At 47.4% G+C, this 57671-nt stretch carries 34 protein-coding genes (2 of these 34 running past the window's edge); 20 read left to right on the top strand and 14 right to left on the bottom strand.

Annotation, left to right across the window (positions count from 1 at the left end; all coding sequences use genetic code 11):
• Positions 1-2538: the 3' portion of an efflux RND transporter permease subunit gene (locus Enr17x_RS15670; protein ID WP_145310303.1), read on the top strand. It extends 621 nt beyond the left edge of the window; 2538 of the gene's 3159 nt are visible here — the last part of the coding sequence; the start codon falls outside the window, past its left edge; the stop codon is at positions 2536-2538.
• Between the two features lie 23 nt (positions 2539-2561).
• Here Enr17x_RS15670 and rlmB read toward each other — a convergent pair whose 3' ends face one another.
• Positions 2562-3347 (bottom strand): 23S rRNA (guanosine(2251)-2'-O)-methyltransferase RlmB, encoded by a 786-nt coding sequence (gene rlmB, locus Enr17x_RS15665; protein WP_145310301.1) that lies wholly within the window; start codon positions 3345-3347, stop codon positions 2562-2564.
• Positions 3348-3562: 215 nt separating this feature from the next.
• Between rlmB and map the strand changes: the two genes are divergently transcribed.
• From map to Enr17x_RS15645, 4 genes are all read left to right on the top strand, one after another.
• A complete protein-coding gene (gene map / locus Enr17x_RS15660; RefSeq protein WP_145310299.1) occupies positions 3563-4354 on the top strand; it encodes a type I methionyl aminopeptidase in 792 nt (263 codons plus the stop codon).
• Positions 4355-4552: 198 nt separating this feature from the next.
• Positions 4553-6730, top strand: a complete 2178-nt coding sequence (locus Enr17x_RS15655; protein ID WP_145310297.1) for a GDSL-type esterase/lipase family protein — start codon at positions 4553-4555, stop codon at positions 6728-6730.
• 60 nt (positions 6731-6790) lie between these two features.
• Positions 6791-7681, top strand: coding sequence for an acetamidase/formamidase family protein (locus tag Enr17x_RS15650; RefSeq protein WP_145310294.1), 891 nt, complete (start codon positions 6791-6793; stop codon positions 7679-7681).
• Between the two features lie 80 nt (positions 7682-7761).
• Complete coding sequence (locus Enr17x_RS15645) at positions 7762-9375, top strand: N,N-dimethylformamidase beta subunit family domain-containing protein (protein WP_145310291.1); 1614 nt, start codon at positions 7762-7764, stop codon at positions 9373-9375.
• A gap of 30 nt (positions 9376-9405) precedes the next feature.
• Here Enr17x_RS15645 and Enr17x_RS15640 read toward each other — a convergent pair whose 3' ends face one another.
• Together Enr17x_RS15640 and Enr17x_RS15635 are read right to left on the bottom strand one after the other, a co-directional pair.
• Complete coding sequence (locus Enr17x_RS15640) at positions 9406-10881, bottom strand: DUF1501 domain-containing protein (RefSeq protein ID WP_145310289.1); 1476 nt, start codon at positions 10879-10881, stop codon at positions 9406-9408.
• 42 nt (positions 10882-10923) lie between these two features.
• Entirely contained in the window at positions 10924-14439 is a 3516-nt protein-coding gene (locus Enr17x_RS15635) for a PSD1 and planctomycete cytochrome C domain-containing protein (protein ID WP_198000594.1), read from the bottom strand.
• A gap of 158 nt (positions 14440-14597) precedes the next feature.
• Between Enr17x_RS15635 and Enr17x_RS15630 the strand changes: the two genes are divergently transcribed.
• The gene (locus tag Enr17x_RS15630) at positions 14598-16001 is read left to right on the top strand and encodes an NHL repeat-containing protein (RefSeq protein WP_145310284.1); all 1404 of its coding nucleotides are present in this window, start codon (positions 14598-14600) and stop codon (positions 15999-16001) included.
• A gap of 89 nt (positions 16002-16090) precedes the next feature.
• The gene (locus tag Enr17x_RS15625; RefSeq protein ID WP_145310281.1) at positions 16091-17065 is read left to right on the top strand and encodes a hypothetical protein; all 975 of its coding nucleotides are present in this window, start codon (positions 16091-16093) and stop codon (positions 17063-17065) included.
• A gap of 56 nt (positions 17066-17121) precedes the next feature.
• Here Enr17x_RS15625 and Enr17x_RS15620 read toward each other — a convergent pair whose 3' ends face one another.
• The 7 genes from Enr17x_RS15620 to rffA form a co-directional block, all read right to left on the bottom strand.
• Positions 17122-17484, bottom strand: coding sequence for an EamA family transporter (locus Enr17x_RS15620; RefSeq protein WP_145310279.1), 363 nt, complete (start codon positions 17482-17484; stop codon positions 17122-17124).
• Between the two features lie 31 nt (positions 17485-17515).
• On the bottom strand, positions 17516-18697 hold the full coding sequence (locus Enr17x_RS15615; RefSeq protein WP_145310277.1) for an ATP-grasp domain-containing protein: 1182 nt from the start codon (positions 18695-18697) through the stop codon (positions 17516-17518).
• Entirely contained in the window at positions 18694-19563 is an 870-nt protein-coding gene (locus Enr17x_RS15610; RefSeq protein WP_198000593.1) for an FkbM family methyltransferase, read from the bottom strand. Before Enr17x_RS15610 ends, Enr17x_RS15615 begins: the two co-directional genes overlap by 4 nt.
• A gap of 97 nt (positions 19564-19660) precedes the next feature.
• Positions 19661-20782, bottom strand: a complete 1122-nt coding sequence (locus tag Enr17x_RS15605; protein ID WP_145310272.1) for an FkbM family methyltransferase — start codon at positions 20780-20782, stop codon at positions 19661-19663.
• A complete protein-coding gene (locus tag Enr17x_RS15600) occupies positions 20749-21897 on the bottom strand; it encodes a Gfo/Idh/MocA family protein (protein ID WP_145310270.1) in 1149 nt (382 codons plus the stop codon). Before Enr17x_RS15600 ends, Enr17x_RS15605 begins: the two co-directional genes overlap by 34 nt.
• Positions 21890-22855 carry a glycosyltransferase family 2 protein gene (locus tag Enr17x_RS15595; protein ID WP_145310268.1) on the bottom strand — a complete coding sequence of 322 codons (966 nt, stop codon included), beginning with the start codon at positions 22853-22855 and terminating at the stop codon, positions 21890-21892. The genes Enr17x_RS15600 and Enr17x_RS15595 overlap by 8 nt, the downstream gene beginning before the upstream one ends.
• A 158-nt stretch (positions 22856-23013) precedes the next feature.
• Positions 23014-24207, bottom strand: a complete 1194-nt coding sequence (gene rffA / locus Enr17x_RS15590; protein ID WP_145310265.1) for a dTDP-4-amino-4,6-dideoxygalactose transaminase — start codon at positions 24205-24207, stop codon at positions 23014-23016.
• 309 nt (positions 24208-24516) lie between these two features.
• Here rffA and Enr17x_RS15585 point away from each other — a divergent pair, with 309 nt between their 5' ends.
• The 6 genes from Enr17x_RS15585 (at position 24517) to Enr17x_RS15560 (ending at position 35103) form a co-directional block, all read left to right on the top strand.
• Complete coding sequence (locus tag Enr17x_RS15585; protein ID WP_145310263.1) at positions 24517-26268, top strand: hypothetical protein; 1752 nt, start codon at positions 24517-24519, stop codon at positions 26266-26268.
• A gap of 605 nt (positions 26269-26873) precedes the next feature.
• A complete protein-coding gene (locus Enr17x_RS15580; RefSeq protein ID WP_145310261.1) occupies positions 26874-27827 on the top strand; it encodes a DUF1559 domain-containing protein in 954 nt (317 codons plus the stop codon).
• 118 nt (positions 27828-27945) lie between these two features.
• Positions 27946-28371, top strand: a complete 426-nt coding sequence (locus Enr17x_RS15575) for a peptidase associated/transthyretin-like domain-containing protein (protein ID WP_145310259.1) — start codon at positions 27946-27948, stop codon at positions 28369-28371.
• Positions 28372-28732: 361 nt separating this feature from the next.
• Complete coding sequence (locus tag Enr17x_RS15570) at positions 28733-32992, top strand: DUF1592 domain-containing protein (protein ID WP_145310256.1); 4260 nt, start codon at positions 28733-28735, stop codon at positions 32990-32992.
• A 92-nt stretch (positions 32993-33084) separates the two neighbouring features.
• Positions 33085-34389, top strand: coding sequence for a DUF1552 domain-containing protein (locus Enr17x_RS15565; RefSeq protein ID WP_145310254.1), 1305 nt, complete (start codon positions 33085-33087; stop codon positions 34387-34389).
• Between the two features lie 15 nt (positions 34390-34404).
• The gene (locus Enr17x_RS15560) at positions 34405-35103 is read left to right on the top strand and encodes a GntR family transcriptional regulator (RefSeq protein ID WP_145310252.1); all 699 of its coding nucleotides are present in this window, start codon (positions 34405-34407) and stop codon (positions 35101-35103) included.
• Between the two features lie 59 nt (positions 35104-35162).
• On the opposite strand, the gene Enr17x_RS15555 is transcribed toward Enr17x_RS15560, so the two are convergent.
• Together Enr17x_RS15555 and Enr17x_RS15550 are read right to left on the bottom strand one after the other, a co-directional pair.
• Positions 35163-36629, bottom strand: coding sequence for a DUF1501 domain-containing protein (locus tag Enr17x_RS15555; protein ID WP_145310249.1), 1467 nt, complete (start codon positions 36627-36629; stop codon positions 35163-35165).
• Positions 36630-36631: 2 nt separating this feature from the next.
• Complete coding sequence (locus tag Enr17x_RS15550; protein ID WP_145310247.1) at positions 36632-39067, bottom strand: PSD1 and planctomycete cytochrome C domain-containing protein; 2436 nt, start codon at positions 39065-39067, stop codon at positions 36632-36634.
• A gap of 383 nt (positions 39068-39450) precedes the next feature.
• Here Enr17x_RS15550 and Enr17x_RS15545 point away from each other — a divergent pair, with 383 nt between their 5' ends.
• On the top strand, positions 39451-41640 hold the full coding sequence (locus Enr17x_RS15545; RefSeq protein ID WP_145310245.1) for a sulfatase-like hydrolase/transferase: 2190 nt from the start codon (positions 39451-39453) through the stop codon (positions 41638-41640).
• Positions 41641-41787: 147 nt separating this feature from the next.
• Positions 41788-43344 carry a 4-alpha-glucanotransferase gene (gene malQ / locus Enr17x_RS15540; protein ID WP_145310243.1) on the top strand — a complete coding sequence of 519 codons (1557 nt, stop codon included), beginning with the start codon at positions 41788-41790 and terminating at the stop codon, positions 43342-43344.
• Positions 43345-43416: 72 nt separating this feature from the next.
• On the opposite strand, the gene Enr17x_RS15535 is transcribed toward malQ, so the two are convergent.
• Together Enr17x_RS15535 and Enr17x_RS15530 are read right to left on the bottom strand one after the other, a co-directional pair.
• A complete protein-coding gene (locus Enr17x_RS15535) occupies positions 43417-48693 on the bottom strand; it encodes a M56 family metallopeptidase (protein WP_145310240.1) in 5277 nt (1758 codons plus the stop codon).
• A gap of 53 nt (positions 48694-48746) precedes the next feature.
• The gene (locus Enr17x_RS15530; RefSeq protein WP_145310238.1) at positions 48747-49145 is read right to left on the bottom strand and encodes a BlaI/MecI/CopY family transcriptional regulator; all 399 of its coding nucleotides are present in this window, start codon (positions 49143-49145) and stop codon (positions 48747-48749) included.
• A gap of 340 nt (positions 49146-49485) precedes the next feature.
• Here Enr17x_RS15530 and Enr17x_RS15525 point away from each other — a divergent pair, with 340 nt between their 5' ends.
• The 5 genes from Enr17x_RS15525 to Enr17x_RS15505 form a co-directional block, all read left to right on the top strand.
• On the top strand, positions 49486-51561 hold the full coding sequence (locus Enr17x_RS15525; RefSeq protein ID WP_145310236.1) for an alpha/beta hydrolase domain-containing protein: 2076 nt from the start codon (positions 49486-49488) through the stop codon (positions 51559-51561).
• A 309-nt stretch (positions 51562-51870) separates the two neighbouring features.
• A complete protein-coding gene (locus Enr17x_RS15520; protein ID WP_145310234.1) occupies positions 51871-52401 on the top strand; it encodes a sigma-70 family RNA polymerase sigma factor in 531 nt (176 codons plus the stop codon).
• A complete protein-coding gene (locus tag Enr17x_RS15515) occupies positions 52391-54031 on the top strand; it encodes a FecR family protein (RefSeq protein ID WP_145310232.1) in 1641 nt (546 codons plus the stop codon). The genes Enr17x_RS15520 and Enr17x_RS15515 overlap by 11 nt, the downstream gene beginning before the upstream one ends.
• Positions 54032-54051: 20 nt before the next feature.
• The gene (locus Enr17x_RS15510; protein WP_145310230.1) at positions 54052-57267 is read left to right on the top strand and encodes a DUF1549 domain-containing protein; all 3216 of its coding nucleotides are present in this window, start codon (positions 54052-54054) and stop codon (positions 57265-57267) included.
• 9 nt (positions 57268-57276) lie between these two features.
• Positions 57277-57671, top strand: the beginning of a protein-coding gene (locus Enr17x_RS15505; RefSeq protein WP_145310229.1) for a DUF1501 domain-containing protein. 1039 nt of this gene lie beyond the right edge of the window; the window shows 395 of its 1434 coding nt (coding positions 1-395); its start codon is at positions 57277-57279; the stop codon falls past the right edge of the window.

The following is a 57671-nucleotide window of genomic DNA, read 5'->3' as shown; positions in this document are numbered from 1 at the left end:
GCACTCCGTCAGCAGAATGTGCAGGTTGCTGCCGGGCAAATTGGTCAGGAACCGAGTCCTGATGATCAGGATTTTCAATTGACTGTAACCACATTAGGACGTTTATCAGACCCCAAAGAGTTTGCCAATATTATTATTAAGACAGGTGAAGAAGGGCAGATCACTCAAATTAAAGATGTTGCCCGCGTTGAGTTGGGGGCGCAAAGTTATAACGGTTATTCACAGCTCGATGGAAAGCCGGCTGCTCTGATTGCCGTTTATCAGCTTCCAGGTGCCAATGCACTGAACGTGGCTGATGAATGCCGAAAGGTGTTAAAGCGACTGGAGAAAGACTTTCCGCAGGGACTGGAATATTCGGTGCCTTATGACTCAACGGAGTTCGTAACCGCATCCATCGATGAAGTCGAGACAACTTTGTATATTGCACTCGGTCTGGTCTTCATTACCATTTTTGTCTTTTTGCAGGATTTCAGAGCGACTCTGATTCCAGCCGTGACAATTCCCGTCTCACTATTGGGGACGATGGCAGTCATGTTGGCGATGGGGTATACGATCAATACGCTTTCATTATTTGGGATCGTGTTGGTGATCGGGATCGTCGTTGATGATGCGATTGTTGTCGTCGAAAACGTAACCCGAATTCTGGATACAGAGAAGTGTTCTCCTAAGAAAGCGACAGAACTCGCAATGCTGGAAATCACCGGGCCCGTTGTCGCGACCACGCTTGTGTTGCTGGCTGTGTTCGTGCCTACGATGGTTTTACCGGGAATCACAGGTCGGTTGTATCGTCAGTTTGCTTTGACAATTTCGATCGCCACACTGTTTTCTTCAGTGTGTGCATTGACGCTCAGCCCGGCGATGTGCGGAATTATGCTCCGACCGACAAAAGAAAGACGGGGGCTTTTCTTTCGCGGCTTCAACTGGTGCTTCGATCGATCATTAAATGTTTACATCAGCATGGTCAAGGTCTTTGTCAGGCGTGCGTTTTTCATGGTGATACCGCTACTCGTTATTTTCGGAGCAACGGGTGTGGGATTCATGTCAGTCCCCGGTGGCTTTTTGCCGAACGAAGATCAGGGCTATATTTTCATTAATACTCAGTTGCCTGACGGTGCTTCATTGAATCGAACCCGGGAAGTTCAAAACCGAATCAATAAAATTGCCTCAGCGACTCCTGCCGTTACGAATGTCATAACGATGGGGGGCTTTTCGATGTTGAATAACTCGAACGCTTCCAATTATTCAACCACAATCATTGCACTGGAAAACTGGGATAAACGGCAATCCCCGGAATTAAGTGTCTTTGCTTTAGTCAAACGCCTGCATGTGGAACTGGCACAGATCCAGGAATCGATTACTTTCCCGTTCATTCCTCCTGCGATTCAAGGGTTGGGAAATGCCGGTGGTTTTCAGATCCAGATTCAAGATAAGACATCCGCTGGTTCTGACGTTCTCCAGATGGCGGTGACTGACTTAATGGACCAGGGAAATGTCGATCCACTTTTGACTGGATTAAATACCAGTTTCAGTGCCACAGTGCCTCAAATTTACCTGGATATCGATCGTGAAAAAGCGATCAAAATGGGAGTTCCTCTCGATTCCATTTTTGACACTCTGCAAGCTGAACTGGGTTCCACTTATGTGAATGATTTCAACCTGTTCAATCGTGTGTTCAAAGTTATGGTGCAGGCCGAGCAGGACTATCGCAGTAAGGTTGATGATATCACTCGCCTGAAGGTACGTGATCGTCGGGGGAGTATGGTTCCTCTGCATACACTGGTTAAAGTGAATAATTCAGCCGGGCCCCAGGAAGTCGACCACTACAATATGTATCCCACCGCTGCGATTACCGGGAACCCCGCTGCGGGATATAGCTCGGGGCAGGCGATTAATCGGATGGAGCAGTTGTCAGGTGAAGTCTTGCCTGAGGGTTTTGGATATGAGTGGACGGGAATCGCATATCAACAGATTGCCGCTGGAAATATGGCGCCGTATATTTTTGCGATGGCGCTGATTTTCGTGTATCTGTTTTTGTGTGCTCAGTATGAAAGCTGGTCGATTCCGCTTTCGGTGATTCTGTCCGTCCCACTGGGAATATTTGGTGCGATTTTCGCCACAATGATTCGTGGCTTTGATAATAATATTTATACCCAGGTGGGGTTTGTGTTGTTGATTGCACTGGCCAGTAAAAATGCGATTCTGATTGTGGAATTTGCCAAACTGCAACGTGAGGCTGGAAAGTCGATCACCGATGCGGCAGTCGAAGCTTGTTTTCTACGATTCCGTCCAATTTTGATGACAGCCTTTAGTGCGATATTAGGTGCCGTTCCACTGGCGGTTGCAGCCGGTGCGGGGGCTGCCAGCCGACAGGCTCTGGGGACTGCTGTTGTAGCAGGTTTGACTGCAGCTACGCTCTTCGGTGTGGTCATGGTGCCAGTGATGTATGTAATCGTTCAAAAAATCAGTGAATGGGTCTCAGGGAGTCAATCTGTTCCGGAAACGGATGGAACGGCAAGTTCGACGACGCCTTCTGCTTAATGGTGTAAAGAGAGAATCATTGATTATGCGAAATTGCGCTGACGACTGGCTTCGTACAGCAGGATGCTGGCAGAAATTGCGACATTTAGTGATTCTGTCTTTCCCTGTTGTGGAATTCGGACCAGGTGAGTGCATTCATTGAGTAGTGTCGGACTGATTCCAGAGCCTTCATTACCGACAATAACCGCCGTTGGTTGTTTAAAATTATGACTTGATAGAATCTCTGGTGCCTGCATTGTCGTGCCGACAATCGAAATGTTTTCTTGTTTCAAGTCACGGCAGCATTGAACAAGATCGGAGTGTTGTGCGATCGAAATGCGGTTTACAGCGCCAGCAGATGTTCGGCAGACAAGGCTCGTGACTTCGCATTGTTCATCTGTCCCGACAAAAATTCCATCAGAACCCAGTACTTCCGCTGAGCGAATGATGGCTCCAAAATTATAGGGATCCTGAATCCGATCAAGGATTAGAAACAGTGGGGCAGTGACTTGTTTTTGAGTGACTTCGGTTGCCGAGGAATAGGGAAATGGCGCCATTTTCGCAATCATGCCCTGGTGATCGCTGGCACGGCACTTCTGGGTTAAATCTTTATCTGAAGCAAATACAACCGGAATTGAAAGTTGCTCCGCTCGTTTTTCTGCCGCTTTCTTTTCATCAGCATTCAATCGTTCCGAAAGATGCACTTCCCAGATTTTCCAGAACCCGGCTGACAAGGTTTCCATCACTGCATTGCGCCCCCAGATCCAGCATTTCTGATGGTTTCCCATTAAGGGCTTATTTTTCTTTACTTTAGTATGCTTTCCAACCATAGGAATTCTTTTAAAAGTTGATTATTCTATAAATGATGGCTTACTCGACTAGAACAAGAGTGACTGATGTTGAGCAAGAAAGCCATTTCGTTTAGAAGTGGTCTTGTATACTTGGAGTGGCGCATTTAATGCGAATGCGAGTAACAGGCTGCCCTTGATATACGATAATGAATTAGTAACAGTTTATTACTGAAAATAACATAGAGGCGGTTATTTTGTCCGGAAAGCAAGTCATATACAAACCATTTGAATGGGAACGTTTGAGAATTGCGTCCCAGTTTAATGCACAATTGATGGATCATCTACGTTCGTTTGTGAAAGCGGGTATTTCAACAGAAGAGATTAATCAAATTGTACACGATTATACCGTTTCTCATGGACATACGCCGGCAACCCTGGGGTATATGGGGTTTCCTAAAAGTTGCTGTATCAGCATCAATGAAGTCGTGTGTCATGGCATCCCCGATGAGACCGTTCTCAATGAAGGGGACATCGTCAATGTCGACATTACCAGCATTGTTGACGGTTGGTATGGTGATCAGTCAGAAACATTCTTAATTGGCCATGTTTCTGAGGAGGCGCGCAAACTGGTACAAGTGACGTTTGATTCGCTGTTTCTTGCCATTAATGCGATTCGACCTGGTTCCAGTGTAATCGAAATTGGTGAAGTGATCTACAATTATGCTACAGAACTAGGTTATGGCGTGGTTCGACAGTATCAGGGCCACGGTATTGGACGGGAATTTCATACGGACCCTGGTATTCCTCATTATCCCGTGTCGGGATCAGAACGGGATCTTTTGATGCCAGGGATGTGTTTTACGATCGAGCCTATGCTGAATGCCGGAACTTGGAAAACAGTCGAAGACCGTAGTGATGGGTGGACTGTACGTACCAAAGACAACAAATTGTCAGCTCAGTTTGAACATACCATTCTGATGACAGAAGAAGGCCCTGAAATATTGACTCTGACTGAAAAAGGGCCTCAGCCCGGTCATCAGTTTTAAAGATTCAGAAGTCGGCCAAATGCCTTATCGCAAGCGGATTCCGTTTCTATAAGTCAATTTTATCTCTGTTCTTAAAGCTTGTTAGCTGCACTGGCTTGCAACGACGCGAAATAAACGGGTATCGTAGAAGATACCTCCGATTGATTATATCGCCTCGCATGTTTCTTTCCTCCAGGGAATCCAGTACATGGAGCTAGCATGATTCGCCAAGTCCTCCTGATCACACTCTCTTTTCTGCTTATTGCCAGTTCAGTCTTTGCTGAAGAAAAAAAAATAAACTGGGTTCAAGTCACCGAGAAAGCGGGTTGGCAGCCACGTGATTCTCAAGGGGAACTCGTGTTTAAAGACCACTTATGGATCTTTGGTGGCTGGTTCAATTCCTACGAGGCACCGCCACGTGATGTCTGGAAGTCTGCAAACGGGAAGAGTTGGGAGCTTGTGACGAAGCAGGCCCCCTGGATCCACAGTGACCTTCCAATGACAACCACTTTCAAAGATAAAATGTGGTTGATGGGGGGCTGGTATAACGGCCGACTCAAAGGGCATTCCGCAGGAAATCAGGTTTGGTCATCCGTTGATGGGAAACATTGGAATCTGGAGACTAAGCAGGCAGGGTGGACTCCTCGAGCAGCGGCGGCCCTGGTTCAATTCAAGGGGAAAATGTGGATTCTGGGAGGAACCGAAAACTATTACTTTGGGGACGAGAAAAGTCTGAAAAATGATGTCTGGTATTCTTCTGATGGCAAAACATGGGCTCTGGCGACAGATAATGCAGGTTGGTCGCCGCGGGCTTATCACCAGGCGGCGGTGCTGAACGGAAAAATCTATGTCTTCGGTGGCGGGAATTATGTTCCTGAATATCATGCAACTAATGATGTCTGGAGTTCTGAAGATGGTATTCACTGGAAACAGGAAACAGCCAAAGCACCCTGGCACGAACGTTTGTGGTTTTCGACCGTTGTTTATCGCGACCGGATTTGGGTCATCGGTGGGTGGTCGAATAACCCGGCCAAAAATAAAAACGATGCCTGGTATTCACAGGACGGTAAGAATTGGACTGAACTGAAGTCAGATGTCGTCTGGAAAGAACGGCACGAGCATTCCGCCTTTGTATTTCAAGATAAAATCTGGTTAGCCGGAGGGCACGCGCAGCCACTCAACAGTGAAGTCTGGATGCTGGATATTCCCAAAGACTGGTTTAAAAAGGTGAGTGAAAAGGCATCTATTGAAGCAGGGCTTCCAAAAACAATTGAGAAATTAAAAACGGGAAAGCCTGTCAAAATTGTCTGCTTCGGAGATAGCGTCACCGGAGTTTACTATCACACAGGCAGTCGCCGCGCTTATACCGATATGTTGGGAATTGCAATAAAGAAGGCTATACCACAGGCAGACTTGACGATGGTCAATGCCGGTATCAGTGGGAATACTACTGCCAATGCCTTGGCGCGGATCGCGCGGGATGTTCTGAAGCAACGACCTGATCTGGTAACAGTGATGTTTGGGCTGAACGACATGGGGAAACTGTCGCTGAAGCAATACCAAGACAATTTACGCCGCATTGTCAAGTTCTGTCACGGTGTCGGCTCTGAAGTCCTTTTGTGTACTCCGAATGCCGTGTTACCTGGTAAAGGGCACCCCAAAGATAAACTGGCTCAGTATTGTGCGATGGTTCAAGAAGTCGGCAAGGAAATGCAAGTACCAGTCTGCGACTGTAATAAAAAGATGGATGTTCTCGGGGAGCAGAATCCTCAGGAATTACGCTTGATGATGAGTAATGAAATTCATCCGAATATGGCCGGTCATAAGAAGATGGCCGAACTGATCGCTGCATCCATTACCGGAAAAATAGTATCTCTGAATGATGTGATGCCTCCTGAACTGGCGATTCCGCATACCAAAACCAAACTTGAAAAAAGTCAACCCATCCACATTATTGCCATGCCTCCATTAGACACAATGATTCAATCTGCCATCAGTCAAATCGCGCCAAAATCTCAATTGAAAGTGACGAGTTGGGAGACGAAAGGCAAGACACGTCGTCAGATTGAAACGGATGCCAAAGTGATGATCCGTTCTCAGAAACCGGATCTGGTCCTGTTGGCGATTCCAAGAGAAGCAAAATTTAATTCGCGCGAAGAATTTATTGATAGTTTTATCTGGACAATGAACTATTCACTCAATTTTGGAAAAGGAGGCTGGGACTGTGTGGTGTTTCATCCCGATGTCTTTGCCCCCTCACTTACAGAACCTGAGTATGATCAGCTGACGCGACAGTTAGTTAAAGGGCAGGATCTGACACTTGTCGATCGGAAACCAAATCAAACGGTAAAGGCGAATGAGATCGTGCTGCAGTGGCTGCATTCTCAATTAGATTGAGCCACTGTAGTCATTTTGAACCATTAAATAAGCTGCCACTCCTGCCATGAGGACTCGGAGATGAAACGTCTTTCTTTTGATTCATTTCAATATGAATTTAATCGTCAGCAAGAACCACGATTGCATATCGAGCCTGGTGAAACCATCCAGGTTGAAACGGAAGATGCCCTTTCAGGGCAGATTCGAAAAGCCGGCGATCGTAGAGATAAAGCCAAGGTACCTTTCAGTAATCCAGTGACAGGGCCAATTTATATTTCAGAAGCAGAGCCTGGTGATATGCTGGCGATTAAAATTGAAGCCATTGAGTCTCGCGATGGACAATGTGCAACTTACACGGGCAATCCCAAGCAACTCTGTCAATGGCTGGGAACTGATGTACCGGACGGAGCACATGTCTGCCCGATTGAGGATGGGTTCGTCTATTGGAGTGAGAAAATCAAAATTCCTTATACGCCGATGCTGGGGTGTATTGGAACAACGCCCGCATATGGGATGCCTAGCACGATGCCGGCAGGCCCTCATGGCGGCAATATGGATATCAGAGAAGTGACTGTCGGGAATACGCTCTATCTTCCAGTGTTTGTCACGGGGGGGTTGCTCTACCTGGGGGATGCACACGCGGCAATGGGGCAGGGAGAATTGTCGGCGACGGGACTGGAGATGGCCTCTCAAACGGCATTGACGATTGACCTGGTGAAAGGCAAAACAATTGCCGGGCCGCGCATTGAGTCTCCTGAGGAGATCATTACCGTCGCCAGCGGGACTCCGATGGAGCGTGCCACTGCAGAGGCCTTTGCCCAGATGATTCTCTGGTTGGAAGCCGACTATGGCTGGAATCGTTGGCGGGCCTATGATTTGCTGACACATGTCGCTGAAATCTCAATGGGCTATTATGAAGGTGGCGGTCTGGCGGTCAAAATAGCGAAACAATATGTTGAGTATCCTTCTTGAACTTCTCATATTTCGTGTTCACATTAGACATGTGATGCGTCTCACAGCATGAATTCACATCAGTCACTGGAATCGGTTTAATGCTTATTGGATATGTCAGCGACGAAAATTATCGAGCCCTCTACGATGTTGCTGTCGAATTTCAATCGGAGGGGCGTTTTTTCAGCACGCGGTCGACAGCATCGGGGGCTGTGGTTCTCGATCTTCCCGTTGGTGCGTATGAAGTGATTCTGCAACATCGGGATTATTGCGCCAAACGCGTTCAGCTACAGGTGGAACCGGGACAGGTGTATCAGTTTCGCTTGCTGTCCACAAAATTGTATGGTTTTGCCTGGCCGCGGTGTGTGAGTGCTGGAGAGTCTTCGGAGTTCCGCGTGCACTCGACTTCGGAGTACAGTCTGGAACTGTGGAAGTATGGAAAAGAAAAAGAGTATGTTCGGCGGATAGGCACGTTTGACGACCATGCCCCACTGTCGAATCTACAGATTACACCGGACGGTGACTACACTCGGAATGGGGTTGACTGGAATAACGTCGGTTACCGTACGGTCACGCAGAAGCAGACTGTCGCTGCACCGGAACAATCCGGCTTGTATATGTTTCATTTGAGTAATAAATCGGGGGATGTGTTTACTTATCCCTGGGTGGTTTCACCCAAAACACCACAATCCGATATTGCCATTCTTGCCAGTGATCTGACTTGGAATGCCTATAACAGTTTCGGCGGACGCAGTAATTATCTCAACCCGGAAGGACTGCCGTCTACTCCTGTGGTCAACAGCCGACAGGAATTGAGGCGGTACCTCAAACCATCATTTGGGGCGTATTATGTTGAGGAGTATCCCCCGTTATCCCTGGAACGGCCTCAACCTTATCTGCATATTGATTTAAATGAGCAGCTTCGCGATCCGATTTATAGCCGAATGGGTTGTGGGATGCTGCATTCGGAATGGCGACTGCTGGGCTGGATGGAAGAGCAGGGGCTTGCATACGATTATTACAGCGAAACCCAGTTTCATTTTGACCAATTGCCGCTGGATGAATACAAAGTTCTGATTCTGAGTTCGCATCCCGAGTACTGGTCGAAGCAGATGTATGACCGACTGAAATCCTGGGTGTTTGAGTCTGGAGGGCGGTTGATTTATCTCGGAGGCAACGGCTTAAACTGTGAAGTCGAATTTCTAGATGAACATCGGGTTGTCTATCACAATACCGACTGCACTAAATGGTGTGGTGTGGCCATGGATCCGCCGATTCCGGAATCGGAGTCGACTTTTGAAAGCCGCTATCACGCGCGACAGGAATCAGAGGCGAATTTGCTGGGGGTTGTGTTTTCTTTTGCCGGTATCATGACAGGAGCCCCTTATAAGGTAATCGATGATCAACACTGGTGTTTTAATGGAACCAACTTAAAACAAGACGACCTGTTTGGGACGGAAAGCCAGCATATGCGCATTCCGGGCGGCGCCTCCGGGCATGAGACCGACAAAATATCTGCCAGTTCGCCAACTGAGGTTCATCTAGTCGCACAAGGGACGAACCCTGATCGGGGTGGTGCGGATATGGTGCATTTTCAAACCTCGTCGGGGGGGGAAGTCTTTTCGGTCGGTTCCATCTGCTGGATCACATCGATGCTGGTTGACGAGAATGTCTCGCGCGTTTCTCGCAATGTGATTGATCGATTTACAAATTAGAACTGAGGTGAATCGATTACTCCAAAGCGATCAGGTAATGATATCCAGAATCGGTTTCCCATAATCGATTTCCAGGCGTTTTCGCCCCGGGATATCCAGTTTGTGGCTATCCAGCCCGAGTAAGTGATACAGGGTGGCATGGATGTCCGTCACATAGTGAGGGGATTCGATAGCATGGAAGCCAAGCTCATCCGTGGCGCCGTGGACGTGTCCCTGTTTGATTCCTGCTCCGGCAAACCAGACCGTAAAGCCATGCGGATGATGATCCCGCCCACTGGGCATCTTGGCATTGCCTCGATTTTCGACAGCCGGCGTTCGTCCAAATTCGGTACAGAACACGACGACCGTGTCGTCCCACATTCCGCGCCGTTTCAGGTCTTTCAACAGGCCGGCAACCGGTTTGTCAACACGTTTGCAGGAGCGGGTATGATTCTCTTTCAGCTTCTGATGTGAATCCCACTCCCCGTAGCCGCTTAAGTAGACCTGAGCAAATCGTACGCCCCGTTCTGCCAGACGACGCGCTGCCAGCAGGCGACGTCCGTAAATGGCGGTCTCTTTCTCATCAATCCCATAGAGACTTTGCGTTTCCTGAGTTTCCTCTGTTAACTCCAGCACTTCAGGAACCGATGTTTGCATGCGAAATGCCAATTCGTAGGAATTGATGCGGGCACGCAATTTCTCATCACTGGGGTACTCCACGGCCGCAATCTGATTCAGCTCATTGATAAAGGCATATTGATTGGCCTGTTCCTGCTCCAGCATCGTTTGAGGGCGGGTACCGAAGGGAAGAGGGTTCTTCGGATCCAGAGAAAGTTCGACTCCCATGTATTTGGGGCCGAGGTAATCGGGATTGAAGTTTTCTTTCACGCGAGTGTCGGTATATGAGCCTAAGAAAACATATTCAGGTAAATTCCGATTCAAACTGCCTAAACCATAGCTGAGCCAGGAACCAATAACTGGTTGTTTCTGATCAAGTTTATGCCTGCCGTGATGTATTTGATATTCAGCTGCATGGTCGTTATCAGTCGTATACATGGAACGGACAAAGGAAATGTCATCAACACAGGTCGACAGGTGCGGCCACCAGTCTGTCATTTCAATTCCTGATTCTCCGTGCTTTTTGAATCCGACCTGCATCGGCATGATTTTGGAATGCTCGCGTTTTACCTGGACCACGGAACGCGCCCGTTCTTTGTAGCGTGGATCTTTAAAGGGATCGGGGTAGATTGTATCCGAAAATGTCTTTCCTGCATATTTATTAAGTTCGGGTTTGGGGTCGAACGTTTCCATCTGACTATAACCACCGGAGAGAAATACCCAGATCACGGATTTGGCTTTAGGGGTAAAGTGAGGGCCATCTGTGGGACCAGCGGCTCGTGTCTGGTTTTCACTTCCCAGCAGTGTACTCAACGCCATGCCGGTTGCACCGAAACCAAGATCTGCCAAAAAGGTGCGACGGCGAATGCGACTGCATTGCGGTGTTGTTGATGAAATATCGTGTTTCATAAATTCAATCCTGCCGTGTAAAGCGGATGACCATATGTGATTTTAACGGATGGTGACAAAGTCATTATGGCTGAATAACGCCTGAACCAGACTTTCGCGTGCACGAGCTGCCGGTTGTGGGGCCGGTTGACTATAACCGGTTATAGGTTTTTGCTTTTGATCTTGTATTGGTTTTGTTGTCGATTTGGAAAACAGCAGTTCCTGTCTCGTCAGAAAATGGAGTGCTGCAGACTGTTCTTTCTCTGTGGCAGGACGGGACAGGATTAATTCAAACGCACGCTGAACGAACGCCTGTTGTTTATCTGGTGTTGTCTTTTGTTTTTCTATGTCGGAATGTTGTTGGAGCCAGAGTTGAGCAGCAATTTTACGACTTTTCTGAACGGTCAGTTCACTGTTAGTCAACGCCAGCGCCTGTTGCGGCATGATGCTGGTGGTACGCTGGTAGCAGTCGGTCGCGCTGGCACCATCGAACAACTCCAGAAACTCCATTTTTGCTTCACCATGATGCGAATAATATAGACTGCGTCGGTTCGTGATCAGCCCCTGGTCCTGTTCCAGTTCCTGACCATACATTTTTGGATCGAGGTCATTCGCGAGGTAGAATAGACTGTCACGAATGACTTCTGCTTCCATGCGATTGGTGGGAAACTTCCAGAGGAGGATGTTATCGCGGTCTTTACTCAGATTCGTGTGTTCGGGGGCCAAGCCTTTTGAACTGAGCTGATAAGTATCGCTGAGTAGAATCAAACGATGCAGATGCTTGATGCTCCACTGATGATCCATGAATTCTACTGCCAGCCAGTTGATCAACTTTGGATGTGTGGGAGACGCGCCGCTACGACCAAAGTTATAAACCGACTTGACGAGCGGCTGACCGAAATGACGCATCCAGATATGATTGACAGCAACACGTGCCGTCAAAGGGTTTTCACGAGTAGCGATCCAGCGGGCGAGCGCGGCTCGTTTTCCGGTGCTCTGTTGGGGAAAGATGCGGCTGAGGCTGGTATATTCTGTGGATGATTTCTCTCGCGGTTTACGGGCAGCGTTCAACTTCACCTGTGACTGAGTCAGCTGTTTCTGTGCCGTCGTGACTTTTTTGTCACGTTCCTTGTTTGTTTGCGGCAACGTTTTCGTCTGCACTAAAGTAAGTTCTTTTGTTTTGTGCTCAGACTCCGCCTGACTCAAATGTGCCTGCCATTCAGCCTGACTGGCAGCTTGTTCTAAAACTTTGAAATTCGTTGTTTTTTTAATGTGGCGTGCTGTGGCTGCACGGACACGAGCCGCATATTCAGCTTTTGCATCACGGGCTGCCTGAAGTTTTAGCTGAACTGAATCTCGAGTTAATTTTGCCAGATCCCGCTTTTGTGTTGCCTCTGTGACCTGTTGCTGCCATTTTTGTTCTGCTTCTGAGAGAGGTCTGTTTAAAACGACTTGAGAAGTTGCTGCGCCGGTGCTGAAACGTGTGACCGACCAGTTTTCAATTCCAGGAATGTCTTCTCCCTGGCGATAACCGGGAAACTCAAAATCGAACCGCTGTAGCTCCTGAGCGCCTTTACCAACAAAGATAATTTTATCAAACTCCGCAACACTACCGGGATGTGAATCCAGAAACAGACCACGGTTCGTTGAATTAGCAGGATTCCAACCATTGAGGGCGATCGGCTGATTGTCCACGATGACTTCAGGCGCGGTTGTATCTGTGATTGTCAACTCAGCGATATCTTCGGTTGGTTTCAAAAGAAGAGTGACTTGAAATACTCGATTTTCCTGATTGACTTTGTAATTTCCGACAGTTTTCATTCCAGTGGTTCCCGGGGCATAGGTATTAATCTTACCGCTTTCAAAAGCGACGTACAGATTTGTTCTGCCACCTGATAAATCGTTCGAAAGTTGAAAGTTCACCAGACTCTCGGTCAAAATTCTGAGTTGAAAATGAACCTGTGTTTCTGAATCAAACGATTTCCAATTGGATATTTCATGTGCCAGTGTGCGACGTCCCTGGCTGGCGTTCAGTTGCAGCGCCTGGTGATTGGTGACCCGTGTTTGTTGATTCTCTGATTGTCTCTTATTTCTTGTTATGAGAAGATTGGCCAGTTGCGTTTCCTGTTGATGAAGATTCTTTTCCAGTTGTGATTTCTGTTGTTCCCATGCGTTCAATGCAATTTGGTAAGCAGCTTCGCGCGCTTTTGTTTCTTCTTCAATCACAAACGGTTTCAAGCCGGGATACCAGGCGGTGACCGGTAATGAAATGGGAGTGACTGGAAGCTGGTTCCCTCCCAGAAAACCAATAGCGGCTGCTTCAACTGGCGGTTTTCCTTTGATGATATTCTGCTCTAAGCCGCCTGTGTAAAACTTCGCTTTGGCATCCAGGTGTCTGTCATAGATGCGTACCATACCCGTTCGAATAGGGCCGTTACGGACACTCAACTTGTAATCAGGGAAAATTCCGGGGTCGGGTTCGCCTGGGACGCGATCATGCCGTAGATCAATGGGTTCAAAAAATGAACGGAAGGCAAAGTATTCTTCCTGGCCGATGGGATCATATTTATGGTCGTGACATTCGCAGCAGTTCATCGTCAAGCCTAAAAATGCTTTGGCAGTATGTTCGACGTTGTCTTTGCGCCATGTGTGATAATTCCAACGGTAAAAATTTCGAACAATAAAGCCGGTAGCTACCAGGTTCTCTCTGTCGTTGGGAGCGATTTCATCGGCAGCCAGCATTTCCATGATCATGCGATCATAGCCTTTATCCTCGTTCACAGAACGAATGATCCAATCTCGCCAGCGCCAAATCAGGGAATAACTGTTAGTCATATCCTTGGCGCCGCGTCGGCCATACCAGTCGCTATACCTCCAGACGTCCATCCAGTGCCGCCCCCAACGCTCTCCGTATTGCGGGCGGCTGAGCAGATCCTCAATCGCGCGTTCGTATGCATCAGGATTAGTATCATTCAAAAAGGCATTTAATTCTTTGGGAGTTGGTGGCAGGCCAATAAGGTCAAGATAGACCCGTCTGAGTAAAGTTGATTTGTCTGTTTTGTGTTGGGGAATCAGACCAGCCTGCTCATGACGCGCTGTGATGAAGGCGTCAATGGGATTTGTCACATGATTTTTTGTAGTAGGAATAGCAGGACGTTTGATGGGTTGAAAGGCCCAGTGGTCAGAGGGGGCTGATTCAGGTTGATCATCGGCTGGAAATCGAGCTCCCTGTTCAATCCAGGTTTTGATGAGCTGGACTTCATCTGGTTTCAGTTTTCGTCCCTGGCCTTCTGGGGGCATTTCGAAATCTGCATCTTCGATGAGAACCTGATACAGCAGACTCTCTTGTGGTTTCCCGGTGATGACAGCAGGACCAATTTCGCCTCCCTTAAGGATTAAATTCCCAGCATCCAGCCGCAGTGCAGATTCTTGTTTCAGCGTTCCGTGGCATGCAAAACAATGGGCCTGCAGAAGTGGTTTGATTCGTGTTTTGTAATCAATAGAAGAAGTCTGTGCGAAAAGCGAAAGGGGGGCGAGTGTGATCAAACTCAAGAGGGTAGTGGCGCATTGCCATCTCATAGGACGACTCCACATTTCTGTTCCTACAGGATTTATAGAGCGAGTGTCTGTTATTTACAATAAGCACTCTTTTATATGAGGACAAGGCCGTTTATGATAGATTCTTAAATATGCTAATAAAATAGTTCTGCAGCTGTTTTTGATAATGAAAGCCTACTATGAAACGGTTCTTGTATCTGAGTCGATCGCGTTGTTCTGATTTTGTTTTGTATTGCCTGATAAGTAGTCTGTGGCTCGCGGCTCCCGTCTTTGCGGGAGAAACCAAATCCTCTCCCCGTTCCATTCTCTGGGTCGAACAGGCTGGGGGCAGCAAACATGATAAAATTCGTGGCATCACCGTAGATGGAGCAGGAAACTGTTTTGTTACAGGCGAATTCACCGAGCAGGCCCAATTTGCAGATCAGAGTGTGACCAGCCGGGGAAAAATGGATTTCGTACTTGCGAAATATAACCCCGAGGGAAAATTGCTCTGGCTCCAAACAGCAGGAGGGACTGAGATCGATCGCGGGTATGCAGTGGCCGTCGATCAGGCAGGAAATTCTTATGTGACTGGTCATTTTCAAAGTCCGACATTTCGGATTGGAGACAAAACTCTCAAAAATCAGGGGGACTACGATTATTTCATTGCAAAGTATAATCCTGAAGGAGAGCTACTCTGGGCACAAAGTGCAGGCGGAGCTGGATATGATTATGGACATGGTATTGCAGTAACGCCTGACGGGGAATGTTATGTCGCTGGCTCGTTTGCAGGAGAAGTCACTTTCGGGGATTTCCAATCCAAAAGCAAGCAGGGGCGTTCTCTGTTCGTGGCTAAATATGATACCGATGGAAAAGTGCTCTGGACTCAGTTGGCCGGTAATAAACATGGTCAGAGTGGGCACCAGATTGCCGTGGATCAAACAGGGAACTGTTATGTCTGCGGTTATATTACTGGGCTGATAGAACTGGCAGGGAAGACAGTGGGGACCGATACGAATGTGAAGGATATTTTTCTTGCCAAGTTATCGCCAGGAGGTGAGCTGCTCTGGTCCGCCAATTCAGGGGGGCAGGCAGATGGTTTAAGCACCGGCGTTGCCGTCGATGCACAGGGTAACTGCTATCTGACAGGGATGTTTAAGAATGAGGCGCAATTTGGGAACACAACTCTCAAAAGCACGGGAGCATATGATATTTTCGTCGCTCGCATCAATGCCGACGGGACTCCTGACTGGGCGTATTGCGGGGGAGGTGAAAAGATCGATTATGGTCTGGGGATTGCCGTCGACCGAGGCGGTAACTGTTATGTAACTGGGGAGTTTACAGATGATGTGGAATTCATGGGAAAACACCTGACTCAGCTGGGAGGCCGGGATATATTTGTCACACGTTTCTTGCCAGAAGGAAAACTCGACTGGCTGGAAATGCTGGGAGGTGATAAAAGTGATCTGAGTTATGCGATTGCCGTCGATCACAACAACCATTGTTTCCTTTCCGGGGCCTTTTCTCCTGCCACACAGTATCAGAGTCATCACTTGAAAAGCCGCGGCAGCAACGACATCTTTTTGATTAAACTGAGCCAATAATGATCACAGTTCGCGTTTTAGTTTTCCTTTGTTTGGTTATAGCTGGTATTTCGTCTGGTGTTGCACAGACCGTGATTAAAAAGCGGGTTATGACGCCATCCCAGCAAGCAGGGGCTCCCCTGGCGGAGACGCGGCGGAAAGCCATTAATGTACTGCCGTTTCAGCGGCCTCTGGATGCGAAGAAACTCAAAAAATGGCTGGAAATCAGTTCTCAATGTACAATGGCGGAGTTCGAACTGTTTTTGTCGCCGCTTTCTGCAGAAGAACAAGAATTGCTGAACGTGATTGAAGACAAGCCCGCCCCAATTATCAACCGTCTGCACTTTGAAAATCTGCGACATGTACTGAAAGAGAAAGCGCTGGTTTCATTAAGAATCGAAGAGAAATTGCAGCACGATTCCTTAACGCATACGACACCAGCGGTGGAAAACCTGCTGTATGGTGCTTTCGATGCGGTTTTCGCCAGTGTCGGGCCGCCGCATGGTTCTCCCCGCTATGGTGATGTGATTATTCGTCTCAAAGATTCCGTTCGGGAAAAAGGCTGGGCGACTCCTTTCAGCGGTATGCACTTCATGTATGCGATTCGTCATAAAGATGCCCGCAAGATGCAGGATCTGCTGGCGGCTGGAACAACACTGCCGGCTTCGCGATATAACCCCCTTCATTTGGGTTTTGATGACCGTTTGCATTTTTCTCATTATGTGGTCACAGAGAAATCCTGGAACAAGATGCTGGCGTATCAGGCCATCCTCGTACACCGCAATCTTGATGATTCACCTGCTAGTCAAAAAGTGAAACAGCGATTTACTGAGATGCTGACGGAAAAAGATCCGACAAAATTCTGGAGCCTGTATATTCCAGCACGGATAAAAAATGGGACACCGGAACAGGATGCCGAAAATATTCCGTTTGGGTATCTGGAAGGCAAGTTTGACGACCAGATTTCGATTGATTGTTTCACATCAATTGAAGTTCCCGCTGACAAATTGTCTGAAGTTCGCAGTTGGCCGGAAGCACAGCCGTTTTTGCATTTAATTCGAGCCAAGCCTGCAGGAACGCCTTAGCAATAAGCCTGTCTTTCACGTCAGTATGGCAGAAGTGTGTTGATCTCGCTTGGATTTCATCCTTTGCTTCCAATGACGATACCTAAAATGATGAGGGCTAATCCGATTGTTTTAGGTATCGTAACCGGCTCTTTAAAAAAGAGAGCACTCAGAAACATTACCAAAACAAAGGCTAGGCTCATAAAGGGGTATGCATAGCTGAGAGGAAATTTTGTCATGGCTGCCATCCAACTCAAAGCAGCAAGGAAGGCACACACGAAGCTACTCATGACCCAGGGGTTGAGCAATAGTTTGATGATAAAATTAACTTTCTCAGTTCCATTTTGAGGGAATGCACCCGCAAGTTGGACTTGCCATTTGATGATGATTTGTCCGTAAACAGTAAAGAGAATCGTTAGAAGTATGTAAAGGTGGTTCATGTTCTTGAATTTACTATATAAAGGTAAGTGACTATGCCATATCAACACGAATCAGATTTGGCATTTGTTCTGTCTTTTGCCGCATTTCTTCGGTTGAACCGAATTTTAAGAAAACAATCCCGAGCTTTTGCATCAGGAAATTATCAATCTGCTCATCCGGTTTCCACCACATCATCTTGTCTATAATGTTATTTTTCACTGATTGATTGAAGATAACCTCTTTTATTCTTCCATTTCGGGGGGGCATTATGCAGTGTCGTGTAAAAAATCCTTGTGGTTCAATTTGTGTTAAATCATCACAGTTCATGCCTGCAGATGATTTGACAATATATGTGGGATATTCCATACCGGTAGCATGTTGAACAAATTGAATGTATAAATCGCCCGGTGCCCTGCGACAAATTTCGATAATCACAGGTATGTCCTGCCGGAGGATATATTGAATATGGAAAATACCTGTGTTGAGTTTGAGTAATGATGCGATTTTTTCTGCTGTTTTGCAAAGAATAGTCGCCGTTTCCGGTGATACATCAGCGGGGGTCGATGCAGCAGAAACCAGATAGGGATTGAGATAATAATGTTCGTTATCATTAAAGAAAAAAACAACTCGTCCATCACGAATGAATGTTGATAAACCGTGCCGACTTCCCTCAATAAACTCTTCGATTACAATTTTTTTCGTACGGGATATCTGAAATGCCTTTTCAAGACTCGCTTTAGCAATTTGGAGATTTGTGACTTTCGAGATGCCTTTACCACCAGTCAAATCAACAGGCTTGACTATGACGGGGAATTGAAAGTTCAGAAGACTATTGTATGCGCCTTCAATAGAATCAAAACCTTCAGCGCGTGGAGAGGGAATTCCATGCTTCTGGGCAAACTCACGATATCTGTCTTTATGGTGAATCAAGAGAGTCGTGTTATAGGGATCATGTCCTGCTAATTGAAGGTTTTCTGCAACATAAGCAGCAGTTAATGCAGAAAAATCATTGCAGGAAGCGCAGATGGCGTCGATCTTCAGAGACTTCGCAAGTTTTAACATCGCCTCTTTGTCGGAGAAATCTTCCAGACAGCACTGATCGGAAAATTGATGTCCCAGATCCTTTTCTCGATTACCGCTGGTTATTACGCGAAAACCAAGGTCTTTCGCAGCAAGGATCAGGGGGATCTCAGCATAGCCACCACCGGCGATTAAGAGTTTTTTGCTGGTCATTCTTCATTTCTAAAAATCATTAGATCACACCAGCCTTTTTCGTTTCTTCGTAATGACTTGGTGTAGTTTGTGAAATCTTTCGCATCTGCTTCACTCAACGTCTTTTTTTGTATTTCATCAAGAGTATCTTGAAAATAAAGCATTGTTGATGGAAATTCGCACACATTGTAACTGGTGCATAGTTTTTGCAGAAACAATACAGGGTCTGTGCCGGCTTCCATAAGCCAGAAAGGGGCAAATTCCATCATCACACAGTAGTTTGAGAAGTCGTCCAATGTTTTTCTGGCTCCATTGATAACTCGTTCTTCAAAACCCTGAGTGTCAATTTTTATAAAGATTGTATCTTCTTTTACGCATTGGAGATCAGTGATAAGCTGGTCTATCGATGTTTCCTCAACAGTAAGGCTGTCATAATCACCTTTCAGCCCATGTACTCGACTGTCTACACTCATGACCTGATTTATCAGGAAAGATACATATCCTGAATGATTCTCACCAACAACTTTCTGAATGATTTGGACATTGTTAATGCCGTTGTTTTTGCAATTTCTTTCGATGAAATCTACAAGATTCAAGTTAGGCTCTACGGTTATGATTTGCGCTTCAGAAAAAGCCTGGGAGAAGACTAAAGTCGAAAACCCTACATTTGCTCCGATATCAATCACGAATGCAGGTGAATATTTTTGTTGGATCTCATTGAATACTTTATTTTTACTAAATAAAAGTTGTTCTTCAGATCTGTAAATACTGGCGCCACTTTTATCTACTTCCAGACTAAATGTCTCAAAATCAATGACCGTTGGTAAAATATCATTAATGCTTTTATAAAGTCGCTGGAGTTTTTTGTCTAATTCATGATTATTCATTGAAATTTTGTTCTTAGGCATTGGTGAGGAATTAATTTATCAGTATGTCATCATCTATTTCAGTCTAAAATTGCATTCTGAAACAAGCCTGATCTCGTTACTGCTTTGGGACAAAAAACATTACAGTTTCCACAACACCTTCAGTGTAGTGCCGAAGAAAAATATCGTAATCGTCGCGAATAGAGAGAACTTTTTCCGGGATATTCCAGAAATCATCGGCGAGGTGATAAACACTGATTGCCAGTTTGGGGTGGTACTTGCTAATTGTGCTCTGGGCCCCTTCAATTGCCGACACTTCTCCGCCTTCAATATCCATTTTCAGGAAAGTAACGGGGGGGGGGATACGATCATCAAGGCGATCTACTTTAATTTGAATCTCACCCTCTTCACTGATTCGAGAAGCAGAACCATTGACAGAAAAACATAGTGTTTGCGCCTGATTTGATAACCCGCAAGAATGGAATGTTAAATTATGATAGCCTTTCAACTTTTGTTTTACGATAGACATATTTTGGGGTTCTGGTTCAAAAATATGCACGCCAGCATAGTTCGGGCAACGCTTGATGAATTCAAGACTGGTATATCCATCAAAACTTCCCACATCAATAAAAATTTCCCCTTCTGATTGCAGGTTAAGAAAGTCTTCAAAATATTGACGATGTTGGGCATCGGTAAAGCCAGTCATGTAGGTGAGATCACTGGAGAGTCGAAAGTTCACAATTTTTGTAAACTCTTTCTTTGACTGTTCGTCTTGAAGTAATTGATAGATCCACTCATATTTATCTCGGTTCGATTCAAAATCAGATTTAAAATGATCCCAAAACATAACCGGTTTTAGTCGATTGCCGATATATTTTCGAAAGGCATAATAATCAATATGGCGAACGTTCCTTTCGTTTAATTTTTTTTGGACGGTAAGGGGACGCCCTAACACATTCGCCGAAACAACCATCCCGTTTTCAGGTAAATCAACGATCCGTAAAACCGGTTTTCCTAAAAATTCTTTGTCTTTAGTAAAATCATCAATAAAACCATCGACCTCAACAATCTCAGCGATACTTTGGGCCCACTCATTTCGCCCTAATATGTATTTGGGAGCTTTGCCATGAAGAAATTTATCACAGAACACAATCGCATTCTGGTTTTCAGGATAAGAATCAATATCAAGCATATGAATTAATGGTTTCATGATTTCCCCGGAAGATTGACGGATACCCAACAATGCTCTTTAGATGATTGTGCTATTGATTCGAACATGACGAGTCCCTCCAGCGCATGATTCGTATTAAAAACATATTGCGATGTGGTTTGCACACCCGTTTTTTGATATGAATCCAAATTTTCTGCAATATCCCAATAGAGATTACTGAATGCTTCCAGAAATCCTGCCGGGTGTCCAGATTTAAACCGGTTGTACCGTGGAAGATGGGCAACACTGACGTCGACACTGGCGCGATCCATAATGGTCTTGTGTCCTCGATTGTCATTACAAGTTAAATATTCTGGATCCATTTGGTGCCATTCTGCAGATCCTTCATCACCAAAGACCCGCACACGAAGTCCATTCCGATAGCCAAGTGCCGACTTACTAAACCAGATATTACACTCAATGTTATTTGTATAACGCGCGATGCACATTGTGTTATCAACAACTTGACGGAATCGACCGAGACTACTTTGCATTGCTACAAGTTCCAGTGGTTTCTCTCCGGTGATAAAATCGATGATATTGTGGACATGGCCCCCGAGATCGAGTGAAAGTGTTGGTAGTTCTGCATCGTGCAATCGCCATTGCTGTGGTGCGAGTGGATTACCATCCTGATTAAGCCGTGCATATCCTTCCTGAGGCATTTCAATGTGAATCTGCTTAACAGTACCCAATTGATTCTGATCAACTAACTGCTTCAGCTCCCTCAACATTGGGTAGCCAGTATAGTTATATGTTACGGCCAAAAAACCGTTAGTCTCATTTTGAAGTTGTTGGATTAGTACAGCATCAGCACTCGAACATACTAATGACTTTTCACAAATGACAGCATAACCTTCTTTTATGGCTTGGGTAACTGGGATGACATGATCGGGGGTTGGTGTCAGTACAACGATCGCATCGAGTTGATCTTTTTCTTGTTTTAATAATTCAGCAAATGTAGCATAACGTCTTTCAGGTGCAATTCCCCAACGCTCAGATGTCTGATGGTTCGTTTCAGTATTCCGACTGAAGCAACCCGCCTCAACTTTAAAGCGTTCATCCATTTGAGATGCGATAAAGTGTGTGGTGCCAACGGCTGAATTAATTCCACCACCTATAAAACCAAGTTTAAATGATTTAGTCATTGTCAGGACTCATCTCAAAAGTGGTCGATTCTATAATGTAAAGCGGTCTTCCTTTTACTTCATCAAAGATCTTTCCAATATAGATCCCAACAATGCCAATAACGGAAATGATTAAACCAGCTGTGAGATAGATAGATACAATTAAACTTGTCCAGCCAATGACTGGAATACCCCAGTAGAAGTATCGGAACACAAGCCATGCAGCAAAAATTAGCGAAAAGCAGGCAAGTGCAAATCCGATTTTTACAAATAGTCCCAATAACTTATTGGAATGTGCAATAATGCTACTGATTGCCAGATTAAGCATTCGAGTAAAATTGTAACCCGACTTACCATAAGGCCTACGCGCGTGTTGTATAGGAATTTCAATTCGGCGGAATCCTACCCATAAGGCAAACAGGCCTAATGATCGGTTTTGTTCTTTTAGCTTGCAGATGTTATGAATCACTTTCCTCGAATAAACACCATAGTTGCCAATTCGATTATCGATTTTTGAATCTGTAAAGTACGATATCGTTCTGTAGAAAATTTTTGAAAAAAACTTTTTCAAGTATGTATCCTGCCGCCGAAGCCGGATTCCAATAACTAAATCATAACCTTCCATTGCTTTGGCATATAGCTTTGGGATTTCCTCCGGCTGGTCCTGTAAGTCACTATCCATGACAATAATCCAATCGCCCTTTGAAAAGTGAAGTCCAGCGGTAATAGCATGGTGTTGTCCAAAATTCCTTGAAAAGTTGATTCCTTTAACGCGACTATCTTTTCTAGCTAGTTCTTGTATTACATCCCACGCATTATCAGGACTTGCATCATTTACTAAGATGATTTCATAAGACTCAGTTATTGAGAGTAGTGTGCTAGCCAGCCTTTGGTAAAGTTCTTTAATAACTTCACAGCATCCATAAATCGGAGTTACAACACTAATGTGCGGTGCTTTTATGCTGTTTAAATCAGGCATGTGAAAAATCTACTGTTGGACTTAGTCGAAATTGCCATTCCAATTAATAATATGGGGATGTTGGATGGCATTTATTTTTATCTTATTTGATATTCAATTTTATTCTTTGAGGCTGAATACTAGTCATATTTGCCTGGAGTTTATTACAGGATCGACGATTAAGATTGAGTTGCCGGGGACGTGAGAGGTTGTGCAGGATCTAATTGGTTGAGATTCTGTGACAGATATTTCTGTATTTCATTTACGACGCAATTTTGTTCTTCTGGTGTAAGCTCGTAATAAAATGGAAGTCTTAAGAGGCAGTCGCCCGCAAGTTCTGAAACGGGGAGATCACCGGCTTTGTATCCTAATTTCCTTCCCTTCGGTGAAGAATGTAACGGTACAAAATGGAAAACTGCGCTAATGTTTATTTGTTTCAGATGTTTCATCAGCCCATCGCGAATCGTCTTGTTGGGCAGAAGAATGTAAAACATGTGATGGTTGCTGGTACTGTCTTCGGGTATACAGGGCAAGCGTAACTGCTGGTTCTGTTCCAATGGTAGCAGGCTTTGATAATACGCATCAAAAATCTGTTGACGTTTCAGTGTGATTTCATCGAACATTTCCAATTGTGCGAATAAGAAGGCACAATTGATTTCACTGAGAACAAATGAAGAACCAATATCACACCAGGTATATTTATCAACTGATCCTTGAAAGAATGCTTGACGGTTTGTTCCTTTGTCCCTGAGAATATGAGCTCGCTCAACCAGTTCTTCTGAATTCAGGCAGAGTGCTCCCCCTTCGCCGCAGATAAAATTTTTGGTTTCGTGGAAACTATAACAGCCCAGTTGGCCAATCGATCCTAAATACTGATCGTGGTAACGTGCATTGACGCCCTGTGCTGCATCTTCAATGATTTTCAGATCATATTTATCAGCAAGCGTAGAGAGCAGATCCATCTCACAACTGACACCAGCGTAATGCACGGGAACAATTGCTTTTGTCTTTTCAGTAATTGCCTGCTCAACCAGTCTTTCGTCAAGATTCAGTGTATCCGGCCTGATGTCAACAAACACAGGTTTCGCACCAATTCGCATGAAGGCGTTGGCCGTCGACACAAAGGTGTAGGATGGCATAATCACTTCATCGCCCGGCTGCAGGTCGAGCAACATGGCCGAAAGTTCCAATGCTGCTGTACAGGAAGGAGTGAGCAACACCTTATGAATACCAAAACGTTCTTCCATAACGGCAGCACAACGACGTGCAAACTCGCCATCACCAGAGATATTTCCGAGAGTTACGGCCTGCGCGATATAATATAATTCCTTACCCGCGATATACGGTTTATTGAACGGAATTAATGGGTTCATACATAGTGTTTCCAATTGTTAACATTTGTTATACAGGCACAATCTCAGAGTGCAGTATTATTACTGCATATTCTTCTCTGACTTAGGGATAGAAGCTACTAAGAAGCAACTCTGATGCCAGAATAGCAGACTGATTACGCCAATCTGCTGCATCAGGGTAGGACTCTTTTCGATTAGTGGGATTCACCGGGTTTGTTAAGCGGATGAAACAAGAACCTTATTTCCTCTGTAGGAACATCTTTTGCAATAAATCGATCAGATTCCATCACAGTCAGTTCGATTTACTCAAAAGTAGAGACGCTTCAAACGATGTCAGACGCCACCGAAACAGAACGAAATAACCTACTCTGGAAATGGCAAACGTCCTCACCTGGAACGTTTGCACTGGCTGTTGTCGTCTGCCTGTTTCTACTGACATTTCTTGTCATCACTCCCGTTTATGATGTGAATGATGATCCTGCAATGGCGCTCGTGGCTTCCGGTTATGGCACCGTCGATGGTCCCGACGAGCATCTGATTTATACCAATGTGCTGATTGGTCAGGTCCTGAAACAGCTCTATCAAATGAATTCTGATCTTCCCTGGTACGGGGGCTACTTATTAACAATCCATTTTATCTCGTACTGGCTCTTACTTTACGTCCTGTTGCTGTTAGACCGGACATTGTTTTCACTGATCTACTTTGTGTTATTTTATCTGGTTGCAGGAATTTATTTTCTGACTCACCTTCAATTCACTTCCACTGCATTTTTGCTCGGAATGTCTGGGCTATTCCTCATTCTAACGAATCTGATTCTGGATAAGCGAAGAGAGTCGCACAGTATGCTGAAATGGGGCGGTGGGTTGTGTTTGATCATATCCAGTCTGATTCGATTCCCAGCGGTCCAGTTACTTCTCCTGGCCAGCGCACCGTTTCTGGTTGTAATGGCATTCCGTCTTTTTCGCCAGGTGAAAATTAACTCGTATCTGGCCCCGGCATTTCTGACAGTTGTTGCTGTTTTGGGAAGTGCCGCCTATGACCATCAGTATTATCAGCAGGACAAGGACTGGCAGCACTACAAAAACTATTCGGGTGCTGTCGCAGAACTCGTGAATTATGCGCAGGTTCCCTATACAGATCAGACCAAACCACTCTTTGATGAAATCGGTTGGAGTAATTATGATTTCTGGATGCTCAAATCATGGTTTTATCTCGATCCGGAAACATATAACCTGGAACGAATTCAGAAATTTAAAACACGAAGAACCGAATTCACTCTCTGGAAATTTCCTGAAGTCATGAATTTTCGGATCGTATCTGCAAAATCAGCATTCATGAATCTGACTTTTTTGTTCTGTTTTATCGGAGCCGTTATAGTAGTCCGGCAGCAGAATAATAATACCTGGCAACGCCGTACTATTAACGGGATGCTGTTCTGGACCGTTTTACTAATGCTGTCGTTTTTGATTTATCTGAAATTACCAGAGCGAATTTATATACCCTTAGTTAGTTTTCCGTTTTTTGTTTCAATTTATTTTGTTGCTTGTGAAATTACAGAGCATAATGAGCAGGGGCAATCAAAGAGGCGCCTTTTCCGTCGGTGGGGGATTCCCGTATTGTTTCTTTTGGCGTGCTGTTTGTTCTGGAATCAGAAACAATGGTCCGAAAAGATCGTGGGAATCAATTATCAATTTAAACAGGATCTGATACAGTTGCAAGAAGAGATGCCTGACAAAGTCTTTCTTGCCTGGGCACCCTTTCCGATTGACTGTTTTCTTCCACTTGATACGCAAGTGGAGAGCAGGGACTTAAAATATCTGTGGCTGACAGGACGCCAGAGTACTCCTATCTTTCATCGACGGCAAAATGAGTACCAGATCAAATCGCCTTACCAGGATCTGTATGAGACGGATCGGTTGTTATTAATTTCCAATCCTGTCTCAAATCGGGTCCTCAAAGGTTATCTCAAGCAGCACTATGGCGTGAACGTCGCGTTTCAAGAGATTTATAAAGGCGGGAATTTTCGCGTTTATAAAGTCATCCACAGGCAAGCAGACCCCGCACAATCTGCACTGAATTAAAAGTCTCGTTTGCCAGAGAAGGGCATCGACCTTTATAGCAGCATGCTATTCCTGCATCTGATTTAACCTGGTTCCTTTGTGCACTGCTTCTGCCAGCTACTGGTCCGTATTCTCTCAAATTCCACTCAAATAGTAATCTCAGCATTTAAATTGAGTGTTAGCAGCGCTTCTGCTCACGATGCACAATTTCTGAGCAGACTGTGTTTGATTCTCTGGCTTCCTGAATTGGAGTGCCTCAGTTCTTTCTGGAAGAAAAACACAATCAAGGTTTTTTTCACTTGAAAAGAGGCGATTTACAGAGCGCCCGCGCCAGATAAGAAAAATAGGACCAATTTATAATTGATTGGTTCATTTTTTGCTCAGAAGCAAACGTTGTCTCTATCAGCTGCAAAGACTCCATTAAACAGATGAGTCCCTTTCTCTCATTGAGCCTGGGAAGCTCTTTTGAAATCACAGTTTCGATAATAGACAATAGCCATTTTCATTCAGACATTCTTAACCAAAACAGGCTGCTTCTTTTTCTAGATTGATGAGAGACGCTGTATTCATTTTCGTTTCCATCTGTTCCCCTCATTTTTATTATTTTATTGAAAGCGAACTGAAGAATGAATTATTGGAAAATTTCTCAGAAGAAAAAACGTGGATTCACATTAATCGAACTCTTAGTCGTGATCGCGATTATTGCTATTTTGATCGCATTGCTGTTACCAGCAGTGCAACAGGCAAGAGAGGCGGCGCGTCGAAGTACCTGTAAGAATAATCTAAAACAAATTGGGCTGGCTTTGCACAATTACCACGACGCGCATCGAGTCTTTCCCCCAGCGGCAATTGCGCCTGGCAGTTGTTATTGTGAACGTGCTCTTGGGCTTCCTGCGGGAACGTCTCCACAACTATTGAATCATACGTTCTATCAATTATTACTGCCTTATCTCGACTTAGCGCCATTGTATAATCAGTATGATTTTACACAGTCGTCTTCAGATCATGTGGCTCGATCTGATGGTAGTTATTGTGGTTCTGTTGGGCCAACATTTATTGGACCAGGTCAGTTAACGGTGGCAAAAAATAATTATCCTGTTTTTCTTTGTCCTTCAGATCCTAATCCTACGAAGTATGGTAATTATCAAAAATCGAGCTATGGTCGTGCTGGCTACACGACAGAATATAGCCTGACTACAACTTATGGGGGAAATAACAGTTCCCTGAAAGGGACACTGGGTTTCAATGGATCTGCTCGGATTGGTGACATTAAGGATGGAACCAGTAATACCATGATGATTATTGAAGCATCTCTCTACTTGACCAGTCCATCTTATGGTCCATTCTGGAATTCGTATCGTCACACGAATGTGCTTCTGCCTTATTCATATGGGATCAATAAAAATCATCCCGGATATGATCGACCCTATGCCTGGGGCGCCGGAAGTCATCATGAAGGCGGTTGTCATATGCTGCTCGGAGATGGCAGTGTCAGATTCTTAAGCGAAAACGTAGACAGAACTGCTGTGATTCGGGCACTCGTCTCCATCAAGGGTGGCGAAGTGATGCCCGAGTTTTAAGCTATCTGGAAACAGACTGTGGTCAAAAGATTCAATGCAGCCGAACGCACTCCGGTTTTATGTGGTGCGTTCGGTAGCTTAATCATACATCGAAAGAGCTCAATTCATGTGTTTTCAAATGAAACGTTTTCCTTTTTACTCACGTTTTCTCATCTTGATTTCACTATTCTGTTTACTCGGGTGCTCTGGAAATGAGAAGCAGTTACCGGAACTGGCAGAGGTGACCGGAAATGTGACTCTCGATGGAACCCCCCTGGCAGATGCGATCATTGATTTTTATCCTCAGTCATCGCAGGAAAAATCAAACTCGCGCACTTCGACAGGGGTCACGGACCAGAATGGTAAATATACGTTGATGTATGACAATGCTACCCCCGGAGCCCTGTTGGGTGACCATTTAGTTCGCATTAGTAAAACTGATGGAGGAGCGGAAGTTGCTGGTCCTGAGATGTTACCGGCAAAATACAATGAAGGCTCTACACTGAAGGCAACTGTAACAAAAGCCGGTCCAAATCAAATTGATTTTGAACTGAAAAGTAAGTGAGAATCTGACCGGGTTCTCTCGCTCAAAATAGAAATGAGTTCGAATTCTAGTCAGTCAAATCTGGTTTTAGATTTGTCATCATTTCTTAGGGATGCACCACAGCAGGTCTCTTCTTTAATTCCTTGTCTGCTTAACATTGAACTTCCCGGTCGACTGATGGTCGTATTGATCACGCCGAGCCAGCTCTATCTCCATCTTTGCTGCTGTCGTTATAGTCTTTTCTGGATAAATGATTGATTTGTACAGACTCTTTCTCGAGACTTGACAGGCCTGTCGACAGTCGACATTATGGGTGGGGTAAGAATATCAGATTCCCTTGATATGATGAGTTCCGGTAACGACAGCTCAGGCGATAATGCTCATGAAATATGGTTCACGATTTTTTTTCATCCCCGTATTACTAATTTTAGCTGCCGTTTCTGCACCCGCTCAGGACTCTCCTGCAACCATTCAGAAACGTTACCTGACTTTGCAGGCTGAGTATCAAAACAGCCAAAAAACAATCCTGAAAAAATACTGTAATCAATGTCACAGCACATCTGAAAAGCAGGGAGAGTTGGATCTGGCTCGATTTCATACAGTGAATCAGATCCGTCAGGATATCGTTCCCTGGCAGCGTGTGGTAGAGATGCTGGATGATCGTGAAATGCCCCCGAAGGATGCAAAATTGCAACCAACGCAGGCAGAGCGAGACTCTTTGCGCAGTTGGGTACAGTCCCTGCTAGATACGGAAGCCAAAGCAAACGCCGGGGATCCGGGGCCCGTTGTGTTACGGCGGTTAAATAATGCCGAATATACCTACACGATTCAGGATTTAACTGGTGTTCCTCTGCAACCGACAAAAGAATTTCCAGTGGACAGTGCCGCTGGCGAGGGCTTTACAAATGTGGGAAATTCTTTAGTAATGTCGCCGTCATTAGTTCAGAAATACCTTGAAGCAGCAAAAGGGATTGCCAAACACGCAATGCTTCTGCCAGATGGCATTGAGTTTTCCAGTCAGACTTCCCGTCGTGACTGGACGAACGAGAAGCTGGCAGCGATTCGTCAATTCTATGCGCGCTATACGGAAAGTAATGGTGGCACTGCGGTCAATTTGCAGGGAATCCAATTCAAAACAAATGGTGGCGGTCGTCTGCCACTCGAAGCATATTTACGAGTGACTTTGTTGGAGCGTTTAACACTGCAGTCAGGAAAGAAAACGATTGCAGAAGTCGCTCACAAGTATTCTTTAAATCAAAAATATTTACAGACGCTCTGGAATGCACTTAATGATAAAACTCCTTCACGCGTACTTGATCGGATTCGAACCAGGTGGAAAATCGCCAAGCCGGAAAACGCACCAGAAATTACAGCTGACATTGCCCAGTGGCAGCAGGCACTCTGGCGATTTACTACGGTAGGCCATATTGGTAAGAAAAATGGTCCGACTGCCTGGCAGGTTCCCGTACAGCCGGTTTCCACGCGGCAGGAGTTTCGAATTAAGCTACCCGAAAGTAAAGAGAAGAAAAATCTTACTTTATACCTTGTATCGTCCACTGCCGGGGATGGAAACAGAGACGATTATGCTGTCTGGGAAAATGCACGATTTGTTGCGCCCGGTCAACCTGATCTGCCTCTGCGCGATATCAGAAAAGTGGTTTCTGTACTCTCAGCTAACCGCGACAGGATTCTGGAAAATGCGACTGCAAGTCTGAATGCTGCTGTTGAAGCAGGCGAGACTGCGAATGAACGTCAACTTGAGCTCCTGGCACGGAAATATGGAATTGATCGCGTTGTCCTGGGGGCCTGGTTCTCGTATCTAGGAATGCATCAACAGGAAGCCTCTATTGACTCCTATATCACCAGAAAGATGGAGCAGGCCCAAAACTACGATTTCATCAAAGGCTGGGTTGGCGATAACGCTTTGAGCGTTGTTGCCAACTCTTCCGATCAGAGCGTCCGTATTCCAGGAGAAGTTCAGCCGCACAGTATTGCCGTTCACCCGACACCTGAATTGCGTGTAGTGGCAGGCTGGAAAAGCCCTGTCACAGATACCGTTAAGGTGGCAGGGCATGTGAAACGGGCGCATATTGGGTGTGGAAATGGTGTGACATGGCGCCTGATATTGCATCGTGGTGGAACAAGACAGTTGCTTGCATCTGGAACTGCTGATTCAGCGAAAGCAGCAGTGCTGGGGCCGTTTGAAAAGCTGGTTGTACGACAGGGAGATCTGCTTTCGCTTAGCATTGGGCCGCGCGATGGAAATCATTCCTGTGATTTAACAGCCATAGATTTAACAATTAGTTCTGAGAGCAATCAAAAAGGAAAATGGAATCTGGCTCAGGACGTGTCTTCAAATATTCTTGACGGCAATCCTCATGCTGATCAGCAGGGAAATCAGGCTGTCTGGCATTTTTATGGTGAACTCGATGATAGTAAATCGGAAGCCACGATTCCTGCAGGTTCTTTGCTGGCCCGATGGCAGGTTGCGCCCAATGTTGAAATGAAGAAACAACTGGCTGAGCAATTGCAGTCGCTTATCTCAAACGGCCTGGGAGGTTTACTTCCTGATTCACCCGATGCCAAACTCTACCAGCAGATGACATCATTAAACGGACCGTTTTTTGCAGCGGTTCGAAAACAGCTGCTGACAGATTCGAAAACAGTTCCCGATTCCGATTCAAGTTCTCAATATGGGTTGGACCCGGTTCTGTTTGGGAAACATCCGATGGGAGCAACAATCCCGTCTACTGATATCTGTGTGCAGGCACCCAGGGTTTTGGAACTGATTGTTCCCGCTGATCTGGTAGATGGCTACGAATTTGTTGTTACGGGTAGGCTTCATGCGAAAACCAGTCCCCAAGGCACGGTGCAGCTCAAAGTATTGCAAGAAAAGCCACAACAGCTGACAGATCTGACTGCAGGTTCGTTTAAACGGAACGGTCGCAAGTCAACCTGGTCCGATGGTGAGAGTGCTGTCGTCCCTGTTTCACCAATCCTTGTTTCGGAAAACAGTGAAATCAAACAAGAGGTATTGGCACAGTTCGAGGAATTTCGTCAGCTGTTTCCGGCAGCGTTGTGCTACACAAAGATAGTACCCGTTGATGAAGTAGTGACACTGATTTTATTTTATCGAGAGGATGATCATTTACAGCGACTGATGTTGAATGAATCCGAGATTGCCGAGCTGAATAAGCTGTGGAATGATCTCCATTATGTCAGTCGCTCCCCGCTGATTCAGGTGGATGCCTATGAACAATTGTGGCAGTTTGCAACGCAGGATGCAGACCCGAGTGCATTTACTCCGATGCGTGAAGGGATTATGCAGCGTGCAAACGAGTTCAAATCGCTTCAGTTAAAAACGGAACCCGTGCACGTGAAAGCAGTGTTCGATTTTGCTGAGCAGGCTTGGAGACGCTGTTTGCTTTCCGCGGAACGGGAACAATTATCCTCGCTTTACACTCAATTTCGGGAGCAGGATCTGTCGCACGAAGAAGCGGTGCACATGCTGCTGGCACGCGTACTGGTTTCACCAGCATTTCTTTATCGCAGTGAACAGGTTTCGCAGGGTACGAAGCCAACACCGATCAGCGACTGGGAACTGGCATCGCGATTGAGCTATTTTCTCTGGTCATCGCTACCCGATTCGGAACTGCGGAGTCTCGCTTCTCAGAATAAGCTTCATCAACCTGAAGTACTAAAGGCCCAGATTAATCGAATGTTGCGAGATCCGAAGATGCGCCGCATGGCGATTGAATTTGGGTGTCAGTGGTTACACGTTCGAGACTTTGATCAGTTCAACGAAAAAAGTCAGCGGCATTTTCCAAAATTTCCTGAGTTGCGAAGTGATATGTACGAGGAAGTAATTCGCTTCTTTACCGATCTGTTTCAGCAGGATCGTTCAGTTGTGGGAATTCTGGATGCCGATTACACCTTTGTGAATGGTCCCCTGGCTGAGTTCTATGGTCTGCCTGGCAAGAGGCGGAAAAAGGAATGGGAGCGAATCGAAGGAGTGAAGAAACAGTCGCGTGGTGGGATTCTTGCGATGGCAGCGACACTTTCAAAACAATCAGGCGCCTCGCGGACCAGTCCGATTTTACGCGGAAATTGGGTTTCTGAGTTCCTATTGGGGGAGAAACTCCCACGACCTCCCAAGGATGTTCCAGTACTTCCTGAGGAAGTTCCCAAGAGTCTGACGGAACGGCAGCTGATTGAGCAGCATAGTTCGAATCCTGGTTGTGCGAAGTGTCATCAACGGATTGATGCCTTCGGATTTACTTTGGAGCAATTTGACAGTATTGGCCGACTGAGAAGCAAAGATTCCAGCGGTCATGAAATTGATGTTTCTGCAGTACTTCCTGATGGTACCAGGGTCAGTGGTCTCGAAGGGTTACGTCATTACCTGTTGAATGATCGGCGTGATGATTTTCTGAGAGCATTTCATCGCCGTCTTCTGGGGTATGCTCTGGGGCGGTCAGTCCAATTGTCAGATGAGCCGCTGCTGAATGAGATGTTACAAAAAATGACTCAAGATGAGTATCGGATTTCGACAGCAATCCAGACAATTGTCTTGAGCCCACAGTTTCGTATGATTCGTGGGGCAGATTACAAATACCTGAGCAGTGTTTCTGAAAATGACTAGATCATCCACGTCAGGACGTGTTCAGATTCTTAAAATGATGACAAAACATATAACGGCATAATTACCTTTTACTGAAACCAAGGAGTACTTCCATGTCTGCTTATTTGACAACCAGGCGTACTATGTTGCGTGGACTCGGTGTTGCAATGGCTTTACCGTGGCTGGAGTCGCTACAGGTCTGGGGACAGGAAGCCGGCACGACGGCAGTGAAAGGAGAGGCCCCTGTTCGTTTTGCGGCGCTGTTTTCCGGCAATGGATTTCATCGAGATCACTGGTGGGCCAAGGGGGCAGGGAAGTCGATGGAGCTTGGTCCTGTTCTAGAGCCGCTCAACGAGTTTCGCGAAAGATTGCTTTTCATTCAAGGTCTATATAATGAAGAAGCCCTGAAGGGGAATATACATAGTTCCCAAACCGGCAATATCCTAAGCGGGGCACCATTGGAATCAGGCGGGGGAATTCGTAGCGGCATCAGTATTGATCAGATGCTGGCAAAGCATTACGGCCAGACTACTAAAGTTCCCAGTCTGGTATTGGGCTGCGAAAAATCGAATCCGTCGGTTCACAAAAATTATTCGATGCTCTATAGCAGTCATATTTCCTGGAGTTCGCCGACAACGCCTACACCACTGGAAGTCTATCCTGCACTGGCCTTTGATCGACTGTTTCGTCAGAATGCCAGCAAAAGCGATCAGAGTGTGCTGGATGCGGTGTTGGGCGATGCAAAGGATCTGCGTCGTGGAATCAGCCGCAGCGATAAGCAGAAACTTGACGAATATCTCAATTCGGTACGTGAAGTGGAACAGCGCATCGAACGGGCCGGCCAGCGGGGAGAGTTGCAAGGCTGGCGACCTGCACTCGATAAACCCAATATTCCACGACCCGCTGATGGAATTCCGCAAGATATTGCCGACCATATGCGGCTGATGTGTGATATTCTGGTGCTTGCATTTCAGACAGATTCCACACGTCTCTGCACATTAAAACTCAATAACGATCATTCCTCGCTCCGATTTCCCAATTTAGGGGTCGACTATATGATTCATCACCTGCTATCGCATCAGGAGTCTGACGACTGGCTCAAGGTTAATCAGTTCTTTTTGAAACAGGTTGCCTATGTAGCACGAAAGCTAGATGCCATTCAGGAAGGCAGTCGAACCGCATTAGATAACTCCATCATCATGTATTGTAGCAGCATGCTTACTGGCAGTCATGATGCGACAAAGTTGCCGGTAGTGATTCTTGGACGAGGAGGCGGCAAACTGAAAACCGGACGCGTGCTCGACTATCTCGATAAACCGAACCGTAAAATGTGTAGTTTATATCTCTCGCTGATGGATAAATATGGCTTAAATCTGGATCAGTTTGGTGATTCGACTGAACGGCTTGCAGAAATTTAAACAGGGTAACAATGTATGAAAATCAATGATTTGTCGACGGGCCGTGTGCCGTTAGATAACAAACTGAAACGACAAACGCTGGCGCAGGCAGTTGAGGCACGCTTGCGCACTGAAATCGTTCAGGGGTTTCACGAACCGGGGGCGATGCTAACAGAACCAGTTTTGTCAACTGAGATGGGAGTAAGCCGATCCCCTATACGTGAAGCGCTGCTGAACCTGCAACGCGACGGAATTGTTGAATTTGATGATCGAGGGAGAACACGTGTTGTTTCGATGACGACCGCCGACTTTGAAGATCTCTATTTTCTGAGGTTAGCCGTGGAACCCATGCTGGCGGTGCATGCTGCGGCATGTGCGACGGATTCCGATTATGCTGCCTGGGAAGCAAACGTCGCTGCGATGGAAAGCACAGGTAGTGTTGCCGAGATCAGTCAGCTTGATATCGAATTTCATTCAATGATCGTCGAAGCCAGTCAACGCCCCCGTTTAATAGCGGCATGGCGATCGTTGCGTCCCTCACTGGAATTATGGCTGGCTGCTCTACATCGGAAGCACGAACAGCTGACGGGACGCGTGCGTGAAATAACGATTGAAAGTCATTTAGAACTCATTGAAACTCTGCGTTCTGGAAAGAGTGAGGCGATACGAAAATTGATACAAGATCATATTGAAGGTTGGTACAAGTGGTTACCAGAAATGGATGAGCTGACTTGAGTATCTGATGAATTAGGAAATGGTTTGAGTATGCTTTTTTTCAATGCCAGGGATTTATTTTACGCCAGTAACTGTTCGACGATGTTTCCGGAAACATCGGTCAGTCGGAAGTCGCGGCCCTGAAAACGGTAAGTCAGTTTTTCATGGTCCAGGCCGAACAGTTTGAGAATCGTCGCATGCAGGTCGTGCACATGGACGGGGTCTTTTGTGACGCCCCAACCAATTTCATCCGTTTCACCGATGACTTGGCCTCCTTTGATACCGCCACCCGCGAGCCACATGCTGAAGGAATAGGGATGATGATCGCGGCCGGTCACTTTCTTGAAATTGACACGGTTTTCCCCCAATGGTGTTCTCCCGAATTCGCCGCCCCAGACGACGAGTGTGTCTTCCAGCAGGCCACGGCGTTTCAGATCTTTGAGCAGTGCGGCGATTGGCTGATCGGAAATTTCGGTATAGCGTTTCAAGCCGCTGTCCAGATAGCTGTGGTGATCCCAGGTTGATAAAAAGAGCGTGACATAACGCACACCCCGTTCGACCATGCGTCGGGCCAGCAGACAATTGCGGGCATACGAACCGTTGAAGCCGGCCTGACTGCTTTTCGAAGCTTCTTCGCGTGTGACGCCGTATTCGTCAAGAGTTGCTTTGGTCTCGCCGGAAAGATCGAGCAACTCTGGTGCGGTTTGCTGCATGCGAAAGGCGAGTTCGTACGCTTTAATCCTGCTGGCGATTTCGGGGTTACCGATCTGCTCGTAGCGGAGGCCGTTCAATTCATTGATGGTCTGCAGACTCCGCATCTGTGCTTCGGGTGCGATTTCAGCAGGTGTTTCCAGGTTCAATACCGGACTGCCCTGATTACGAAACAGCGTTCCAGCATATTGCGAGGGGAGAAATCCACTTGACCAGCTGGAAGCCCCGCCGGGTAAACCGCGGCCCAGTGTGGCCAGCACAACATAACCGGGTAAATTCTGTGATTCACTTCCCAGACCGTAATTGAGCCACGAGCCGAGCGTGGGACGTCCCTGCAGATCAGAGCCGGAGAGCATCATCAACTGGCCGGGCAGGTGATTGAACTGCTCACAGTGCATCGAGCGAACCAGAGCGATGTCATCGACACAAGTGCTAAGGTGAGGCAGCAGATCCGAGAGTTCCAAGCCGCACTCGCCGTAGCGTTTGAAGGTGCGCGGGCTTCCCATTAACTGCGCTGCTTCTTTTTGGATAAATGCGAATTTGATGTCCTTCAATAAAGACTCAGGCATCGGTTGGCCGTCGAGTTCATTTAACTTTGGTTTGGGGTCGAACAAGTCCATCTGACTCGGGCCCCCTTCCATGAAGAGGTAAATGCAACGCTTGGCCTTGGGAGCGAAGTGTGCCTGTTGGCCGCTGTTCTCGCTGGCCAGCAATCCCTCATCTTTGAGCAGCGAGGCAAGAGCCAGCGTCCCCAGACCACTGGCACCGCTGGTGAAGAATTGCCGACGATTCAGGGCTGAAAGATCATTTCCAGTGGATGCAGGAGGAAGCAGCATATTTAATCTCGCGTAATAAATTCATCTAAATTCATGATGATCCGAGCGACCTGGATCAGAGCCGTCAATTGCGGCGATGTTTTTTCTGCGGAATCGATATTGTTCTGGCTGGCGACTTGGAGCAGATCAGAATAGGCCGCGCTGAGTGCGTTCTGTTCCCGTTCATTCGCAGGACGTCCAAGACATCGCATAAACATTTCATTCATGGCAGAGGGAAAGTCATCGGGATAGTGCTCATGCATTTCTTTACCGAGCACCTGAGCGCTTTCGAAAAACATGGGACCGTTCAACAGAGTCAGCGCCTGTAGCGGCGTATTAGAACGCTCGCGTCGGCTGCAGGAAACGGTGGCATCAGGCGCGTCGAACGTCATCAGCATCGGGTAGGGGACCGTGCGTTTAAAGACAATATACATCCCCCGTCGATATCGTTCGCTTCCCTGGCTGGCAGGCCATTTGACGCTGCGTCCCACATCGGTGACGAACGCGGGCAGAGGTGGTCTGATCCCACGCCTGCCAATGGTTCGATCCAGCAAACCGCTTGCTGTCAGATGAATGTCGCGAACGATTTCGGCTTCGAGCCGATAGCTGTTTTGTCTCCACAACAACTGATTGTTGATGTCTTGAGGATTGGAACGGGCGTTTGATGCTGATGACATACGATAAGTGGACGACATTACAAGCAGTCGAATCATGGCTTTGCGGCTCCAGCCGCGACTTTTGTATTCTGTTGCGAGCCAGTCCAGCAGCTGTGGATGCGTGGGGACTGCACCTTTGGTTCCAAAATCATTGGGGGTCGAAACAAGTCCCTGCCCAAACAGATGTTGCCAGATGCGATTGACTGACACACGCGGCGTCAGCGGATTATTATTTTGAAAGAGCCACTGGGCAAGATCCAGTCGGTCCGGCGTCTGGTTTCGCGATGATAAATCTGGGAGTACGAAAGGAGTGTCCGGACTTACCTTTTCGCCGGGACGATTATAAATGCCACGAACGTGCACGAAGGTGTCGCGACGGTCTTTGGTTCGTTCTGTAAAGATCGGTGCTCTCGTCGCGGGAGGAGATGGTTTTGTCTGTAGTTGTTTCGCAAGTTTTGCAGAGAGTTCTTTCCAGCCTGCTTTTTTCGTCTGATAGAAAGGGGAGAGACGTTTCAGATCGGTCGTTTTTTTGTATTTGTTCAGAATTTCGGTGATCTCGGTCTGTTGTTTCTTTGTTAGACCAGTGTTTTCATACGCTTTTAATTCTGACAGGAGTTGTTGATACTGCGGTTCCCATTTCGTTCGAGCCTGTTCGTATTCTGCGTTTTCCCAGGGCTTCTTGACTTTCGCTGTGGTTTCATTGGCATTATTGAAGAAGGCATAAATCTGATAAAACTCTTTTTGAGAGATGGGATCGTGTTTATGGTCGTGACATTCAGCACAGCCAAATGTGAAACCGAGCCAGACCATTCCCGTTGTATTCACACGATCGACGATTTCTTTCGTACGATATAATTCCAGATCAACGCCGGCTTCTGTGTTACTCAGCGTATTTCGATGAAAGCCGGTTGCAATTTTCTGGGATAACGTCGGTTTGTCGAGCAGATCCCCCGCCAGTTGCTCAATAGAAAACTGGTCAAATGGCAGATCCTGGTTAATGGCATCAATGACCCATTCACGGTAAACCCAGGCATGGCGACGCATACTGTCTCCCAGATAACCATCACTGTCAGCATATCGTGCGAGGTCCAGCCAGTAGCGGCCCCAGCGCTCGCCAAAATGAGGAGAGGCTAACAGCTCATCGACCAGTTGTTCGTAAGCGTGTGGATCTTCATCAGAGACAAACGATTCGACTGCCTCCGGTGTGGGAAGTAAGCCCGTCAGATCAAGGTACAGTCGGCGAATAAGTGTGCGACGACTGGCTTCGGGAGCTGGTTCGAGCCCATTCAGTTTGTGCCGCGCCGCCACAAATGCGTCGATGGGATTGCGAATAGGGAATTCCGGGTTGGTTTCAAAGTCTGAGGGGACGGTGGGACGATGCAGCGGTTTGAGTGACCATAGTACTGGAGGTTGAATCTCAAAGTCAGCAGGCCAGACAGCGCCTGCTTTAATCCAGTTCCGAATCGTCGCTACCTCTTTCTCGGAAAGCGGCGGCTCATCGCGTGGCATCTCAGCTGTACCCTCTGTCGGAGTGATCAGGTCGATGAGATAGCTCGCATCAGGGTCACTCGGGTCGATTGATGGGCCACTCTCGCCTCCTTTTGACGTCGCCTGGGCCGAGTGCAAAGAGAGTCCTCCTCGACGCACCCGGTCGTTGTGGCAGCTCAGGCAATGACGTTGTAAGATCGGAGCTACATTCTCACGGAAGTCGACCTCGTTCGCACCGAAAGAGGTTTGCCCTGCTAAAATCAGCAGGGAATAGATTGCAGTTAAGAAAGTGGTGCGGAGTTTCTGGTTACTCATTTCGCAAACTAACTTTCTATCTGTGGGATTGAGCCGTCACTTGGTCAAAAGGATGATTGACGTGCATGGCTATAATAGTAAAACGGATCTTCTGGTAGCATTAAACTCGATGATTTAACGGACATTTTCTGAATCTGTGGTTGGCTTCTTTGAACGAGGAGAGGGATTTAATTCTAACCCCGTGTCGCTAATGAATACAAGCCTTTCTCACACATGGATTTTCGTTTTGCTTTACGAGTGTATCTCTTTTTGTCAGACGTTAAGTGAAAGTGGAGAAATAATTTCCGTGACCGGGTGGCTTTCACTTGCATCAATGGTACAATTTTATTGTGTCTATTGGCCTCTGACTAACGCGCTCTATCTCAAACCAATGAAACTCTGCCATGAAATCCATCCTGCTGCTGATTCTCGTTCTCTTTACATTCTCCAGCCAACTTTATGCTGACGAGCGACCGAACATTGTCTTCTTCTTTGCAGACGACCAAACGACTAGCACGATTGGCTGTTATGGCAATCAGGTTATTCAAACTCCGAATATTGACGCACTGGCGGCGCGTGGAACACGATTTGAAAACGCCTATGTCAGTCAGGCAATCTGCTGGGTGAGCCGCACAACAATTCTTACCGGCTTAACGGGGCGGAGCTATGGGACTTCTGCGAATCCGGAACAGGCACGTCCCGATGCGGTGGAGACCTTGTATTCCGATATTTTGCGCCAAAATGGTTATCGCACGGGTTACTTCGGAAAGTGGCACGCTAAAATGCCGAAGGGATATAAACGAGAAGCCCATTTTGATGAATTTGAGGCGATCAGCCGTAACCCTTATTATAAAAAACAACCAGATGGCGGCTTGCGACATGAAACGGAGTTGATTGTTGATCGCGGGATTGCGTTTGTGAAATCGCAACCGAAAAATAAACCGTTCGCGTTGAACATGTGGTTCAATGCCTGCCATGCTGAGGACAGTGATCGACGACCGGGCATTGGTCATTTTCCGTGGCCTCGCGCTGTCGATGGGATGTATGAAGACGTTACGATTGCACCGCCACGTCTGAGTGATCCTGCGATCTTCAACGGGCAGCCTGACTTTCTGAAAACGACGATTAACCGGGAACGCTATTTCTGGCGCTGGAATACCGAAGATAAATACCAAACAAACATGCGTGCGTATTACCGTATGGTGAGCGGAATTGATGGCGCCATTGGACGGTTCATGCAGGCTTTAGAGGAAGCAGGCCTGGCTGAGAATACGATCATCGTTTATTCCGCCGACAATGGATATTATATGGCGAATCGTGGTCTGGCAGGCAAGTGGTCCCATTATGAAGAGGCGATCAAGGTACCTTTGATCGTGGCTGATCCGCGTGTTCCTCAACAACAGCGTGGTCAAGTCACGACTGCCTCTGCGTTGAACTTGGATCTGCCAGCTACTTTTCTCGACTGGGCGGGGGTCAAAATTCCCGAGCGATACCAGGGTCACAGCTTGAAGCCGATTGTAGAGAAGGGAAAACCTGCTGACTGGCGTGCGGAGACGTTTCATGAACATTTCGCTGTTCGCAGTCGTATTCCTGCTTATGAAGGTTTGCGCAACGAGCAATTCAAATATGTGCGATACTTTGATCACGGTAATCATGAATTTCTACATGATCTGAAAAATGATCCTGATGAACTGGTCAATCTGGCGGGAGATCCTCAGCACACAAAAACCTTGCAGGCAATGCGAAAACGGACTACCGAACGGGTGAAAGAACTGGGGGGCCCGCTTGATCCCCTCAAAGGGAAATTTACAGCATCGACGGCGCCTCATCCGAAAGCTTCGGCAGCTGTCAGTGCCCGTGCCGATAAAGAAGGGTTCGTACGCGTCTTCGATGGCAAATCGCTGCGTCACTGGAACGGTGATCGCAAGTACTGGTCAGTCGAAGACGGCGCCTTGACCGGCAAAACAGATGGCACATTAAAGATGAACCATTTCATCACCTGGAAAGATTCCACCATTCGCAATTTCGATCTGCATGTGAAGGTGAAAGTGACTCCCGGCGGCAATAGTGGCTTGCAGTACCGAGGCATGTCGCGGCCGGATTTGGGTTTGGATATTGTCACCGGTTATCAGTGTGATGTGGTGGCGAATAATCCAAACTACAACGGGATGCTATATGAAGAAAGAGGACGTCGTATACTGTCACACACGGGAGAAAAAGTGATTATAGCGCCTGACGGTCAGCCATGGGTTATTGAAAAAATGCCCGTCAAAACATTTGCTCCAGACGAGTGGCATGATTTCCGCGTGCTGGTGAAGGGGAACCATCACCAGCATTGGATTGATGGACATAAAACGGCCGACCTGATTGACCTGGACGAAAAGGGACGTGCTCTGGAAGGAGTTCTGGCAGTACAGGTTCACGTGGGGCCTGCCATGAAAATTCAATATAAGGATTTTAAAATCAAACACCTGCCCGATGATCTTCCCCTGCAAGAAGCCAAAGATCATCCCATTCCGCCGAATGCGTATGGCGTACGACCACAGGGGCGCTTACCGAAAAACTGGAAGCCGCCGATTTATGGTCAACGTTGACTTTGAGGAACAAAGCAGCAGTCGCTCGAATTGATCAACTAAAAACAGCACAGCTCATTCCCGATCGTCATCCAAGGTGACAGAATTTTGAGGATATGCTGTGCTGTGTGTTGTTCTGAATTCTTCTGAATGGGATGAAGGAAGATTATGAGTAACAGCGATCAGTTTGAGAGTCGCTCTTGTTTTTTACCAAATTACCGTGGTGCCGGTATCTTGTTGTCTGTGACTTCCTTGCCATCTCTGTATGGTATTGGCGACTTTGGTCCTGCGGCACGGAACTGGATCGACCTGCTTCAAGAGGCTGGTCAATCCTGGTGGCAGTTTTTACCACTGGGACCAACAGGATATGGCAACTCGCCTTATCAACCTCTTTCCTCGTTTGCTCTTAACTGGCTTCTTATCAGCCCTGATGATCTGATTGCGGACGGTTTGTTACATCAGACTGACCTTTCTGAAATGGAGTTCCCTGGTTCGCATGTGGATTATGACGCCGTCAGATCATTCAAACAACGTCTACTTGAAACGGTCTGGCGCCATTTTCATGAAAGGGCCACCGCAGAGCAGAAGCACGAATATGAAAGATTCAGGGAAGACGAACAAGCCTGGTTGGATGACTATGCCTTATTTCAGGTTTTGAAAGACAAGCATCAGGGAGCGAGCTACCTCAAATGGCCAAAGGAACTGGTCCGACGGAATCCGGATCCTCTGACTCAGGCGAAGCAGGAACTGGCGGATGAAATGGATCAGGTAGGGTTGTCGCAGTTCCTGCTATTCCGTCAGTTGAAACACCTGAAGGAATATGCTCACGACAGGGGAGTCCGGTTCATTGGCGATTTACCATTTTTTGTTTCCCCTGATTCCAGCGATGTCTGGGCTGATCCAGAGTTATTTCTACTCGATGATGAATTACGGCCTCGCTTTGTAGCCGGAGTGCCTCCGGACTACTTCAGTACCAAGGGACAGTTCTGGGGTAATCCGGTTTATGACTGGGAAACACTCAGAGAAACAGGTTATCGCTGGTGTATTGATCGGTTTTGTGCGTTACTGGATCATGTAGATCTGATTCGGTTAGATCATTTTCGTGGTTTTGCAGCGGCCTGGCATATACCCAATGGGGCACCAAATGCACGGGCAGGGCAATGGGTGCCTGGGCCTGGCCAAAAGTTTTTCAGTGCAGTGCAAAACGAACTGGGGTCACTTCCTTTGATTGCTGAGGATTTGGGAATCATTACTCCAGATGTGAATGCACTTCGAGACGAATTTCATCTACCCGGTATGCGCGTCCTTCAGTTTGCCTTTGATGGGAATCCTGACAATCCTTACCTGCCACACAGCTATGATTCGAATACGGTTGTCTTTACAGGCACACATGACAATAACACTACACGCGGCTGGTATGACTCGTTGTCGAAAGATGAGCGAAAAATGTTATGTGAAACGCTGCAGCACCCCGTAATCAAGAGTCAGGAAATTGCGGCTGTCTTAATGGAGCTGGCATGGTCTTCAGTCGCAGCACTCGCGATGGCTCCTTTGCAGGATGTCCTCAATCTGCGAGCGAACGCACGCATGAATATACCAGGACGTGCGTGCGGAAACTGGCGCTGGCGATGCACGACAGAGATGTTGGACACGCCTGCTTTTGAATGGCTCCGGGAGTTGACGGTAAAATCGAATCGCTTCCCCGTGATACAATCAGCGGATTAAGACCTTCCGATTTCTACAGTGACTTTAAAGCAACGAAACGCACTTCATCAATGTTTAGATCACATGAGACCGTCAGTCGTCGGCTCGTTTCAACGCCCAGGATGCATGCTGTCTGGTGAGGCGTTGCAGTTGATCCGTGGCTGTTTCTTTTAATGGTTCAGGTTGCTCAGCCAGATGGCGCAAGCGTTCGATGGCATCGTTCTGGCCGAGCAGACCGAGACCGATAGCTGCTGAATCTCGGACGATTTCAGAAGGATGTTTCAAGAGCGCCCGGAGTGCTGTCTGGAATTTGGGATTCTCAGAAAAGCCCGCCATGCGACAGGCCAGTGCGATAGCAGCAGGGGAATCGTCGTTCTGACCAGATAAGATCTGATTCAGGATATCCCGATAGGGGATCAGGTTTTCGGCAACTCTTCCTTTACGGCGTTCTCGATGATATTGAACGTAGATCTCTTTTGATTGCTGCATATAGAGACTCTGTAAGCCAATCTGTCTGACCTCGGCAAAACGACTGGATAGAAGCCCCCTGGGGGCGAACGAAGTGAAATAATTATCATCTATGAGCTGCGCCCAGGTGCTACCTACGGGAGAACTCGTGACGACAGACCGGTGGCCAATTAGAACAGAGTTGCCAGTTTGTCGATCGGAATTCAGTAATAAAACTCGTGCCTCTTTTGAAACTTCTGGGGTACTCAACGTTCTGAAGGAATCAGTTGCGGAACCGGAAGCGACGACAATGCCATCTCGTATCAACACCCCCGTCACACGGACCAGCTGACCTTTATAGTAAGATGTACTCAGGATTTCCGGTGTCAGCACGGCGCGTTGCTGTGGATCGCGGTGAATGGAAAACGACTTCACTCGAGTCTTCTGTGAAGCAGAGCCCCCTAAGGACCATTTTTCGGCTGTTTGCGAAATTTCATCGGACTGTCGAGGCACCAGTGTGGTTTGATTGATTTCAAACGGTGCGACTACGACTTCGCACTGACTCTTCTTTTCCAGTGTTTCTGCACATGTCATCGGTTCTACTGATTCGCCAGAAAACCGAGTCAGCGTCCAATACTTAGCAATTCCGAGTCGCGGGTAAGAAACCAGGCTGCAGCGAAGAATCAGTCTGCCATCAGCGCCTGTTTCAGCTCTAATCTCTGTTAAATTATTCCATGACGGATGTGTCCAGGGTTTGGTGAATGCTGCAAATGATGCGGAGAGTTGGTCCCCTTTCTGTTCCGGCTGGCGCGACTTCAACTCGTCCCACTGGACCCAGGGTAGTTCTCCTTTCGAATCGGGTATACTGGAACGAATTACTCTACTTGGTTTTTTGCCGTCGATCAGAATTTGGCTGGTCGAGACCTTCGATATATTTTTTAGATGGGCCTCTCGGTCAAAGAGCCATAATTTGCCATCAAGAATCTGGAATCGCAGGTCCATATCAAACGCTCGCGTTTTGCAGATGATCCGTAATGGCGCAAACTGCCCTGGCGACACTTCCGTATAGTCGAGAAATTGAAATTCCATCGATTCAGAGCGTTCGACCAGCGGAAAACCGGTCTCGGCATCAACAACCAGCACGAGGTCCTTGTTCGAGCTGATTGAATAACCGCCTACATATGAGTAGGTACCGGTTTCTTTTTCGAGTCCTGAACCGACTTCCTGAGAAAATTTCGGGCCATTCAAACCCAAAACGCGCACAGGGCGTCCATTCCAGTCTGCTGAAAATGCAATTGGCATTTTCCAGCGCTCTGGTGCGTGTCGAATGCTATCTAGAGCGAGCAACAGTGTGATGCCGCGATTGATTTTAAGACTTTTGTGGGGCAGTTGACGCGGAGACTGTTCATCCTGTCCTTCAAACTGGAATGATACATTGGGTTGAGGAGCGTCTTTGGTGCGTAACCAGAGCTGATGGTTCTTCAGTAATGGGTTCAATGTCTCTTTGGCCGACCGGCTGCTGGCAGTTACGGCTGCTTCAGGAACGGTCGATGCGAATAACGGTAGTCGATGCTCATCATACAGTACGAGCATCAAGTTTGTGTTGATGTTCAGCGGATTCGATTTCAAAGGCGGGAAGTATAATTCTGCTGTCGGGGTGGTGATCCCCCATGTGCGGGTTACGTTTGAAGAGAAGTTCGTCGGCATCCATCTTATTGATTGGGGACGAAATTGATTGGCGCCTACTTCAGGGTTCGCATGAAAGGTGTGAGTGGCACCTGGTTCTAATGGAGTCAATCCCTGTAACGCGACCTTATGCTGAGGGAGAGCCGATGCGGTCATTTCTTTTAATTTGGATTGTGCTTTCTTTACTGCTTCGTTCAGGGCTTTCGATGAAGCATTGATTTTCAGGTCGATAATCTCTTCTTTCTGCGCTTCTTTCTCAGCAAATTGAGACGTGCCGCTGGTTAAGATCCACAGATCTGCATCGGTGATACGAAATTTCTGATCAACGTGGAAGTTATTCTCGGGAAAATGAATCGCAATTCTCAACGGTGCCTGCTGACCATTTTTCGATGTAACCCAATCCGATAAATCAACCTCAGCGATCACTTCATCACCTTTGTAGGCGACTTCGCGAATAATGCGATTCTGGTCGTCGATCGTCAAGATTGTCCGATTGCTGTAGACGTCATGCATATAGGACCATGATGTTGTTTCAAACATGGCACCGGCGTTTAACCGGACACGACGAGAGGCATGGGGAGTTGCTCGTAGTTCGATGAGCCGAGTGTTATTTTTCTGTATGTAATCAGTAATTCTGAAGTCATTGGGATTTCGTCCCCAGTCGATGGCTACGAAATTCAAGCGGGTTCCCGATAGATGCCGCAGGGTGTCGCGTCTGAGAAGTTCTTTGGCCGACAGCTGGTATGGCTTGCGTTGTGCACTTTCGATATCTTCTGTGCTTCGGTACCGAGGATAAGCGTAACTGTCTTTAAATGTGAAGGTGGAACCGTCGGAACGTTTTAGAATCGACCAGCCAACTCCATAATGTTCGGAGCCATCTTCGCGGTGTGTTACCTCAACGCGGAACGTTCCCTCTTTTTTCCATTGGAAATGCTCATCAAGTCGGATTGGTGACATACGATGCGTGAATTCGATGGATTCGATGTCCTCCAGCTCAGGGTTTTGCCAAAGACGATTGGCAGCCAGGACGATTTTGGAATCAAACTGAGCTACTCTCTGGGCGGCCGCTTTATGCTTTATAAGTTGTTTCTTCAAAACGCTGGGAAGCGTCGGCCAATCTTCAGGAACAGCCGTTTCTGATTGTTTCAGGGAAACCTGCCTGCCACTTTTCGTTTCGGTCAGAGAGGCACTATCCTTTGACCAACTCACGGTTGTAGAATCTTTAAAAACACGCTGTAACGAACTTCCATCAATGCGTGCGGCCCAGATCTCTGATCGTGACTTCTTTTTCATGTCAGGATGCAATTCAGTAGTGCGTTGAGTCCAGGCCAGCCACTTTCCATTGGGCGACCATCTTGGAAAAATACCTCCTGTCATAAAACGAAATTCCGAGTCGCGATCTTGCTGATTGATTCCCGCCGGACTGACATATTTGAGTTTTCGAGAAGTTGTATCCCATATTCCAATGCGTCCGTCTGCAGGAATTCCTCCGATCCAGGAGCCAGCATTTCCAAATTGTGTTGACACAGCGATCAAACGACCGTCGGGTGACCAGACAGCTCCTGCGCCCTGCACACCGGTTTTGTCAATTTCACCAGATTCCACATCGATCACGACCAGCGGATAGATGTTGCCGTAGCCGGGCGAGTTTCCAATAGCCAGTTTTTGTGAATCCGGGGACCAGGCTGGCTTTGTCTTCAGCCCTTTTTCAATCAGGCATTTGACTATTTTCTTAGCTGGATTATAGCAGAAAAGACCGTATTTCCTTGACCCGTCCTGTTTGATATATCTGCCCGTGAAAGCTATCTGGGAGTTGTCTGGGGCAGGGACCGTAAAGAATGGTTTGCAATATGGAGGTAAAGCAACTGGTTGCGAAGGCTTTTTGCTGGATCGTTTCTTTTGAATTTCTTGTTGTTTTTGTGGACTGAATATTTCTGCTGAATCTACATTTTGTGGGTTGGTTGCTGTGACACTCTCATTGGCTGTTTTTCCCACGAGTAAAAGCGGGCAAGAAAGGATCGCCAGTAACAGAATCAGGAGGGGGCTTGCGAATCCAGAAGCGACGTTTGAACGATTCCTTTCGATCAATTTTAGTCGTGATTTCAATTGACGTACTGACCCGGATCCTCCGGTAGCTAATTCCGGCTGCTTCTGTGCATTGGCGATAAAAGCAACGGTCTCAACGATTGCCTTGGCATATTCGTCAGCCCTTTCAGGCCAGAGTTGCAGAACGCGGGTGTCGCACGCCGACTCTTCTGCTGCGCGTAAGCGGTATCGGGCTAACCAGAACAGCGGGCACCACCACCATAACACGGCGGTAGCGAGTTCCAGCCATCGCGTTAAATAATCGCGTCTCTGGAGATGAGCAAACTCGTGCGCCAGAAGTAGATCCCGTGTGATCGGTTCTTCCATCGCAGACAAGTCACGTGGAAGTACGACCATGGTATTCCGTAAACCAGACCAGACCAGCGGAGGGATTGTTGCCGTCAAAACTCTGACCGTGGGAACTTTCTTGAGACCAATCTGATTTGCAATTTCGGATATGACAGCTTGCACATCAGATGAAACGGGAACAGTGAGTTGCAGTAACTTCGAAAATGACCAGATCGATCTCAGGGACTTGACCAGGACAGTCAGGGAACCGGTCACCCAAATGAAACAGACGATCCAGGCGATCCTTTCGCTGGCAGTAACTGAGAGTGGTATTACTGTACCAGTTGTGTTTATTGTTTTTGGTTTGGTGGGCAGACGCTTTGCCTCTTTCAGGGAAGGAGCGGCAGTACCCTGAGCCAATATTGTCTGGTCCTTTTCAACAAGCTTTTTAGATTCGGGAAGAGATGACTTTGTTTTTGCTGAGTTTTGCGTTGAGTCACCTTTCTGATTATGGCTAGCTGTGACATCTGCTCTTTTCGGAAAACGCTGGGCTTCCTCAAATATTTTAGTGTCAATGGAAGTGGATTTGTCATTGATTGAGACCTTAGGATCAATCGCAGTAGGGGCCTGGGGCGTTGTTTGTGAGATCGTCGACTCTGAATCGTTCCAGAAAGGGAATCCAGGTGTAGCGAGTGGCATAAAGGGAGGAATGACCAGTCTCAGCAGTACGGCAAGCCAGAATGCGTGTTCAATGGCTGGCCAACGCTGTCGCATTACGCGGCTCACTAATTCTGCGACGCCACAGAGAATAGCGGCAATTGTCAGAATACTCAGAACCACGTGAGCTGCTGATTCAAACCACATCGAACGACTCCCTTATACAAATCCCGTGTGATAATTTGCGATGTTCGTTGGCACTAATTCCGTTTCGATTTCTTGCCGGAGACTTCCTCTAACAGTTGGTTCAGTTGTTTCTGTTCGGCAGTCGTCCAGCGACGCATCTGAATCAGTCCTGTCAGCATTGGTATCACTGATCCACCACACAAAGAATCGGAAAGGCCCCGTAGCCGTTCCTGAATTAAAGTCTCACGATCGATCGTCGCCGAGAAGATATGGACTCGTTGACTGCGGTCTCGTTCGACACAGTTTCGGGACTCAAGTCGTTCTAATAGCTTCTGGACTGTATAATACTGAGACGTAGATCCTTCCGGATAGATCTCATCACATACTTCGCGCGTGGTGGCACGGCTACGTTCCCAGAGAACCTGAAGGACTAACAGCTCGGTATCGGTGACATGGTATTGCTTTGGTGGCATCGAGAATCTTTCTCCCTGAACTGATTAAAGGCAAGATGTCTTTGTGGGAGTTTACCGTTTTTTTAATAGGGAAGTCAAGTTGTCTTTGGTGTGCCCGATAAAAAATGTAAATAATTAATTGCGCTCAATACTGGTGTGCAATTGAAAGCAAGTGGGGGTGTAGAAAAGCGACAGGCTTAACCTGTATCAAGTAATGAGATACAATTTAAGAAATTGAGCTGGAAGGCGAGGTTAAGCCTGCCTTCCAGAGATTATCATCGGAACCCTGTGTTTGTTCGTTACGTATGGGCACACAATCCAAAATGTACTCTCTTCAACATGTTCAACAATAGAGACATCCATGAAACAGATACCGCAAGTCGTTGCCATCACGATTCTCTTCGGATTAATTTCGTCGTCACTACGCGCGGAAGTCAAGCGATTTGAAATCACGTCACGTGAACCCTTCGCCTCCGGTCAGGCATTTGGAGAAGTCGGCGCGTACGAACGAATTATTGGCCGCGTATATTTTGAACTAGATCCCGAACTGCCTCAGAATCAGAACGTGATTGATCTGAAACTGGCGCCTCGGAACGAATGCGGATGCGTTGAACTATCCGCGGATCTGATCATTCTAGCGCCGCAAGATTTGAGTAAAGGCAACGGGGCTCTGCTTTACGGTGTCAACAATCGTGGAAATCTGAATGCCCTGCGACTGTTAAACTATGCCTCGGGTAGCAACGATCCGAAAGAGAAGAAACACGCGGGCGACGGATTTCTGATGCGCCATGGATTTACTGTGGTCTGGAGCGGTTGGGATGGGGAACTGTTGCCGGGCAACAATCGGAAGCGGCTTTATCCGCCACCGATCACGAAGAAAATTACCGGTAAAGTACGCTGCGAGATTGTGCCCAGTTCGGATACAAGGCGTTCGGTGGTGAACTGGGCGAATCATGGCTCCTATCGACCAACGCCTGAAGGACTGAAGACGGCAACATTGACTCATCGCTTACTGGCCAGTCATCCGCGAGTTCCTGTTCCTCGGTCACAATGGAAACTCCATATCTCCGATGTGGAGAGCGATTCATCAACCCAATTACCAAAGGTGGAATTGGAGTATCCAGAGGGGCTCAAGAAACTTCACATTTACGAACTGATTTATGAAGCACAGGATCCCGTGGTGATGGGAACCAGCTTTACTTCCGTTCGTGATCTGGTCTCTGCGTTGAAGTACGGGACAGGGAAAGATAATCCGTTGCTGGTTGATGGACAGCCGCTGATTCAACGGGCACATTCCATCGGCGTTTCGCAGAGCGGACGATTTCTACGCGAGATGGTCTACTGGGGCTTCAACGAGGACGAAGAGGGACAGAAAGTCTTCGATGGGATTATTCCTCATGTGTCCGGTTCCGGCATGGGGTCGTTCAACCATCGCTTTGCCCAGCCGACACGTCATGCCGGTCAACATGATCATCATGATTACCCGCCTGATCGTTTTCCATTTGCTTATAGCACAATGACTGACCCTCTATCGGGATTGACTGAGGGAATTCTTAAACGCTCAGAGGCTAGTGGTACTGCGCCGCTGGTGATGCATACTCAGTCGTCATCGGAATACTGGAATCGCAGCGGTTCCCTTACTCACACTGACCCGCTCGGCAAAACCGACGTAGAAATCCCCGAAAATGTGCGACTCTACATCTTTGGTGGGACGCAACATGGTCCGAGCCGATTCACAACCAGTATTGGCGATGGTCAAACAGCCCCGAATCCTGCGGATTACAAACCCTTTGTGCGCGCGTTGCTGCTGTCGCTTGATCGCTGGGCAAAGGATGGAACTGAGCCGCCTTCAAGTGTCTATCCGAAGATCAGCGAAGGCACTCTTGTGAGTTGGACGCAGAACGCAACGGGATTTCCGCAGATCCCCGGCATTCGCTATCCGGGAGTGATTCAACAGCCGTCCTTTCTTGATTTCGGCCCGCGCTGGCATACTCAGCGGATCGTGGATCATCAACCACCGATCCCTCGCGGCGATTACAGGGTCCTTGTTCCGCGTTCGGGGCCGGATGGAAATGACCTCGGCTGCTTGTCCGCGCCTGAGGTTGCTGTTCCGGTCGCCACTTATACAAGCTGGCGTTTACGTAATGAGAATGGTCCTGCGGCAAACCAACTCTATAGTTTGTCGGGGTCGTACATTCCTTTTCCCATCACCAAAGCAGATCGTGAGAAAAATGGTGATTCCAGGCAGTCTGTGGAAACGTGTTATGGCACAATTGATAATTATCTCAATCAACTCGCAGCGCAATGCCGCGAGTACGAAAAGGCTGGCTATCTTCTGAAGGAAGACACGGAACGAACTCTTCAGACGCAGCGAAAGCGGGTTGCTCCATTGTTCGCCAGGTTTAACCCAAATGCGAATATCACGCAGCCGGAATAGGAGATCTAAGCTTCCGTCAGTAGAGATGTGGCTCGAGAATTTTCTCACTAATCCAAAGGCTTGGCCATCAATGGGAATTTTGAGTGAGTTCTGTTAGCACGATTTTCGGTGATGTCGTTGTAAGTCTTTGTTGTGATAGGGGATACGGAGTGTTTCCGGTCTAGTGACAACGTGCCAAGTCTCAGAGGATTGCATCTATTTTACGAATTCTCTTGAGAACGTGACCTGAATATTCTGTTGAGTGTACGATTACTTGTGGGGCAGAATAATTGAGTGTTAGCAGGCCTGGAATGATTGTTGAATTAATTCATGGAACAGAAGAAACAAGAACGACAATTTACGACTTTGCTGACGGCTCATCGCCGCCAGTTGTATGCTTTTATCTACTCAATGTTGGCAGATCACACAGACGCTGAAGATGTTTACCAGCGTTGCAGCATGATTCTGTGGGATAAGTACGAGCAGTACGATTCTGAATGCGAATTTCTTCCGTGGGCGATGGGAATCGCGTTTTATGAAGTGAAAAACTTTCAACGTGTCTTATCACGTGATCGCCATCATTTTTCAGAACAACTTCTCAATCAACTCTTCGAGCGAATTCAGAGCGGCAAAAACGTCCAGAATGTGCAACTAACGTCACTGGAAAAATGTTTGAAATTACTGCGTCAAAAAGATTTGTGGCTTGTGCAGCAAGTATATTGGGAACGACGCAAGTGTGCGTCCGTTGCACAAGAAATGGGGATGAAAATTAATGCGCTTTATGACCGGGTTGGCAGAATCCGCAGCCAGTTAAGAAACTGTGTTTTACGACGAGTGGCAGAGGTGGATCATGCCGGATGAAGATCAGCAAAATGAAGCAGAATTTGAACGGCTCATGCACCGGCTCGCAGATGGTTCGCTTGAAAAAGCAGAAGTAGAACACCTGGAATCATTGCTATTGGATCAGCCTGAGCGTCAAACGCTGTACCTCGAATATATGTTGCTTGATTCGTCATTGATTGAACTGGGGGAAGTCAGCAAAACAGCCCCCGAGCTGACCTTTGGTCACCCACGACGGAAACACCTGGTCCCATTCAGCATTTGGGCTCTGGCAACGTGCGCTCTGCTTTGCCTGATTGCGGTGGCTATCTTTGTGTCAGCTGGCAGAGATCAACAAAAGCATTTAGCAGAGCTGAAAACAACAAGATCAGAAAGCAGCGTACTACAATCGACGGAGAGGAATACCGCGCAAGACACACTTTCCGATGCTCGAATTGTTGCAGGGCATCGTGCGGTATTTCGTGGTATGCATTCTCCCACGTCAATCGGCAATCGCTTAACGTTTTCCGAAAACTATATGTTGCAAGATGGGTTAGTAAAAATTCGTTTTGTCTCGGGAGCTGAAGTGATTTTGAGTGCGCCAGCGCTGTTTCAGGTTGTGCATAATGAGAAGCTTGTGGTGAACCTCGGGAAGTGCTCTGTATATGCACCAGAGGGAGCCGAAGGCTTTGAGGTCAGTACGCCGACAAGCGATGTGATTGATTTGGGAACTCGTTTTTCAGTTGTTGTTGCTGAAGACGGAGCATCAAAAGTGGCTGTCGTGGATGGCGAGGCGGAAGTTTCCTCTTTGAGTAAACCCGGCAAAAGAACATTGTTGAAAGGTGATACTGCCTATGTTGGCACTGACCTGCATTTAATGGAAGGAAGCCAAGATACACAAAGCGATGACTATGTCGCCTCTATCCCCGACCGCCTGATATCTTATAAAACAAATCAGGATATATTGGGACGAGCGGTAGACCTTTCGTCTTTGTCTGTACAGCGAGCGGGCATTGATCACTCTTACCATGCGGATGATTTCATTCTGCCTAGAGTCAATCATTATCGGCCCGGTTCCAACGCTTTTGGAATCGTTCCCGCCCATGCTCCCGCGGATGAACACAATCAATTCGGATTGATGAATCTTAAGTTTGCTTCAGGGTTCATAAATCCCGGAGGGCAGAACAATTTGCATGAAGGAGGGTTCATTCTGGGCCGTGATGGGACTCCCGGTATGAATCTCGTCTTTGATCAACCCGTGATTAATTCCCCCGGTCCTGATCTTGTGATTTTCGATGCGCAGTCAATTGCCCATTCTCTCGAAGGCGATGTCTTCCGTTTGTACCCACGATCAGACCACTCGGACGCTCGACCAATGACCATCAGGAAATACGACATTGATGGTCATTCCGAGGACGCACAAATTATGACCGGATGTCGTTTGACCCAATTGAGCACGAATTACGCCAACGATGGTACTCCACTTCCGATCGTGGCACGGTCACAGTTGGTACATCAAGTCCCCTCTCGCCTTTTTGCCATCGGTATCGATCTGGATGACATGAAGATCCCACCAGGAGGATCAATTACCGGACTGTTTCTTCAGGATGCCCAGGACGATGCAGACAGGATTGACCCGGTTGTCATTGTCGGTCTCCCACCCATTCAATAAAAGGCTGGATCTCTGATTCCATGTATAAGATAGTCAAATATAGTGTGTGCTTTAATCTCATTGTCTTACTGATGATGTCTTCAGCAAATGCTGCTGATCTCTCACCAGAAGTGATGCAGTTCTTTGAGAAAGAAGTGCGCCCCTTGCTCTCGGAACACTGCTGGTCTTGCCACGGTGAGAAAGAGCAGAAAGGAGCCCTGCGGCTCGACACCCGCGGCCACCTGCTGCTGGGAGGGGAGTCCGGGAAATCTATCATACCCGGCAAACCAGACGAAAGTTTGCTCATCGAGGCAGTTCGTTATGAATCGTATGAGATGCCACCTTCGGGAAAACTGAAGGAGAACCAGATCAAGGTGCTCGAAAAATGGGTTTCCCTTGGCGCTCCCTGGCCTGGGGCAGATGACTCGATTCCGGTTCGCAAGGAGCATGGCCCTGGATTCACTGACGAGGACCGCACCTGGTGGGCGATTCAGCCTTTACAGGATGTCACAGTGCCAGTAGTGTCAGACGGTGACTGGTGCAGGAACGAAGTCGACCAGTTTATTCTTTCCAGGCTAAGGCAAAATGGATTGTCTCCTGCGCCGGAAGCGGGCCGGGAAGCATTAATTCGCCGGGTCTATTTTGACCTGCACGGCTTGCCTCCCACCCCGACGGAAGTGCAGAGGTTCTTGGATGATCAAAGACCGGACGCCTACGAGAGACTCGTTGATCTCTTGCTCGAAAGTCCCCGGTATGGCGAACGCTGGGCGCGGCACTGGCTTGATGTTGTGAGGTATGCCGACTCGGATGGCTACCGTGCTGACGGCTACCGTCCCAATGCGTGGCGTTATCGTGATTATGTGATTCGCTCTCTCAATGAAGATAAGCCTTACAACCAGTTCGTTCAGGAACAGTTGGCAGGAGATGAGCTGTTTCCCAATGATGTCGATGCACAAATTGCAACAGGGTTCCTGACTCATGGGATTTATGAGTGGAATAGCCGTGATGTTGCCGGTCAGTGGGACATCATGTTAAACGAATTAACCGACACCGTTGGCGATGTCTTTCTGGGAGTGGGCATGCAATGTGCCAAGTGTCACGATCATAAGTTTGATCCCATTCTGCAGAAAGATTATTTCCAGTTGCGTGCTTTCTTCGAGCCGATCCTGATTCAAACAGGGCAAGAGGTTGCCACACCAAAGCAGCTTGAAAAACACCGTCTTGAAATGGATGCCTGGGAGCAGGCCACGAAAAAGATTCGTAAGGAACTCACAGAGATCGAGGTCCCTTATCGAGAGCAGGCCAGAGCCGTCATTAAGTCGTTTCCTCCTGATATCCAGACGATGATTAGTAAACCAGAGGAGAAGCGGTCTCCTCTGGAACAACAGTTAGTTAAGCTGGCGTGGCGGCAGGTGGAACACAATTACAAGAACCTCGACAAAAAACTGAAACCGGCAGATAAAGAGAGAGTTCTGGCTTTAAGACGCAATCTGAAAGCGTTCGATAAGCTGAAGCCTGCTCCGCTACCGGTTGCGCAGCAGGTCAGTGATGTGGGTCCGGTCGCCCCCAAAACAATGATTCCTAAAAAACGCACAGAATGTGAGCCCGGTTTTCTGACAATACTTGATGAGACGTCTGGCGATGAATTTGGCTCCCCCAGTCAGGATACCACCGGTCGTAGAAGTGCTTTAGCACGTTGGCTCACTCAGGAAAGTAATCCTTTGTCGACACGCGTAATCGTGAATCGCATCTGGCAATATCACTTCAGAAAAGGACTCGCGCCACACAGCAGCGATTTAGGTCGCCTGGGTGGGCCGCCTTCACATCCGGATCTGCTTGATTGGCTGACAAGAAACTTCCTTGATGATGGCTGGAGATTCAAACGCCTGCATCGATTGATCGTCACATCTGCGACCTATCGTCAGTCAACTCAGCATCCACAGGAAAATGCGATGGCTTCCATCGATCCCGCCAACAAATTTTACTGGAGTGCGGAGACACGTCGGCTCGACGCAGAGCAAATCCGCGACTCCATCTTGGCTGTGACAGGGCAGCTTAACCTACAGGCGGGTGGTTCGGGAGTGACTCCCAGTGTACCAAAACGGTCAATCTATCTACGGATGATGAGAAACAGTCGTGATCCATTATTAGAAGCGTTTGACTTACCGCGGTTTTTCGTCAGTGTGCCTGCCCGCGATACGACGACGTCTCCTGTTCAATCACTGCAGTTGTTCAACAGCCAGCAAATGCTGCGATTTGCGGATCAATTGTCGAAAAGGGCTTATGAGGAAGTTGCAGCGGTTCCTGGCACCGAGAGAGAAAATGCGGCTGTGCGACGCGCATGGGAAATCGTTTTTGGCAGGCCTGTAACAAAAGGGGAATTGTCACAGGCAACAACGTTTCTGAATCGTCAATCAGAGCTGTTGGCTGAGCAGGAAACGACGGTCAATTTGCAGCAACTGGAAACCGCGACCATGCCTTACCGTACTGGGCAGTCGGTCGTGTTTCATGCGGATAAGCCGTCTTCTTTCTATGTCGTTGATGACAAAAGATTAACCCCGCAGGACTGCACAATAGAAGCCTTCTTTCAGATACGGTCTGTATACGAATCTGGGGCTGTTCGTACGCTTGTATCGAAGTGGAGCGGCAAGGTTTCTGAGCCAGGCTGGCTATTTGGTGTTACCGGCCGCGGCTCCCGACGCAAGCCGCAAACACTTGTGTTTCGTACATTCGGTCGGAAAAGCGATGGAACCATCGGTGACGAGATTGTTTTTTCTGATCAACATATTGAATTCAATACGCCCTATTATGCCGCAGTCAGTTTTCATGTCTCAGGCGAGCGTGCCGGCGAGATCGACTTCTACCTGAAAGATCTCTCAAACGATGATGAGCAGTTAGGACGGATGACAAAAAAGCACAAAACACGACAGGTTCAAGGGAATAACCTGCCACTGGCCATTGGTCGCATGGTTCGTAATCGAAATAGTCTCTTTGACGGATTGATTGATGATATCCGGATTTCATCGCAGGGGCTGGACGTTCCGTCGCTGCTCTTTACACAGGAATCCGTTACGAAGGAGACACTGGGCTATTGGAAATTCGATCCTGTGCCGGGTATGTTTCAGGACAGTTCGCCCAATCAGCATAATATTTCTCAAAATGACCGGATGACTTCTTCCGCCAATCCTCGTCGTGAGGCCTTTGTCGATCTGTGTCACATTCTGCTTAACTCAAATGAATTTTTATACGTGCACTAAGGCAATTCCATGTTTTCCAAACCGCACATTGAAGTACCGCGAACCCGTCGAGAGTTTCTGGAAAAGAGTGGCTACGGATTTGGTTCCGTAGCTCTGGCCGGCCTGCTTGCGCAGGCAGAGGCCGCGTCCGCTCCCAACAAGTTCTCTTCGCATGCCGGACTGGTACCGCACCATCGGCCGCAGGCGAAGAATGTCATCTTCCTGTTTATGGAAGGGGGCCCAAGTCATATCGATCTGTTTGATCCCAAGCCACTCTTGAATAAGCTGGCAGGCCAGTCTCTTCCCGATAGTTTTGGTGATATCCTGACTGCGGCAGGGGAATCTCGGTCTCCCCTGTTGGTGTCAAAACGAAAATGGAAACAACACGGTGAAGCAGGCACCTGGGTTTCCGACTGGCTCCCTGA

It is taken from the genome of Gimesia fumaroli (assembly GCF_007754425.1).
Taxonomy (GTDB): Bacteria; Planctomycetota; Planctomycetia; order Planctomycetales; family Planctomycetaceae; genus Gimesia; species Gimesia fumaroli.
The sequence above is the reverse complement of the archived record's forward strand: the minus strand, read 5'-3'. Positions and strand labels throughout refer to the sequence as shown.

Excerpts from the sequence above, each read along its gene's own strand:
- Enr17x_RS15520 (WP_145310234.1), top strand. The coding sequence starts at position 51,871 with ATGGAACAGAAGAAACAAGAACGACAATTTACGACTTTGCTGACGGCT.
- Enr17x_RS15640 (WP_145310289.1), bottom strand. The coding sequence starts at position 10,881 with ATGAAACACGATATTTCATCAACAACACCGCAATGCAGTCGCATTCGC.
- Enr17x_RS15655 (WP_145310297.1), top strand. The coding sequence starts at position 4,553 with ATGATTCGCCAAGTCCTCCTGATCACACTCTCTTTTCTGCTTATTGCC.
- Enr17x_RS15565 (WP_145310254.1), top strand. The coding sequence starts at position 33,085 with ATGTCTGCTTATTTGACAACCAGGCGTACTATGTTGCGTGGACTCGGT.
- Enr17x_RS15555 (WP_145310249.1), bottom strand. The coding sequence starts at position 36,629 with ATGCTGCTTCCTCCTGCATCCACTGGAAATGATCTTTCAGCCCTGAAT.
- malQ (WP_145310243.1), top strand. The coding sequence starts at position 41,788 with ATGAGTAACAGCGATCAGTTTGAGAGTCGCTCTTGTTTTTTACCAAAT.
- Enr17x_RS15575 (WP_145310259.1), top strand. The coding sequence starts at position 27,946 with ATGAAACGTTTTCCTTTTTACTCACGTTTTCTCATCTTGATTTCACTA.
- Enr17x_RS15535 (WP_145310240.1), bottom strand. The coding sequence starts at position 48,693 with ATGTGGTTTGAATCAGCAGCTCACGTGGTTCTGAGTATTCTGACAATT.
- rffA (WP_145310265.1), bottom strand. The coding sequence starts at position 24,207 with ATGAACCCATTAATTCCGTTCAATAAACCGTATATCGCGGGTAAGGAA.
- Enr17x_RS15645 (WP_145310291.1), top strand. The coding sequence starts at position 7,762 with ATGCTTATTGGATATGTCAGCGACGAAAATTATCGAGCCCTCTACGAT.
- Enr17x_RS15560 (WP_145310252.1), top strand. The coding sequence starts at position 34,405 with ATGAAAATCAATGATTTGTCGACGGGCCGTGTGCCGTTAGATAACAAA.
- Enr17x_RS15510 (WP_145310230.1), top strand. The coding sequence starts at position 54,052 with ATGTATAAGATAGTCAAATATAGTGTGTGCTTTAATCTCATTGTCTTA.
- Enr17x_RS15650 (WP_145310294.1), top strand. The coding sequence starts at position 6,791 with ATGAAACGTCTTTCTTTTGATTCATTTCAATATGAATTTAATCGTCAG.
- Enr17x_RS15515 (WP_145310232.1), top strand. The coding sequence starts at position 52,391 with ATGCCGGATGAAGATCAGCAAAATGAAGCAGAATTTGAACGGCTCATG.
- Enr17x_RS15610 (WP_198000593.1), bottom strand. The coding sequence starts at position 19,563 with ATGAATAATCATGAATTAGACAAAAAACTCCAGCGACTTTATAAAAGC.
- Enr17x_RS15620 (WP_145310279.1), bottom strand. The coding sequence starts at position 17,484 with ATGAACCACCTTTACATACTTCTAACGATTCTCTTTACTGTTTACGGA.
- Enr17x_RS15570 (WP_145310256.1), top strand. The coding sequence starts at position 28,733 with ATGAAATATGGTTCACGATTTTTTTTCATCCCCGTATTACTAATTTTA.
- Enr17x_RS15525 (WP_145310236.1), top strand. The coding sequence starts at position 49,486 with ATGAAACAGATACCGCAAGTCGTTGCCATCACGATTCTCTTCGGATTA.
- Enr17x_RS15630 (WP_145310284.1), top strand. The coding sequence starts at position 14,598 with ATGAAACGGTTCTTGTATCTGAGTCGATCGCGTTGTTCTGATTTTGTT.
- Enr17x_RS15545 (WP_145310245.1), top strand. The coding sequence starts at position 39,451 with ATGAAATCCATCCTGCTGCTGATTCTCGTTCTCTTTACATTCTCCAGC.
- Enr17x_RS15585 (WP_145310263.1), top strand. The coding sequence starts at position 24,517 with ATGTCAGACGCCACCGAAACAGAACGAAATAACCTACTCTGGAAATGG.
- Enr17x_RS15580 (WP_145310261.1), top strand. The coding sequence starts at position 26,874 with ATGAATTATTGGAAAATTTCTCAGAAGAAAAAACGTGGATTCACATTA.
- Enr17x_RS15635 (WP_198000594.1), bottom strand. The coding sequence starts at position 14,439 with ATGAGATGGCAATGCGCCACTACCCTCTTGAGTTTGATCACACTCGCC.
- rlmB (WP_145310301.1), bottom strand. The coding sequence starts at position 3,347 with ATGGTTGGAAAGCATACTAAAGTAAAGAAAAATAAGCCCTTAATGGGA.
- Enr17x_RS15595 (WP_145310268.1), bottom strand. The coding sequence starts at position 22,855 with ATGCCTGATTTAAACAGCATAAAAGCACCGCACATTAGTGTTGTAACT.
- Enr17x_RS15550 (WP_145310247.1), bottom strand. The coding sequence starts at position 39,067 with ATGAGTAACCAGAAACTCCGCACCACTTTCTTAACTGCAATCTATTCC.
- Enr17x_RS15530 (WP_145310238.1), bottom strand. The coding sequence starts at position 49,145 with ATGCCACCAAAGCAATACCATGTCACCGATACCGAGCTGTTAGTCCTT.
- Enr17x_RS15600 (WP_145310270.1), bottom strand. The coding sequence starts at position 21,897 with ATGACTAAATCATTTAAACTTGGTTTTATAGGTGGTGGAATTAATTCA.
- Enr17x_RS15625 (WP_145310281.1), top strand. The coding sequence starts at position 16,091 with ATGACGCCATCCCAGCAAGCAGGGGCTCCCCTGGCGGAGACGCGGCGG.
- Enr17x_RS15615 (WP_145310277.1), bottom strand. The coding sequence starts at position 18,697 with ATGACCAGCAAAAAACTCTTAATCGCCGGTGGTGGCTATGCTGAGATC.